This window comes from Terriglobia bacterium (genome assembly GCA_036496425.1).
GTDB lineage: Bacteria > Acidobacteriota > Terriglobia > 20CM-2-55-15 > 20CM-2-55-15 > 20CM-2-55-15.
This window is the reverse complement of the sequence record DASXLG010000330.1, coordinates 1-57671: the sequence shown is the minus strand read 5'-3', so window position 1 is coordinate 57671 and position 57671 is coordinate 1. Positions and strand designations below refer to the sequence as shown.

The following is a 57671-nucleotide window of genomic DNA, read 5'->3' as shown; positions in this document are numbered from 1 at the left end:
CTTCCGCTGAAGCCGAGCGCCAGAGCGGCCCTGGTTTTTGCGAATTACATCGTGCCTGGCGACAATCGCGCGAAGCTGGATCCCTATAAGAATGTCACGATCGATTTAGGCGAGCGGGCCTTCACCGCGAAGCAGGAGTAAGTCGAGATGGCCGGCGCGCATGAACTTCCCGAGGCGATCCAGTGGCATGAAGGAATGCTGCTGGCGCCGCAGCATTTCCAGCAACTGAGTCTGCGCCAGGAAGAGCTGCTGTCGTATCACCTGAGAATGGTGGCTCCGTTTCACTGGGGACTGACGCATCTCAGGCACGATACGGTCCTCCTTGTCAGCGGCACCTACCGCATCACGGAACTCGAAGGGATTATGCCGGATGGCCTGGTCGTTTCACGCGACAGCCAGGAATCGGACGCATTGGAACTCGATCTCACGCCAATGGCGGACGACATGAAGCAGCATCCGGTGACGCTCAATCTTGTTGTAGCTTCGCGGAAACTGGGCGAACCTCCCATCAAAGGCGATCTTCCCCGCTACGGCTCGATCGAAGGCATTCCCACCGTCGACGAGAATACCGGCGAAAGCGAACTGCGGATTCCGCGGCTGCGGCCGAAGCTGAGTATTGTTGCGGGAGACTCGATTCCGAAGAAGTATTCCGGATTTCCTGTGGCCCAGGTTTCGTTGAAGGACGAGACCTACACGCTGACGGACTTCATCACGCCCACGGTTCAGGTTCCGCTCCATTCTCCTCTGGGTGATATGTGTTCCTCTGTAGCGAGGCGTCTGCGGCAGAAGGCGGTCTTTCTCTCGGAGCAGACCCGCTCGCCGGCGCTCGCTACCGAAGGCGCTGCGTTCGTGGAAATGAAGGAGACCATCAAGTCGCTTGTCCTGGGCTTGCCTCATCTGGAGGCCGCGCTTTATACGGGAGCGGCGCATCCGTTGACGCTGTATCTGGCTTTATGCCTGGTGTCCGGAGAGCTTTCCTCGCTGGGTCCCGGCATGGTTCCGCCAATGCTTGCCCCGTACAATCACGACGATCTGCGGGCGACCTTCATCCAGATTCGCGACTTCCTGTTCAAGATGCTCGATTTCATTCACGAGGCATACAACGCGATCTCGTTCACGTACCAGAAGGGCCGCTGGAACCTGCCTCTGCTCGCCGTCTGGATGCGTGAGAAATTAACCATCGGCGTGCGCGCGAATGTCGGGCAGACGGAAGATTCGGTGGCCGAGTGGTTCGAGAAGAGCATCATCGGATCCCAGCCGCGCATCGAAGGAATGATGACGCGCCGCATTCTCGGACCGCAGCGCCAGCGCGTCGACAAGGATCAGGAACTCGGTCTGGTGGCGACGGCCGGAGTCGCGCTCTACTCGGTGAAGTTTGATCCGCTGTACATCGAGCTGGGCGAGCCGCTTCAAGTATTCAATCCTGAGGCTGGAGAGGCGAAGCGTCCCGCCGATATCATCCTGTACGTCAAACCATGAGCGCTGTCGAAGAGAGTACGTCTCTCCTTCTGCTCCAGTTCCGCGACTTCTACGGCGAGATGATCAAGCTCAAGCGGCTGATCAAGTCGGGTACGCCGCTCGATGCCGGCGGCGCGCCGGAGCAGACGCCGGGTGAGCGCGCGGCGATCGCGGTCGCGGATCGCGTGATCGCCGTCATGGAACAGGAGGCGCTGGTCGCCGGACGCCGTGGGGCCGATTACACCGGGATCTACACCCAGGCGCAATACGTGATGGCGGCGCTCGCCGACGAGATCCTCCTGCACCAGCTCGAATGGATCGGCAAGGAGGCCTGGAACACGCATCTGATCGAATACCGCCTGTTCCGCACCCGCGTGGCAGGCGAAGAATTCTTCAACCGGCTCGACCGTCTTCTGCAGACGCCCGATCCGATGTACAAGGACCTGGCGACGATCTATCTGCTTGCCATCATGCTCGGCTTCCGCGGCAAATATTGGGCGAACAACGACCGCGGCAGGATCGATTACTATCGCCGGCAATTATTCACCTTCATATTCCACGGCCAGCCCGAGCTTCATAAGGACACGAAAAAGCTGTTTCCGGAAGCGTATCTTCACACGGTCGAAGAAGGCGCCGGACGCAAGGTGCCGCAGGTGAAGCTCTGGTTCATTCTGCTGGCTGTGATGGTTGTCGTCTATTTCTTCATCTCGCGATCGATCTGGGTGAACTCGACAGCGGAACTGGACAGAATTACAACTCGCATCGAAGCGCTGTCGCGGTAGGCACATGGCGCAACTGACGAAATTTCTGCCGTACATCCTTGGCGCAGTCGGAGTCCTGATCGCGGCAATCGCCGCGAGTGTGATTCTGATCATCAGGAGTTCGCGCAAAGGCAGCGCGTCGCAGACGCTGAGCACCGCGCTGAAACAGCGCGGTGCGCTGGACAAGCAGTACGAGAAATACAGGGCAGGCGCTGAAGGCTCGGCCCGCAAGGCTGGCGCCGCGATCCACAGCGCCGAGCCCTCTGCCGGCGCGGCAGTTCCCCACAAGCCCGGCTTGTGGACCCGGATCAAGCATCGTTTCGGATTGCATTCCGGCGCTCTTCCGCATTCGTTCAAGGAAGCCATTAAACTGCTGAAGGACCGGATTCCGGGCCGCGATTTCCGCTATCGTGTGCCCTGGTTCGTGATGGCCGGCGAAGCGGGCTCGGGAAAGACGACATTGCTGGACCACGTCGGTTTGCCGCAGCCCTTTGGACGGGTCGGAGGCGATCCTTTCGAGCTTCGAAAGCCGGTGACCTGGTGGCTGTTCACCAACGGCGTCGTGCTCGACGTCGACGGCAGCATGGTTTCGTCGCATGACGGCCGCGCGTCCGATGATATCGGCTGGAGAACTTTTTTGTCGCTCCTCCGCCGGAATCGTCCGGAACGTCCGATCGACGGATTTATCGCCGCCATTCCGGTCGACGACCTGATCGGACCGAACAAGCTCAGCAACGAAGATCTCCGCCGCAAAGCGGATCTGATCTACGAAAAAATGTGGTCCGTCCAGAAGATGCTGGGCATGACCTTCCCGGTCTATGTGTTCATCACGAAGTGCGATCACATTTCGGGATTCCGCAGCTACGTCAGCGAGCTTCCGAAGAACCTCAGGGACGACATGTTCGGGTGGTCGAATCCGTACTCGGTGCACGCCGCGTACGTGCCGGACTGGGTGGATGAAGCCTTCAAGAATCTGAACAACACGATCTATAAAACTCAGATCGAAATTTTCGCGGAAAGCGACACGGTCGAGGATTCAGACGGCGTTTTTCTTTTCCCCGCTGAGTTCCAGACTCTGATCGAGCCGGTCCGCGGCTACCTGAATCATCTTTTCAAGGAGAGCGCGCACCACGAAAGCTTTCTGTTCCGCGGGCTATATTTCTGCGGTGACGCGCAGCTCGATGCTCCGGTGAATACCGCCCTGGGAGGCGAATACACGCCGTCGGCCGGAGCCGCCGCCGAACCTCAGCCGGTCTTCGTGAAGCATGTTTTCGAGAAAAAAATCTTTCCGGAACATCCGCTGGCGCACCCGGTCTTCCGGTCGGTTCTCGCCAGAAATCGCTGGGCGCTGGCCGGGCAGGTGGCGTGCATTCTGTTTCTGCTGTTCGGCAGTCTCGCGCTCTTCCTCTCGAAAAACCGGCTTCAACAGGAGACTGCGGCGTTCGAGCCTGTCATGGCGCAGGTTGAAAAGGATCTGACTCAGGTTCGCGATGTCGAAAAATCCAACAACGGCAAGCTGACGGCGGCGGAAATTCTGCAGCGGCTCGAAGGCGTCGATCCCACCAAGATTCTGATGGGAATGGAGGAGATCAATGCCGCGACGTTGCGAAGCTTCTGGCTGCCGGGTTCATGGTTCACCAGCCTGGATGAGCGCCTGGACCAGTCCATGAATCTGACGTTCAGTAAGATCGTTCTCGGATCCATTTACCTCAATCTGACCGAACATCTTCAGGAAGCCCAGGAAATGGCGCCTCCCGCTCCCCCCGCCGATACGGCCTATCACCCGGCCGGCGTGGCCTCGTTGCCTGAATTCCAGACCTTTCGCCGCTATGTCGATCGCGTCAAAGAGCTCGAACCGTACATTACGATGTACAACTTCGAAGCGATGCCGGAATCGGGCGATCTCCCAACGCTCGGCAAGCTGGTGAAATTCATTTACGGCACGGAACTTCCTCCTGCCTTCTACGAGAACGCCGATTTCTATCTGCGTGCGCTCAAGGCCAGCCAGCAGGACGTCATCAATGTCGACAAGGTAAAACAAGCGGTCGCCGACAAACAGCAGGTGCTGGGACAGAAGTTTTTCGATGCCGTCGCCGACCGCGAATTGCCGGTCATGCAGCTCGATGAGCTGCAGGCCGAACTCGATACGCTGGCGAAGGAGCCGACCACTGCCGACAGCGATCCGGCGCCCTATCGGGCCCTCATGGGCACCATCGATCAGTTGAATCAGACGTTCTCAAAGCCCGAACTGGCGTGGCTTGGAAAGCCGGGTTTCGCTCCTGGATCCGAGTATGCGGCGCTACTCGATGCCATCCAGATGTCGACCCTGTTCGGCCCCGCTGCGCGCATGAAGCTCGAGGACATGGCGGCCGAGAATGTGGATTCGATGCGCAGCACGCTCGAGAATTACCAGAGTTCGCTGACCGGCCCGATTCTCCAGACCGCCGACAACATGATGAAGCCGTCCGCCGCGCTGCTGGCGTTGCGCAAAGGACTGGAAGATTTCCTCAATCAGCGGTTCATGGCCCAGGCCAGCGGACGCAGGATCCGGACGGCGGCGCCGCAGGGATCGCGCTTCGCCTGGGATCTGCCCGGCTTGCAGCAGGCCCAGCAGCTCGTGGAACCTTACAATGCGTTCATCGCCGGCGGGCTGACGACCTTCAACCCGGAATTGCAGAACCGCCTGCGCGTGATGGCGTTGAATCGCCTGGAAGCCAACATGGTTTCGCTCATCTCGAACGCGCAGAAGGTCGAGCCTGCAGTCCCGGCGTCGAACAACCTCGAGCAGGACGTTCAGAATGAAACCAAGCAGCTCAAAGACACGGCGAAGCCGTTGACCGATCTGCTTGCGGCCTTCGATCGTCTTGGGATGAGCCGCGCCTACAACGACCTCGCAGAGGCGACGCTGGCCGGCGCGTTCCAGCACCTCCGCACGGTCGAGCAGCTCTTCGAGCAGAAAGCGCCTTATGTGTTCAATGAAGCCGGTCTGGCCCGCTGGGAAGGAGCGGAGCCGCTGGTCACGGTCGTGTTTGGCGTGAAAGACGACAAGGAACTGCCGCAGTATCTCGACGCCCAGCGCGAGAACCTGAAACGGCTCAAGGAAAACGCGGATCCCGCGCTCTCGATCATCACCAGCCAGCGCGCCGGAAGGCGCAGCGCGGCCGACGCGCAGCTTCTGGCCAAGTGGCAGAATATTGCGACGGAACTGGAGAAGTACGACAATAAGAATCCGGCGAACAACGTTACAGCGCTTGAAACGTTTGTAAGTACAGTCCTGCCGTCTCTCACCACGCAGAATTACAGCGACAAGATCTCGCCGCAGGACCTGGCGGCACAATCCACGGACTTCTTCCTGAACAAACGCAACGAACTGCGGCGGCTGGTGTATGAAAGGTTCGATTCGATCGCGACCGCCACGGTGGTTCAGCAGTTCCGCGAGCTTGAAAGCACGTTCAACCAGAAGCTGGCCGGAAAGTTCCCGTTCGTCCCGGGTCCCGGCCGCGGCGGCGAGGCCGATCCGCAATCGATCCGCGACTTCTTCAAGCTGTTCGATGCGTACAACAAGAACATCATCAAGTACCTCGAGCGGCCTCAGGGCCGGACCGGCTCCGGGCCGCGCGTTCTGCAATTTATCGATGATATGGTTTCCGTCCGCGCCCTCTTTGCTCCGTTTCTGGACGATGCCAAGGCGCTTGCGCCCGTGTTCGATTTCGAAGTGGAGTTCCGCGTGAACCGGCGCAGGGAGTCCGGCGGTAATCAGATCATCGAGTGGCAGCTCGAAGTCGGGGACCAGACGATCACCGCCCGCGATACCATGCGCCGCGGCCGCTGGGTGCTGGGCGACAAAACGCGTCTGGTGCTGCGCTGGGCCAAAGACGCGAACATCATTCCTGCTCCGGAAAACGCCGAAGGCGTTGTCTATGAGGACCGCAAAGTGACGTTCGAGGATACGACACGCTGGTCGATGCTGCGATTCTTCCGCACTCATGCCAGCGTGCCTGCCGACTTCGATCAGCTGATCGATCCGGCTCCGCAGACGTTGAAATTCATCGTCCCGACCATGATGACCGGTGACGATCCCATGATGACGAAAGTGTTTGTCCGCCTGACGCTCTTGACGGCGGACAAGAAAGAACCGATAACTCTACCGGCGTTTCCGGAACGGGCGCCGTCATTGGATCGATCCTGATGATTGAAGTACAAACATTAATCCAACCTGTTTCTTCGGACAGCCCGGCCGGCGAGTCGCTGCGCTATTCGCAGATCTACGACTCGATTAAAGGGGCGCGCCGCGAAGATGATGCCAATGCGCCTCAGGGGATCTGGCAAACGAAGTTGAAAAAGGCGGACTGGAAAGAAGTGAAGTCCATTTGCCTGGAGGCGCTCCAGAAGCGGTCCAAGGACCTGCAGATCGGCGCCTGGCTGCTGGAAGCCTGTATCCATCTGGATGGATTTGCCGGGGTCGCGGACGGGTTCCGCGTCCTGACTGCCCTTTCGGAGAATTTCTGGGACACGCTGTATCCGCCGCTCGATCCCGACGATCCGGAACTTCGTTATGCCCCGGTCTCCTGGATCGATGAGAAGCTCACTCTTAAATTGAAATTGATCGCAATCACCAGGACCGAAGACGAGCGCTCATACACCTGGGCGGATCGCGAACTCGGTATACATCAGGTAAAAGTTGCAGCACGTGACAAGACACCGGTCCGCAAAGGTCAGGATTCCGGGCGGTTGCTGCAAACCCAGTTCGACGCCAGCGTCAATCTGACGCCGAACGACTTCTATATCGATTTACGGGAGCAACTGACCAATGCGCTCGAGGAAGCGGAACGCTTCGAACGCGTATTGGTTCATTTCGATAAGAGGCAGGAAGGCGCCCTCCATCAGATGAAGGAGATGCTGCGCACGATCCTGCATTTTGTGAGTGAGTTGTTGGATGTTCGAGGAGTGGATGTGAAATTCGAACCCTTTGTCGAAAGAGAAGATGATTCGATCCGAGAGAAATCGGACCGGGACACAGCGAACGATCCGCGGGACTACGCGATCAGCGGCCCCATCCGCAGCCGCGCCCAGGCCTATCACATGCTGGCCGAAGCGGCGGAGTATCTCATGAGAACCGAACCGCACAGCCCGACGCCTTACCTGGTCAAACGCGCTGTCGCCTGGGGCAGCCTGTCGCTGGGGGAACTGCTCCAGCAGGTCTTGCGCAACCCCGGCGAATTGACGGAAGTTGCACGTCTGCTGGGCCTCGACGATTTCAATCCCAAGGGCAAAAAGACTGAAGAAGGGAAATGATCGGGAATAGCCACAAAAGAGACCACAAAAAGCACAGAACGTGAGGGGCTAATCCCCGGCTTTTGTTGTGGAAAGCAGTCTGGCATCTGAGATCCAGAAATATTGCAAATTTTGCATAAGGATGCTCCATGCCACAGCGTGCTTGGTTAACAGTTCTTGCAGGTTTACTCGGGATCGTGGTCATGGCAGTGACGACCTCCGCCCAGTCGGAAGACCGCGGTTTTACTGGAAGGTTATGGACAGGGCCGGCCGGCCGCTACGTCCTGCATGATAATGAACCGTTTGATACGACCTCCTTCGGGACGGTTGGACTCCACGTTCAGGGCTCGTCTCCAAGCGTGGGCGGTGATGCCGAATACCGGCTAAGCCATTGGTTTGGCATCGACGGGGCTCTTGCGTACACGCGAATGAATATTCAGTTCATCAGCTCCAGCGCGCCGAATACCGCTCTGTCTCAGAAGCTGAATGTCGTACCTCTTTTCGCTTCCCTGAACGTTCACTTTGTCCAGATGCGGAGGGCGGATGTCTGGGCGGGCCCGCAGATCGGGTATCTGATGTTCTCAAATACGTTATCGTATTCGGTGGACGGAAATACCTTTGCATATAAACCATCGAACACCTTCAGCATCGAAGGATTTGTCGTGGGGACCGACGTGTATCTGACACCGAAGTTTGCGGTGAACGCTGCGTTCCGCTGGCAGAACGGGGATGCCGACTCGAACGGCAATCTGACCATCGATCCGACGTTCGCGACCTTCGGTGTAACGAAGAAATTCTGAATCCGGGCCGCGGCGTTCATTTCGGGTTGCGACGCAGCCTGGGCGGAATGTAATGGAAGCGAATCAGGTATCCGTATCTCATTGACCAATAAAGCGAATGATTCATTTTGGCCGGACGGGATCGGCGGAGGGACCGGTAAAGCAGAGAAGAAAAAAGTCTCTGGCTTACCGTGCGAGGTAAGGCAGAGAAGAAAAAAGTCTCTGGCTTACCGCGGGAGGTAAAGCAGAGAAGAAAAAAGTCTCTGGCTTACCGTGGGAGGTAAGGCAGAAAAGAAAAAAGTCTCTGGCTTACCGCGGGAGGTAAGGCAGAGAAGAAAAAAGTCTCTGGCTTACTGCGGGCGGTAAGGCAGAAAAGAAAAAACTCTTTGGCTTACCGCGGGCGGTAAGGCAGAGAAGAAAAAACTCTCTGGCTTACCGTGGGCGGTAAGGCAGAAAAGAAAAAAGTCTCTGGCTTACTGCGGGAGGTAAGGCAGAAAAGAAAAAATGTAAACGCGTCACGATCTTCGCCCCCGACACTTGCGCGATAAATCTTCTCAATAATCTCGCACTGGACAGCCACCGCAGTGACGCCGCGATTCCTGGATAACACGCGGATGGCATAACGCAGATCCTGAACAACGGTGTCCAGCATGGCTGCCGGGATTACCTCAGTCTCACTCTGGCATAACCTGCTTAGGCGGACATAGCGGTGACGATAACCCGGTCTCCGGGAGCCAGGCCACGCCGCATTTCCGCGCGCTAAATCTTCCGCCCTGTTCCACCGGAACACCTCCTGGAAGAGTCGGGTCTCCCGGTTTGACAGAGATTGTCTCGAATTCAGGATGCGCCGCACCAGCTGAGACAGATTGAACTCGGATCTCAATTGGAGAGAAAACAGTCAGGACGAAAGCCAGTAAGAACGAAACTCGCGTATACGATTTAGAGGACATCGATTACAAGCTTTCGCGTCATGATTCGATTACCTCGGAAATGCTGCGGTTTTCGATCGAACGTAGAATAACTACCGGTATATCCCGATTGGTGACGTCCTGGTATCTCTGGTAACCCGGATACATCGTCGTCAGACGTGGCCAGAGGCGACGTTTCTCCTCCGCCGAGGCTTGCTCTGCCCTTACCCGCTGTCTAACGCCTTTGATCTGTGTCTCTGCCACCGGCTCGGCTTGAAGATTGAGCCACCAGGTGGGATGCTTCACCGCACCCCCATTGGACGCCACCAATACCACATTATCCCCATCGAGCAAATACAATAACGGGACGGTTCGTTGCTGACCGCTCCTTCGTCCTTTCGTGGTGAGCAGCAGCACAGGGCTGTTGGCGAGTCTTCCACCGATTACTCCATTGGAAGTTCGATAAACCAACGTGTGGATCGCGGTAACCGCATTCTGCAACGCTGCAGCAAGCCGCGACGGACGCCGGCCGGAACCCTGATCTTCTCCCGTTACAGCCATGATGCGACCTCCTTGAAAGCAAACATACAGCCTGATCGGCCTTAGGAATCAATTCAACCATTCGTCTACCCGGCCGAATGACCTTGTAAATATTTTTTGGGCACGCGTAAACTGTGGTGGTCATTACTCGAAATCGGGTGAGTAGATCATGCCGCGAACGGTCAGCGTCAGCGCACTCGTGTTTGCCGGAGCCACGGTCCTTCTCAGTCTTCATTTGACGGCTCACGCCGCCGGTCCATACAACGTCTCGACGATTGATGCGCCCAAGGGCAGCCTCACTGTCGCTTGTGGCGTCGACATCCATGGAGACGTGGTGGGTTATTTTCTCGACGGCGCCGGCACGCACGGCTTTGTCTTTAAGGATGGCGGCTTTTCGACCATCACCTTTCCGGGCGCTGCCTGGACTGCGGCTTACGGTGTGAATAACGCCGGGCAAATCGTCGGCGGCTACGGTTCTAATGAGTTCAATGGCCGCCATGGATTTCTGCGGAGCGGCGGCCGATTCTCGTCCATCGATTTTCCGGGGAGCAACGACACCGTGGCCCGCGGCATCAATAATCGAGGCCAGATCGTGGGCGATTATCAAGCTGCCGATGGCGCCAGGCATGGATTTCTCCTGAGCGGCGGAAGTTACCGGGCCGTCGAGCTTCCCGAACGCGGCGGCGCCGCCAATGGAATTAACGATGCGGGACAAATTGTAGGTGTTGCGGGATCCGGCCCGGCCGCGAAAGGATTTCTGATCAGCGCCGACTCGTATTCGGCGATTCAGTTTCCCAACACGAACTACACGGAAGCCTGGGGAGTGAATGATCTGGGCGACGTCGTAGGCCAGATCGACAGTCCCCAGGCGCCGTTTCGAGCCTTCTTCCGCAGCGGGAACGATTATGACCTCATTGATCTCCCCGGCCTTCCATCGTCGCTGGATGGACGCGGCATCAATGATCTCGGTCAGATCGTGGGTTCGTTCACGGGCAATGATGGAAAAACCCACGGCTATCTTGCCACTCCGGCGGCGCTGAGGGCGGGCCCGGCAGATCCGGCAGCGGTACCACAGCTTTCGGATACTCATGGCGTGCCGGGGCCGATCGGGCCACAAGGACTTCCGGGAGTGGAAGGTCCGCAAGGACCGGCGGGGCCTCCGGGCCCCCCAGGCGCTCCGGGATTTGCAGGACGCGCCGAGCTTGGAGCGGCGCAGACCGGAAGCTCGCTGAAGATTGTGCGCGACGCCATCTCGAAGGCCGCGGACGACCTTCTGAAAGCCGCGAATCAAAGCGACTACGTGCAAAAGGCGATAGCTTCGCTGGATATGGCTATCGATGATGTCACTGCCGCGATCGCCTACAGCGACAGTCATCCCAATGCGAACCAGCCGGCGGCGCCGGCCGCGCGACCCAACTTCACGGCGACGCCTCCCCCTGCGCCGCTGCGCAATTTCGAGTTGTATGCTTCACTCAACAGCCTGAGGTTCGCTTTTGACGCTCTGGCGAGAAGCCCGGGCGACGACTTTGGCGGCTATCGCGAAAAGGTCAATACGGACATCGCGAGCACTGCCGCAGTTCTGGTCGGCGGCATCAACGCCTACAACACGAAATACCAGAAAGCGGCCGTCAAGCCCTGAGTCCCCGGCCCAGGGCGGATTCAACTGAAGAGTCGTACCATTGCATCATTAGAAGTTGCTGCATTTCAAATTTAGAACTGCAGAAACTTCCAATGTTGCAATGGTGCAATGAGATCCTTTACCGCGGCAGGTGCATCGACATGACGGTGAGTGCGCCCTGGACTGCCGGAATCTGGTGCGGCACGCCTTCGGGAACCATGACCCAGTCGCCTTTGCTGATCGTTCTGGTAACTCCGCCTTCGATCGAGGTCCCGCTGAGATTGGTCGGATTCGTCCGCTTTTCCTCGACCAGCTTGCCTCCGGTCACCAGCGTTCCGGAACCTTCGATGACGTAGAACAATTCCGCTTCCTTTTCGTGGACAGAGGCGCCCTGGCCGGCAACGCGGTGTTCCATGTTGACGGAGTATGTTCCAAGCCGCAGCAGCCGCTGGCCGAGCGCGTTTCGATCAGCCGGCGACTTGGTGATCATCGCAGCCACTTCCGACGCGGTGATAATACTCGCGGCCTGGGGACCGGCCTGCTCCTGCGCCTGACCACGGGCGCCTTGCTGCGCCCAGACTGAAAACGTAAGCAATGCAACCAGAGTGATTCCCGAAATCATTCGAATGCGCATACGCGTCTCCTTTTAATTGGTTCCTGAGCCTTGGGTATCCTACTCCGTCGATCCAGATCGCGCCAAATTCCAAATTCAGATATCGAAACCCTCAGCCCCTTGCCTGGATCGGCGCAGAACGATTAGCATCGGGCGCATGCCGGAGCGTGAGAGCCTCGAAGAAGGCGCTGTGCTGTTGCGTGGATTTGTTTCCAGCGAGGTGTCCGGGTTGCTCGAAGCCGTGGGACAGGTCGCGGAACCGGCGCCATTCCGCCACCTGACGACTCCGGGGGGCTACACGATGTCTGTGGCGATGACGAACTGCGGCAGGGTCGGCTGGGTATCCGATCGGACCGGTTACAGTTACGACCGGTATGATCCGGAGTCCGGTCTTCCGTGGCCTGCCATGCCTGCCCTCTTCCTTGCGATCGCTGCGCGAGCTGCTGCCGAAGCCGGGTTTGCGGACTACGATCCCGATGCCTGTCTGATCAATCGATATACGGCCGGAGCCAAACTCAGCCTGCACCGGGATCGCGACGAAAATGACCGCTGGGCGCCGATCGTTTCCGTCTCGCTGGGTTTGCCGGCTGTCTTTCTGTGGGGCGGCAAACGCCGTTCCGATCCGGCGCGGCGCTTGCCGCTTGAAAACGGAGACACTGTGGTGTGGGGTGGTCCTGCGCGATTTGTTTATCACGGCGTCGCTCCGCTCAAGGACGGGAATCATCCGTTGACCGGCGGCACCCGCATCAACCTTACGTTCCGGAAGGTGTTTTAGCCCGCGACTACAGCGAATGCTCTGCGAAAAACTTCAGGGCCAGATCGATCGCGTCCGGTGAGGATTTCAGTGGTTGGCCGGGAAGGTGGTCGTCCAGTCCGCCCGAGATCTGGTGTCCCATGCCCTTCACAAGAATCAGCTCCACAGGGGCAGGTCCGGCGTGCAGCCGCATTTCCCATCCGTCGTGTTGCGTGATTTGAGGCACGAGGCGGGCGCCATCGAATCTCGACCATTCCGCGATGACGTTTGAAATCGCAACCTGAGGCACGCGGCCGAGGCTGTCGCTTCCCAGGCCGCCCTCCAGCGGATAAACGGTATCCGCCATTCCATGGATATGAAGAATCGGAACGGGGCGCGCCGGCCGCCGTGCGCCGGCGGCCCTGCCGCCGCTCATCGCAGCAATTGCCGCGATCCGGTCCGACAGCTCCGCAGCCAGCCGATATGTCATCTGTGCGCCGTTCGAGAATCCGGTCGCGTAAATCCTTGTGGAATCGACCGGATATATAGAGGAGATCCGGTCGATGAGTTCGACTGTGAATTGGACGTCATCGGCGTTCCTGCTGCTCGCCGCGTATTCCGCCCCTGAATTCCACACCTGCCGGTCGCCCACACCGGGAACAGGCGTTCCTTCCGGACAAACCACGATGAAGCCCGCCCGTTCGCCTTTGACAAAGAGTTGCGACTGTTCGATATAACCGCGAGCGTTGCCGGCGCCGCCATGATAGCCGACCACCAGCGGATACTCCTGCGAATGGTCGAAATTTGAAGGAACATGAAGCCAGGCCGTGCGGTTCTGGCCCCTGACGTCGACTGTGACTTTGGTATCCTGCTGGCGGGCGCCGGAGTACGGAGAGGTGGAGGCCAGCCAGATGGCGGAAACGATAATCGCGATGACGAAGCGATGCACGAGCCAAGGATAACCTGCCTGGCAGGAAATCAGGCCCGCGTCTTTCGGCCAGCTATCAAATCGGCTGTCACTGAAATCAGGCGGCCGGTCTGCCTGCTGTAGCAATACGCAAGCCTGAAATCAATTCCTGCGGGCCAATTGTGTCTAGGGAATAGTTCTTACCTTCATACAACCTCTTGTGGACACAACAGGTCCATCTCAAGAACTTTTCTCTTGTTTTTCCCAAGTCATCGCTGTAGCGTTGGGTCCAGAAAACAGGGAGAAGACCCGGTAAAGTCCGGAAATAACACCGGTACTTATGGAAGAGACAGGGCAGAAAATGGAAAGATCAAAGGAAGTGATGACGTTGCGTGAGGCATCCCAGTACCTCGGGATTTCGCCGGACACGCTCTACAAGTATCTGAGCGAAAAGAGCATTCCCGCTTTCAAGCTCGGCAACCGCTGGCGGTTCAAGAAGGATCTCCTGGACCGTTGGATGGAGAGAAAAATAGAGCGTACCGAGGTTGCCACCGATTCGAGGCCGCGGCGTCTGGTCAAGTCCACGGTGAAAGGTTAGGGCGAGGACATCGTATAAGGTATGGGTTTTTTAAGCAAAAATAAACCGCTTGTCGGACTGGACATCGGGTCGAGTGGCGTCAAGGCGGTCGAGTTGGTGAAGTCGAAAAAGGGATACCAGCTTACCGGTTTCGCCTACGAGCCGCTGGGTCCTGACGCCGTCGTGGACGGTGCGATCATGGATGCCCCGGCCGTCGCCGAAAGCATCAAAAAAACGTTTCTTTCCGGCAAGTTCAAGCTCAAGGGTGTCGCCACTGGCGTGTCGGGACACTCTGTTATCGTCAAGCGCGTGATTGTTCCTGCGGCCAATGCGGAAGAGGTTGAGGCATCCATCCAGCTCGATGCCGAGCAGTACATTCCGTTCGAAATCACCGAAGTGAATCTGGACTATCAGGTCGTGGGTGCCGGAACGACGACGTCGGAGGAGCCGGGAATGGAAGTGGTGCTGGTTGCGGCAAAGAAGGACAAGATCCAGAACCACACGAACGTTATCAGTCTCGCCGGCCGGAACCCTGAAATCGTCGATATCGATGCGTTTGCTTTGCAAAACGTATTTGAGGCGAACTATACGTCCGCGGACAATGCGACGGTGGCCCTGCTGAATATCGGCGCATCGCTGATGAATATCAACATTACGAAGGAAGGCATGCCGTTGTTCATCCGGGACGTCTCCGTCGGCGGCAATCAGTACACGGATATTCTTCAAAAGGAATTGCAGCTGAATTTTCAGGAGGCTGAAGATCTGAAACTTGGAAAAACCGGCGGTTCCGAACACGAGATGGTACAGCCGCTGTTGGAATCGATTACCGACATGCTGATCATGGAGGTTCAGAAGACTTTCGATTTCTTCCGCGAAACCTATCCGTCTGAGACCATCAGCCAGGTGCTGATCAGCGGTGGAACAGCCCATATGCTTGGGCTGGCGGAGCGAATCCAGGCCACATTCAGTTATCCGACCGAGGTGTTGAATCCGTTCAAATCCATCACGCTCGGACCGAAAGTAGATTCCGAAAAAGTAACATCCCTCGGACCGGCGCTTGCCGTGGCCGTTGGGTTGGCCTTAAGGGGGTTTGATTAAATGATTAAGGTCAATCTCGTCGGAGCGGGAAGAAAGAAGACGGCAAAAGCCGGATTCAAGATCGCGTTACCCGCGAGCTTCACGCCCGTTCTCCTGATCCTTATTGTCCTTGGAACGGCCGGCGGCGGCTTCTGGTGGTACACCGGTCTGACCTCCAAGTTGGCCGCTCTCGATATGAAGAAAATGCAGGCGGAAGCGCAGAAAGCAGCGCTGGATGCCGTGATCAAGGCGGATCAGGTTTACGAAGGCCGGAAGAAGACGCTGGAAAACCGGGTAAAAATCGTCGAGAACCTTCAGAAGAACCAGGTCAGTCCTGTGGTTGCGCTGGATCAGCTTGCCGAGGCGGTCGAGCGAACTCAATTTGTCTGGTTGTCCAGCCTCGATCAGAAGGAAGCGGTTCTGAATCTGAGCGGCACAGGCACGTCGCTGAACGCGATTGCCGACTTCTACTCGAACCTGAACGCCACCGGATATTTCAAGAACGTCGATCAGGGAGCGACATCCGTCGATTCCGCGGGAAACTGGACATTTACGATCCGCTGTGAATTTTCTCCGCCACGTCCTCCGGGAACACCGGCACAGCCGACGGCAGGGGGGAACTGATGGCACTCGAGTTGAAAAACCTGGCGAAGATGAAGTGGTACTACCAGGTGGTGATCGTCGCGGGAATCTGCGGTGCGCTGCTTGGCGGGGTCTGGTATCAGTTCCTCTCCCCGATTCAGGATGATATAGACCAGAGGACGAAGCAGGTCGCGGACCTGCAAGCGACCATTGCGAAAAGTGTCCAGCAGCAGAAGGAGCTTGCCAAGATCAAGAAGGATGCGATGGATCTGCAGGTCAAGCTGGACATGCTGAAAATGATCCTCCCCCTTGAAAAGGAAACCGATCAGATCTTCCGGTCGGTCCAGCAACTGGCGACCGGTTCGGGATTAACGGTAAGCCGGGTGGCGCCCAGGCCCACCATCGATCACGAGATCTATACGGAATATCCGATCGATCTCGAAGTCACGGGGACGTATCACAATGTCGGGCAGTTCCTGGATCGTATCCGGCAGCTGCCGCGGATCGTCAATATCAGCGGATTGAGGCTTCAGAGCAGGGCCTCCACGGGCGATGCAGCCTTTGTTTCGAGCGTCAGCGCCACATACACTGCGACGACTTTCGTTTATAAGGATGAACCGATCGCATCGGCAGCGCCCCCGCCCAAGGCGGTGAAATGACAAGCGGAGCGAATGCAAGCGCAATAACGCGCGGGATAGCCATCTTAACGTTCGTTTTCGGCCTGGCACTGAGTCCGGCGGTTTTCCCGCAGGCTCGCGGACAGAAACCGGAAACTGCGCCGCCGGAAGAGCAGGCGCCCGCGCTCGCCGTTCCAAAGGACTATCACTACAACGCGCGAGGGCGTCGAGATCCTTTCGTGAATCCGGTACCGAAGCCGGTTGCGAAGGTTGCACCACCGCCGCCTGCGGTTGCGGCGCGGCCGCCGGGGTTGAAGGGCGTGCTGGTCGCAGAAGCGGAAGTTATCGGGATTGTGGTTTCGCGCGAGCCGGCGATGAACGTCGTGACGATCCAGGCTCCAGGCGGCCGGCGATATTTTATTCGGGTTGGTGATGCTCTATACGACGCGGTCGTCAAGAACATCAAATCGGACAGTGTAACGTTTGCCGTAACAGCTCCGGGAGGCGACCAGAAAGCGTCCCGTGAGATCGTGCGCAAATTGCGGGGAGAGAACAAATGAGAGTTGATTCCCGGAAGCTCCTTTCGATCGGGGTGCTGTTAGTGGTCTGCACCCTTGCGGTTAATGGAGCGACCTCGAAGGACGCCGGTATCGTGAAGGATGTCTCCTTCAGCAACAACGGAGACTCTCTCGAGGCCAGGATCATCGCCAGCGACGATTCGAAATTCACTTATTTTGAATTGAACAATCCGCACCGCCTGGTGATCGATTTTCACGGAATCCAGAATACCATCAGCTTCAAGGAAAAGCAGATCGATGCGGCTGGTGTCGAGCGTGTTCGCACGTCGTTCTTCAGCGACAGGAGACGCAAGGCAACCCGGATCGTGTTTGACTTGAAGAAGGATGCTCCGTATCGCGTGATCGAGGATGGCGGCGGCATTACCCGCGTCGTCTTCGGCGCCACGGCCCGCGCTCCGCAGAACCAGACCGCGGGCCCCGCCGCGCCGGCAGCTCCGGCCGCCCCGGCACTGACGCCGGCGGTGCTGACCATGCTTGCCGAACCGGTTACGCCGTTCATCCCGTCGCGGGTTCCGGCCGCGCCGCTGGAATCTGCGCTGTTGAATCCCGAACCGCTTCCAATACCGCAGGCAGCCCTTGCGGGAGCGCTGCCTGCACCGGCTAAGCCCGCAGTTTCAGCCGCGCCATTGGTTGCCGCAGCGGATCCGCCACAGCAGCAGACTCAGGTCACCGTCGCACCGGCAACTCCGCCGGTGGTTCAGACAACGCCGACTGCGGTGCCGCAATATACCGGAGAGATTGCGACGTTCGAGCTCGACAACTATCCGATAAGAGATTTCTTCAGGCTGATCTCGGAACTCAGCGGTCTCAATGTGATCCTGGATCCGAATGTCAGCGGAACGATAACGATGACCTTGAAGGAAGTTCCGTGGGATCAGGCGCTGGACGTGGTCCTGAAGAACAACAACCTCGGCGGGCAGCTTCAAGGCAATGTTTTGCGTATTGCCACGAATGCAACCCTGCAGGCGGAGCAGGGGGCACAAAAGGCTCTTCGCGATGCCCAGGAAGCGGCCGCTCCACTCGAGACCCGGACCTTTGTGCTCAATTACACCAAGGCCCTGGAAGTCGCGACCACGCTCAAGCCGATGACCACGACGCGCGGCTCCATTCTGGTGGACCCCAGACGGAATGCTCTGATCGTCCGGGATGTTCCTTCACAGTTCGCGACCCTCGATTCCATGATCAAGTTTACCGATATGCCGCAGCAACAGGTGGACATCGAAGCGCGCCTGCTGTCGGCCAATAAGTCCTTTTCGAAGGACGTCGGAAGCCAGCTCGGGTTGTTGCTCGGCGCCACTGGCGGCAACGTGCTGACCGGTCTGACCGGCCAGCCCAGCCCCGTCGCCCGTGCCGGAACGACGCTGCCGACCGGCGGCTCGAACCTTCCCCTGGTTTCGAATTTTCCTGCAGCCGCGACCTCGGGCCTGACTTTCCTCCTGAAGCCCGGCGGGGACATTCTGCTGGATGAAATCATCGGCGCGGCGGAAGCGCATGGCACCGCGAAATTGATTTCACGGCCGCATGTGACGACGCAAAATAACCAGGCTGCGACGATTCAACAGGGTACGCAGATTCCGGTGCAGACAAACGTCAACAATACGATTACAACGCAGTTCATAACGTTTGCTTTGCAGCTTACTGTCACGCCCCAGATCAGTGCCGCCGGCACAATTCTGCTCCAGGTGAATATCAGCAACAGCCAGCCGGATTTTGCCAGCGCCGTCGGTGGTATTCCGACCGTTGCCACGCAATCCGCTACCACGATGATGCTGGTTCCTGATGGCGCCACGGCGGTGATTGGCGGAATTCTCGTTGATAACGACACGCTGAATGTGAACCAGGTTCCGGGCCTCGGCAGCCTGCCTCTGATCGGCAGCCTGTTCAAAGAAACCCAGACCATCAAGAGCACGAACGAACTGCTGTTTTTCATCACACCCCGGATCAAGCCGATCGATACGATCAGCGTGCTTGCGCCGGCCGATGCGAATCCTGCCGAACAGCCACAACAGCGCTGACGGCACGGGCGGTGCAAAATTTGATTCAAACGAAGTTTCCCGAAGTTGCGGCGACACTTCGTAAGAGCGTCACGGACATCCAGGCGGTGATCCTGGTGGGGCCTCAAGGCGTGATTGATCACGTCCTGGATGACAAGTCGCTGAATCTGGAGACTATCGCCGGGGAATACTCCACCCTTCTGCATATTGCCCGCAGCGCTTCGGAAGATTCCGGCTCCGGCAATCTGGTCGAAAACATCGTCGTATCCGAAAAGTCCGTTATGATCGCCCGGACGGTCTCTCCCGGGCACTACCTGATCCTGCTGGCCCGCGCACAGGACCAGATCGGCCGCGCCCGTTACGAGCTGAAGCAGGCCGCCTGGGAAATTCAAAGGTGATTCTGATCTGCTATACTGCTCGTTTGCCCTTATGAATCTGAAGGAACTGAAAGAAATCATCGATATCGTCACATCCAAGGAAACGATCGACGAACTGGAAATCGAGAAATCGGGCGTGCGGCTGCGGATTAAACGGGTTTCCAACCATGCCGCCCCGGTTTCGGCGGCCATGCCGCTGATTGCATCGGCTGCGGCTATCCCGGTGGCGGGTCAGCCGGCGACTCCGCAACTTCCGCCGGTCCAGGAAAAGGAAGAGGATCTCTACTACCAGAAATCTCCGATCGTGGGAACCTTTTACCAGGCCGCAGGGCCGAGTTCGGAACCGTTCGTCACCGTTGGAGCTTCTGTTGAGAAGGGAGCCGTCCTCTGCATTATCGAGGCCATGAAGCTCATGAATGAGATCGAAGCCGACGTGGCAGGCGAAGTTGTGAGCGTGCTCGTGGACAACGGCCAGCCGGTGGAATACGGAGAAAAGCTCTTCGCCATCCGGCAGCGGTAGGTTGGGCGTGGGTTATTAGATATGTTTAGAAAGATACTCATCGCCAATCGCGGCGAAATCGCCCTGAGAATTATCCTGTGCTGCAAGGAACTCGGCATCAAAACCGTCGCCGTGTATTCTGAAGCCGACCGGCACGCGCTCCACGTCCGTTTTGCCGACGAAGCCCTTTGCATCGGCCCCCCCAGGAGTATCGACAGCTACCTGAACATTCCCAGCGTCATCAGTGCGGCCGAGTTGTTGAATGCGGATGCGATTCATCCCGGGTACGGGTTTCTGTCGGAAAGCGCCTATTTTGCGGAGGTCTGTGAAGCGAGCCGCATCAAGTTCATCGGCCCGTCGTCCGAAGCGATTCGTCTGATGGGCGACAAGGCTCGCGCGCGAAGCGAAATGAACCGCTTAGGGCTTCCCGTTCTGCCGGGCAGTTCCGACGCGGTGCACACCGACAAAGAAGCCATATCGACTGCTGAAGCCATCGGCTATCCGGTGATCATCAAAGCCGTCGCCGGTGGCGGCGGCCGCGGAATGCGCGTCGTGCAGAATCGCACCGAATTGCTGACGGCCTTGAGGACTGCCCAGGCCGAGGCCGCAAACGCTTTCGGGGTGCCTCACTGCTACCTCGAAAAATTTATCGAGCACGCCCGGCACGTTGAATTTCAGGTCATGGCCGACGAGTATGGCAATGCCATCCACCTCGGTGAGCGCGAATGTTCGATCCAGCGCCGGCATCAGAAACTGATCGAGGAGTCTCCGTCGGTAATCATGACGCCGGAGTTGCGGGAACAGGTTGGAAAGCGCGTCGTGGAGGCGATCCAGCAAGCCGGTTATTCGAATGTCGGAACGCTCGAGTTCCTCGTGGACGAGCGCAAAAATTTCTATTTCATGGAAATGAATACGCGCGTCCAGGTGGAACATCCCGTGACCGAGCTGGTAACAGGCATCGATATTGTCCGTGACCAGATCCTGATTGCGTCAGGAGACCGGTTGCCGCATCGGCAATGCGACATTCAATTTCGCGGCCATGCCATCGAATGCCGTATCAACGCCGAAGACCCTGTTACCCACAAACCCTCGCCCGGCAAAATTACCACCTGGCACGCACCGGGCGGACCCGGTGTGCGGATTGACACCGCGGCTTATGCCGAATATGTCATCCCGCCTTATTACGATTCGCTCATCGCTAAACTGATCGTGCACGGCTCCACGCGAGATGAAGCGATCCGCCGCATGGACCGGGCTCTTGATATGTTTGTCCTGGAGGGCGTGAAATCCACGATTCCGCTGCATCGCCGCATACTCCGCACCAACGAATTCCGCAGCGGCAACATCTACACCAAGCTTCTGGAAGATCTGCAGGAGGAACGCCGGGCTCGTGCTGTCGAAATAGCATGACGCCCCTGCCGCGGCTGTACGCAATCGCGGATTCATCATTCGGGGATTGCGTGCGGATCGCTGAAGCTCTCTTCACCGGTGGTGCGCGGCTGGTCCAGATCCGGAATAAAAAAGCGGGCGCAAGAGAGTTGCTCGATCAGGTTGAGCAAATCGTTGCGCTGGCTCCCCCGGATGCGGCCGTCATTGTTAACGATAGAGTCGATGTGGCCCTGCTATCCGGTGCCGCCGGTGTGCACCTCGGCCAGTCCGATCTGCCGCCGGCTGCAGCGCGCCGGATTCTCGGTCCGGACAGGATCATCGGCATTTCCACGCACAATCTAGAACAGGCAATCGATGCGGATGGCTTGCCGGTGGATTACATCGCCGCCGGGCCGCTGTTTGCAACTTCGACTAAGGAGAATCCGGACCCGGTATTGGGAGTGGAAGCGCTCGCTCAAATATGCGGCGCCATACGCAAGCCGGTCGTCGCCGTGGGCGGAATCACACTGGCTCGTGTGCCCGAGGTTGTTGGCGCCGGCGCGCACTCGGTGGCTATTATCAAGGATCTGTTGGGGCATGGGGAAATCAGTTCGCGCGTTCGAGACGGCCTTCGTTGTTTGACCTGATGCGATGCCGCGTTACAATCACAAGTCCTCGTGAGCGACCCCCTGCCGCGCCTTCGGGGCGGCAGGGGGTCGCTCGCACACCATGCTGGAAGTAGAAGGGGAATACGCGAATTGCTGAATTTCAAAGGCATCATTCCGCCGATGGTGACGCCGTTCGACGAGAAGGGCGCCGTGCGCTACGACGCATTCGAGCGGAACATCGATAAATACATCGAAGCGGGCATCGAGGGGTATCTTGTACTGGGGTCGAATGGTGAGTCGGTTTATCTTGAGCACGCCGAGAAACTCCGGCTGATTGAAGCGGCACGAAAACGCGTGCCTTCGTCAATGACCTTGCTGGCAGGTACCGGAGTCGAATCCACGCAAGCCACGATCGCGCTGACGAAAGAGGCTGCGGACCGCGGCGTGGACGCGGTGCTGATAAAAAACCCGTTCTATTTCAAGCCGCAGATGACTTCCGATGTGTACTTCGCGCATTACACGGCCGTCGCCGATGCGTCGCCTGTTCCGGTCATTATTTACAACGTGCCGGTTTTTACGGGCATTCCGCTTCAGTCCAGGCTGGTTATCGAACTCTCAAAGCACCCCAACATTCGTGGTGTGAAAGACAGTTCCGGCGATGTGAAATTGATTTCGGAGATTGTCTGGAACACCGATGCCTCAAAGCTGCCCGTTATCGCCGGCGCAGCTCCCACGCTCTTTCCGGCGATGGCTGCGGGCGCGCGTGGAGGCATCATTGCTCTGGCCTGTGCAGCGCCGAAACCCTCCCTCGCGCTCTATCGCGCTTTTGCCGCCGGCGATTACGCGAAGGCCGGGAACATTCAGCGCATCATTGCGCCGTCCGCGGTTGCGGTTACCGGGACCAATGGAATAGCGGGTCTCAAAGCCGCAATGGAGCTTCAAGGCCTCGAGGGTGGCATGCCTCGCCGCCCGCTGCTTCCGCTCAAGCCTGAACCGCGTGAGGAACTCGCGCAGATCCTGCGGCGCATGAACAGCGAAATCACCGAAATCTCATGACACGTATTCCGTTTGGGAGTCTGCCGCAAATGTCGGCGCTCTTCCTTGACTATGTCGGCGATCCGGCGCGGCTGCGGAAATTCTATCCACGCTCATATTCGATCGAATCGATTGCGGCGTTTGCGCGTGAACGCAAGCCGCTCGAACGCGGCCATCGTGACCGCTTATGCGCAGGTCTTGGCGGCGACAAGCGCTCGATCGAGAAACTTGCAGCCGGCGCCGCCGCCGTCATCACCGGACAGCAGGCGGCGCTGTTTGCCGGGCCGAACTACACCATCCTCAAAGCGGTCACCGCCATCAAACTCGCGAAAGCGCTCGATGCCGCAGGAGTGCCGGCGGTTCCTGTGTTCTGGATAGCGTCGGAGGATCACGACTTTCAGGAAATCGAGTCGGCATACGTCCTCGATCGTGATTCCGGTCTGACCCATCTTCGCGTCGATCTCTCGAATACGGAATCCTCGCCGGTAGGCTGGCTCAAGCTGGGCGGCGACGTCTCCGGCGCGATCTCGACATGCCTCTCGAGCCTGCCGGAGTCCGAGTTCCAGCCGCAGCTTCGAGAGCTGCTGGAGTGTTCCTACCGTCCCGGTGTTTCCCCGGTCGATGCATTTTCCGCGATGCTCGAGAAACTTTTCGAAGGCTCCGGTCTGATCCTCGCGAATCCGTTGAATCCTGAGCTGCGGCTGCTGGCGCAGCCGACGCTCGTCGATGCTGTTCGAGACCATTCCAGACTCCTGGCGGCAGTTCAGGCCCGCGGCCGCGAATTGTCTGAAGCCGGGTACCACGAGCAGGTGAAGGTTGATAAAAACTTTACCGGGCTGTTTGCCTACCGCGGGAAGTCGCGGCAGGCGCTCCGGCCCGAGGAACTCAGCCAGGAGCTTCAACTGAGTGCCAATGTTCTGGTTCGTCCTGTGATGCAGGATTCGATGTTTCCGACGGCTGCCTATGTCGGAGGCCCGGCGGAGGTCGCGTACTTCGCTCAAGCGGCCGCCGTCTACGATGCGCTTGGACGCCAGGTTCCACCGGTCTATCCGCGGATCAGTGCCACTGTACTGGAAAGCCGCGTTTCCCGCACGCTGGCGAAGTACGGCATCGACTTCCTGGAGGTCTTTCGAGGCCGTGACTTTCTGCGCCGGAAAGCAGTAGCGAGCGTCCACGGAGTGGAAGTATTCGATAGGGTCCGTGAGAAGATCGAGGCCGAATTAGAGACGCTCGGTCCCACTTTGACCGCGGTAGATTCAACCCTCGCAGGGGCGCTGGATACCTCCAGGCAGAAAATCCGGCACCAGGTCGAGGCGCTGCGAACGAAGTTTGTAAACGCCGAAGCGCGCCGGAACGACACACTGGAGAGGCATCTGGAGGCTATCGGGAACTCGATTTTTCCGGATAAGAAGTTTCAGGAAAGAGTCCTTAATGTCACATCGTTCCTGGTACGTTACGGGTTCGGTTTTACGCGCCGGCTCGAGGAGGCACTCAACCTGGACTCGAGAGAACATCAGGTCATCGAAATATGAAGATCGGGATCACCTGCTATCCGACGTATGGTGGTAGCGGCGTCGTAGCTGCGGAATTGGGCAAGGAACTGGCATCGCGCGGCCACGACGTGCACTTCATCAGCTACGCGCTTCCAATTCGCCTGACGATGACGGACCGCATTTATTTTCATGAAGTGGAAGTCCTGTCATATCCCCTTTTCGAATATCCCCCATACGACCTGGTTCTTGCGACCAAGATGGCAGAGGTGATGACCCGCTTTGACCTCGACGTTCTCCATGTTCACTATGCCATCCCACATTCGATCAGTGCCTATCTTGCAAAGAAGATGTTGACCGACCGCGTGGTGCCGTTCGTCACAACATTGCACGGTACGGACATTACACTGGTGGGCAATGACCGCTCGTATCTGCCGATCACCCGGTTCGGAATCGAACAGAGCGACGCGGTCACGGCGGTCTCCGAGTACCTGCGCCAGCGCACGATCCAGGAGTTCCAGATCGAACGGCCGGTCGAGGTGGTGCCTAACTTCGTCGATTGCGATATCTATGGCCGCGCGGCTGATCGAAGTCTCCGGAAACGGTTCGCTTCCGACGACCAGGGGATTCTCATCCATATCTCGAATTTCCGTCCGGTCAAACGCGTCGAAGACGTCATCGGCATTTTCGCGCGCGTCCGGCGCCGGATAAATGCGCGTCTTCTGATGGTAGGAGATGGACCCGACCGTCCCAAGGCCGAATGGCTCGCGCATACACACGGGATTCAGGACGACGTCAAATTCGTCGGCAAGCAGAACAGCATGAGCGAATTGCTCGCAATTTCGGATGTGCTGCTGCTTCCGAGCGAGCTGGAATCGTTCGGTCTCGTCGCCCTGGAGGCGATGGCCTGCGAAGTTCCCGTGGTCGCCACAAACGTCGGCGGCATTCCCGAAGTGGTGCGCGACGGTATCGACGGGTACCTGTATGAGGTGGGAGATATTGATTCCATGGCAGATGGTTGCCTTTCCATCCTCAAAAACCCTGAGCTCCGCCGTGCGCTTGGCCAGGCTGCGAGGGACCATGCAGCCCAGGAGTTTTGTGCAAGCAAGATTGTTCTAAAGTATGAGGACCTTTACCGCCGGACCATCGAGGAAGCCCATTCCCACCGCTAAAGCCATCGATTTGTGCTGCCGATAACGTCATAGAAGAACGGTGATTCCACCAAATGGAGGGAAGACCCGTCAAAGACAGAGGACAGAGGTTTTCCGATTGGTAGAAGACTTGCAAGATTCAACTGTGGAAACCTGATCAAGGGCTGTCCTGACAATGCTGGGAAAAGGCCGGCACGAGGTATAAAGCGATGGTCAAACCGTTCGTTTCAGAAGAGGTACTCCTCGATCCAGAAATGCGCAGCTCCGAAGTGCTCGACTTCGAGCGGCGGCTTCTTGGGAAGATCGTCGGGCAGGATCGCGCGGTGCGCCGAATCGTGAACATGTACCAGATTTACATGGCCGGCATGAATATGCCCGGCCGTCCGATCGGCAATCTGTTGTTCCTGGGCCCCACCGGCTCTGGAAAAACCAGAGTTGTCGAAGCCTCTGCGGACATCCTTTTCGGTAGTCCCCGGGCTTTCATCAAAATCGATTGCGCAGAATTCCAGCACAGCCACGAGATCGCCAAGCTGATCGGATCTCCTCCGGGCTATCTCGGACACCGCGAAACTCCGCCGTTGCTGACCCAGGAAGCGATCGACCAGTATCAGAACGATCGCGCCCGTTTCAGCTTTCTGTTATTCGACGAAATCGAAAAGGCCAACGATGCCTTGTGGCAGCTGCTGCTGGGGATCCTTGACAAGGCCACGCTCACGCTCGGCGACAATCGGAAGGTGGATCTCTCTCGCTGCGTGATCTTTATGACGTCGAACCTCGGCGCAGTGGAAATGAGCGAAATGCTGAGCGGCGGAATCGGCTTCACTTCCGGCGTCCGTCAAGACGAAGCCAACCTGGCCGAAATCGACCGAAAGATGTATCACACCGCGCTGGACTCTGCGAAACGCAAGTTCTCGCCGGAATTCATGAACCGAATCGACAAGGTCGTCGTTTTCCGGACGCTGAACCAGCAGCATTTGAAGCAGATCCTGGACATCGAGTTGAATGATGTCCAGAACAGAATCATGGCGTCGCAATCGGACAAGCAATTCATTTTCAGATGCACGCTTGAAGCGAAAGAATTCCTGCTCCGCGAAGGCACCGATCTGAAGTACGGTGCCCGCCATTTGAAGCGCGCGATTGAGCGCCATCTTGTCTATCCGATTTCGAATCTCATTGCGACGGGACAAATCGGTATGGGGGACGTGATCAAAATCGATCTCGGCTCGGCCGGAGACAAGCTTGTCTTCTCGAAAGAACGCGGTCTGTCCAGCTTTACCGTGTCGGATTCCGCCAACGTGGCGGAATTTCCGATGCGGCGGGTATCGGGAGCCGGCGCAAGACTGCAGCTGGTCGAACCGGAAGTTGCAAGCTGTGAAGCTCTGAAGCGCTAAAATGAATGTTTGATCTCAAAAGATGATTCCTTCGACGCGCTGAAACCCTCATCCGCGGTTGATCTGACCGCGGTCATCCTTGGCCATGGGGCGGGGCAGGGAATGCACTCCCCCTTCATGACCTGGTTTCACACGGAACTCGCCCGCCGTGGTTTCCTCTCCGTCCGCTTCGACTTCGATTACATGGCGGCGAAAAGGCGGTTTCCGGACCCGCAGCCGAAACTCCAGGCACGCTATCGTGCCGTCATCGAACGGGTCATCACCGATTACAAACCCGGACGCATTGTCATTGGCGGGAAATCGATGGGAGGCCGGGTAGCCTCGTATATCGCGGGTGACACGCCCGGCGTTGAGGGACTTATATTCCTCGGTTATCCGCTTCATCCGCCCGGCAAGACAGATCAGCTCCGTGATGAACACCTTTATGCGTTGAAGATTCCGATGCTCTTTATCAGCGGCACAAAGGATATTTTTGCCGAACGAAACCTGCTCGAGAAGGTAGTGGGCAGGATCGGCGCCCATGCAACTTTGGTTTGGGTCGAAGGCGGAGATCATTCGCTCAAGCGGAGCCGGAAGGACACGGAATCGCCGGAGACCGCAGCCCAGACGATCGACGACTGGATGCGAGCCCGTTAATCCTCAACGTTGAATCCGCGCCAACTGCACATCGTAAAAGATCTGTTTCTCGCCCCATTTAAACATGACGACGTAACGATCGAGTGTGCTGATGCCGCGGTCGTTTGCTGCTACCTCATGGATGACGCCCTCCGCGCCCACGAACAGCGTTTGCACTTCCGGCAGAATCTTGACCTGGTCTCCGATATTGAACTTGGTCACTCCCAGTAAAACGTCAAAAGCCTGAACTCGGATTTACGGAAACGTAATTATTTGCCCGTTGAATCCTAATGGGCGCAGCCTTCCACTCCTATGCGGCTTGCAGCAGGTCGTGAACAGCACGCAGCAGTTGTTCCGCCGTGTATGGTTTTGGAAGGGTGGCGCGCCAATGGGAGGTTTGCTGTTGGGAGGCACGGACAGCCGCCGTCAGCCCGCTCGCGGAAAGGATGCGGACGTTCGGGTTGATCCGCTCGAGCGAGCGAATCATAGCTGCGCCGTTCATCACGGGCATATCCATATCGGAGATAACCAGCCGGATTTCGCCGGCATGCTTCGCATACTCCGCAACGCCATCCGCACCGTCCTGTGCCACAAGCACCCGGTAACCGTGTGCTTCGAGCGTCAGTTTGGCGATGTCCCGGACGGCGGCTTCGTCGTCCACTATCAGAACCGTCTCGCCATTACCGGCCGGCATCGTTTGTCGAGCGGGCTTGTTTATTTGCCCGGCCGGGCTCTTCGGCGCCGGAAAGTAAACCTTGAACGAGGTGCCTCGCCCGACTTCGCTATAGAGGGTGAGGAAGCCTCCATGATTTTTCACAATTGCCGCCACAGTCGACAGTCCCAGACCGCTGCCTTTCCCAACTTCTTTCGTGGTGAAGAACGGCTGGAAAACGCGTTCCTTTATTTCCGGCGGGATGCCGTGCCCTGAATCCTGGACCTCGATCACGACGAAGGCGCCTGCCGAGGCTTGAGGATTCATGGCAACATACGTTTCGTCGAGCGTTACATTGCGCGCGCTGATGGACAAGCTGCCGCCGTCCGTCATCGCATCCCGGGCGTTCACAATCAGGTTCATCAACACCTGGTGCAGCTGCGTCACATCTGCGGAGACCATCCACAGATCGGTTGGAAAATCGGAGGAGACTGTTATCGATTTCGGCATCGTTTGCAGAACGACTTTTTCGACGTCCTGCAACAGATGCTTGGTCTGAACCGGCATCCGTTCTCCCTGCACGCCGCGCGCAAAGGTGAGAACCTGCCGGACGAGATCGGCGCCGCGCTGCGCGCACTGGTCCAGAGTGTCCAGCGTTCGCAGCATCGTCCCGTCCGTCGTTCTAAGCCGGAATAGCTCCAGCGACATGACGATCGGAGACAGCACATTGTTGAGATCGTGCGCGATGCCGCTTGCCAGTGTTCCGAGACTCTCCAGCCGTTGCGTCCGAAGAAACTGCTGCTCGAGAGCTTTGTGTTCCGTGATGTCCGTCGCCACTGTTAGAAAACCATCGATCTCACCGTGGGTGTCGCGAGTGGGGGCCGCAGACACCAGAAGGTCGGTTGGCGTTCCGTCTCTTTTATGCCGGCGCAACTCAAAATTGATGAACGTTTCGCCATGCAGTGCCCGCTGGTTGAACTGGTTGGATTGTTCGCGGGTTTCTTCGGTGACAAACGGCACTTTGCGCCCGATTACCTCCTCTTCGCTCCATCCGAAAATTCTGGTTGCAGCTGCGTTCCAGACTTTGACGTTACGCGATGAATCGACAGCAATGATGGCGTGCGGAGAGGCCTCGAGTATGGAAGTCAATGTCTGGTACGCCTGTCGAAGCGCTTCTTCGGTTTGCATTCTCGCTGCCACTTCGGTGCGAAGAGCTTCGTTCGCGCGCTGCCACTGTTCCGTTCGAACCCGGACTCGCTGCTCCAGGGTGGCGTTGAGTTCGTGCAGTTCGTTTTGCAGTTTTCTTACCGGTGTGATGTCCCTGGCAATGCCATAGATTTCCCGGCGTGACAGATCCGAGGTGCAGTTCCATCGCAGCCACTTGTACGACCCGTCTTTGCACTCATACCGATTAAGGATCGTCACGCTCGCCGTTTCGCGCGCCAGGCGCGATACAGCTTCGACTGTTTGGGCTCGATCATCCGGATGAACACGATCAAGACAAGGTAAAGAGCTCAGCTCTTCAGCGCTGTACCCGAGGCCGTACTCCCAAGCCGGGTTGAAACTGATAAAGCGTCCTTCAAAGTCCAGAATGCATAGAAGGTCCGGTGAGAGCGAAAAAAATCTGTCCAGTTCCTGAATGTGTTTCATGCGGTGCTCTTCCATGACGAGAAACTCCCGGTTGCCGGGAACGCCAGTAAGTCGTCAAACGCTTAACGTATTGTGACGATACATAAGTGACATTCCGGCCACCAGGAAATACATCGGCGTGAATAATATTTGGCGTCGTCAGGCGACACCGGACTGTCCTCCCGGTTCACTCAACCGCCGCGCTATCGGCGCCAGGCGTGCCGCGATAAGGAACTGGCAATTCAAGCGCGCTATTTCAAGCAGCTCGAGAACGGCTCTCTGAAGCGCCCTCTCATATAAGGGGTTTGGTGATTCGATATATTCGCGGATTGCAATCACACAGGCGGCAACACGCGGATTCTGATCGGGCGGCATAGCGTCCACAGCAAGCTCGACGGTGCGGTCCAGGATCTCAACGGAAAACAGATCCATAGTTGGTTACCTTTCTATCCCGTTTCCAGACGACGAAAAGCACCGATTCTGCCAAACGCCTTACGTGTGTAAGCCGCAATGAATTCAGCATATTTCCCAAACCCTCCGCGGACCAGTCCATCAACATCATGGAATCTGTCTACGGTTTGGCGAGGAGGAGCTGTCTATAGGGTGAATACCTCAGGTGCCCTTTTCCCTGCAGGTCCGGCCCGAATCGGATATAATCACTCCACTTGAATCCCACTTTCCTTCTGATTTGAAGACCGCTCGCGCCTGGCCGGTTCCGGTGGTCAGCAATAAGAAGCAGCAATAGGTGAATTTGTGTATGTTTTTGCGTAAATGCCTCGCCCTTCCGGCCCTGTTCATCCTTTTGACCGGAGCGCTCTTTGCCCAGTCCGACGGCATCCACCGGATAGCCATCGTACCGCTGACACTCGACCAGGGTTTTCCGTTGAAAGTCGTCATCACCGAAAGAGTCCAGTCGAAGCTCGGCGAGCCTGTACATGGGAAGATTGCCGATCCTGTTTATGCATTCGATCGCGAAGTGATTCCCGCCGGGACAGAGATTCTCGGAAAGGTGACGGGACTGCGGCCGGCAGGCAAAATGAAGCGGATGTCTTCGATGCTTGGAGGCGACTTCACGCCTCTGCACGACCCGGAAATCAGGTTTGATACCCTGGTATTCGCGGATGGAAAAACGCTTCCGATCGATACCAGCGTCGTCTCGCGCGGCAATCTCCTCGTTCGATTCAAGAACGGCCAGGCGCGCACCTATACCACCGGCACGCGGCAGCCCGTCAAGGAATTGCTCCATACCATGCTGTGGGGGCTTTCGCCCTATCACCCGCAGTTCGTGGCAACCGGTACGACGTATAAGGCTTCTTTGAAGCAGCCGCTCGACTTCGGCAGCGTCGTGGTCACAACGAGAACGTTGAATGGAATTGGTTCAGAGCCTGCGGCCGGCAGCATGATATATGCGCGACTGACAACCGCTCTCGATTCAAAGACAGCCAGGGCGGGGACGCCCGTGCAGGCTTATCTGTCTTACCCCATGTATTCCCCTGAACATCGCCTGATCTTTCCGGCGGGCAGCAGGCTCGAAGGCGAAGTGGTCAGCGCGCACCGGGCGGGTTTTCTCGCCCATGGCGGTGAACTGGCGTTGACGTTCACAAAGATTGAACCGCCATTGAACATCATGTCGTCGGCATCGCAGACCAGAGACATTCAAGGAAGATTGGTTGGCGTGGAGCCGCCGGTGGATCTGAACCAACTGCGGATCAATGACGAGGGGCAGGCGCAAGTCGCCAGAACGAAGGAACGATTCCTCGCGCCCGCATTTGCACTTGCCGGGGCAGCGCCCATGTTAGGCAGCACGCCGTCCAGTTTCGCTCCCGCGCTGGCGGAAGCGTACGGTTCGGGTTTTTTCAGCCGCGCTTTGGGCGGAGGCAGTTTGTTCGGACTTCCGGGCGGCATTGCGGGTTTGATGGTGCCCCCTGTCGGTCTCGGGCTCGGGGCCTACAGCGTAGGATATGCCCTCTATTTCAATATTCTCGGCCACGGCAAAAATATTACGCTTCCCGCCGATACCTCGATAGAACTGCGTCTGGACAGGCTGGGTTCTGCTTCAGAGTGAAGTGCGGTTGAGGGCCGGCGGCGATTCAGGCGAACGCCGGTCGTTTTAACTGGGGCAGCAGCTCTGGAAATGAGAAACCGGCTTGGCGCGCTTCAGCCGAAAATTGTTCGACGAAGTCCCGGCAGTCGCGGCAACATCCGGCGTGCTCTGTCTGATCTGCATCCAGCGGCAGTCCTTGCTTGATTGCGGCCCAGAGCAAGTCGGCGGAGAAATGGCAATTGGGCTCAGCTTCGCCTTCGCCGGCGGTCTTCCCCCGATTTAATAACAGATAGTATTCTCTGCTCAGTCGCATACAGCCTTGTCCTCAATGGCTCTCCGGCGCCGGATAGAGTTCATAGCAGCTGCATTTCCATTAAAGCAACCGCTGTAATCTGCCGATACAGCGATCGCCGGACAACCCGGCAGGTTTCGAAACGTTACAGAACAGGTAATCTGTTACTCATAAACCTCGATCAGCCGGTCTGTCGGAGCCTCAGTCACCGGCAACCGCCGCTCCGGCATGGCGGGGCGGCGTTGTGAGCGGTAAGCGGAAACGGAACGTCGCGCCTTGATTGGCGCCGGGACTGTGCGCCTTTATGCTTCCCCGGTGAAGTTCAACGATTTCGCGCACTATGGATAGCCCCAGGCCGAGGCCGGCACTGCCGGACGACCTCTTTTCCTGGCGGAAGCGTTCGAATGCAAAGGGCAGGAAGCTGGACTGTATACCTCTGCCGGTATCCGTGATGATGCATTCGACGCTGTCGGCACGGCTGCGGATTTTCAGAGTGATGACTCCGCCCTCGGGTGTGAACTTGATGGCGTTGTTCAGGAGATTGATCAGAACCTGCCGGATGCGCCGGGAATCCGCCAGGAACGCCGGAATCCCCTCGGCGATGTCCGTGGTGACTCGCAGTTGTTTGTTTTGCGCAGCCTGTTCTGTGGCGCCGAGTGCTTCCCGCGCCACCTCCTGTATTCTCATCTCGGCCATCTCCAGACGGAGCTTCCCGCTGGATATCCGTGCGGTGTCAAAGAGATCGTCAATCAGGTAATTCAGCGCCCGAACATTGCGAATGATCGCTTCGATTGCGACGCTCTGCTTTTCGGACGACAATGCGCCGCTGCTCAGTGCGACCGCCCAGTTCAATATAGGAGTCATCGGGTTCCGCAGTTCGTGTGAGATTACGGTCAGGAGATCCGCCTGCCGCTCAGTGATTCGTTCCGCAGTGGCCCGGGCTGCTATGGCCTCATCGAATGCGGCTGCCCTCAAAATGGAAGCTCCTGCAATGTTTGCAAATCGAGACATTCGCTCCTTGGCATCGGTTGGCCGCTGGCGCCCAGGGTCCAGAAAGACGACCAGAACGCCGCCGGTGTGTTCCGAGGCATTCTTGATCGGAAGAAATCCGATGCCTGTGCGCCTTCCAGACCGGAAAAAGGGAATTCCCGTGCGCGAGACCTGAGCGATCAAACCCTGACTGGCGCGTTCGGCCGGATTGTCTGAGATAGTGCCCGATCGCCATTGAAAGATGATCCGGAGCCGGCCATCCCTTTCTGCGCAGAACATTCCAGCACGGCTTCCGAAGGTACGGCTGCAGTATTTCCTCACAATTTGAGCGACGGACTTGAGCGTCTGGGCATGGCTTAGCTCGATTGCAAGTTGCGCCTCGATGACATCCCGGTTCTTTCGCATGATCTCCATAATTACCTCAATGTATACGCGTCAAAGCGGGTGGCCGCCACATGCCGCCCAGGACTTCAGTTTTCGGCCAATACAATTGAAGAACCAATTCGAACGTTTCTCGCGGGGCTGGAAGCCAGTTGCAATCTTTCATCGTGCCGGGCCAGTTATGCTGGATGTAGATCGAGATCGAGTTGTCCGGATTCAATCGGAGCCTGTCGCGATCGCCAAGGACATGACGATGAATGGAATTGGCGGACAGCAGGTGTTTCGAATCGTAGAGCGTCACGGACCAGAACCCGTTTACCGGCGGCAGGTGTTCCTGATCAAACTGGATGACATATTCGTTCGTTCCCCGCAGCATCTCACCGGCGCGGTCTTTTGCCGCATGAAACGCAGTGACCTCTTCCGCCAGCGAATAAGAGAACCCGCTCATTGCGGCTGCAGCGCGGCTCAGATAATTCCGGTCGGACCGGCGCGGGTGTATCCGCATGGACCAGTTGTTTACATGCAAAGCCGGAGATTCGGCTGCGCGGGCGATCGTCAATCTGGCGCCTGTTGTTGCGGATTGCATCGCCTGCGCAGTGAGGGCGGGCAACCGCTCGAAAGCAAAGTCATCGGATGGAAAGAACCCGATTTGCGCAAAGCGCCGCAGAACCAGAGCATCGGACACGGGCGGAGGAATTTTCCGCATCAATCTCGATAGCCGGGTATAGAAGCCGGGAGCACTCAACTTTCCGACGTAATCCAGCGCTGTAGCCCCTTTGTCGATGTCTGGAGGGAAAGGGCTGGTATGGGGTGGCTCGGATTTGCCCCAGCCAGACAAGGGCGTCAGTGCGAATTGATCCTGAACATGATGGGCGAGTTGAAGATCCTCAGCCCCAGTCATTTGAACCCGGCCGTTGATCCAAACAATATTCGATGAAGTGACCAGTGAACTTACGCCGTCCGGCAGCCTGCCTTTCCAGCGTGGACCGACCAGTGCGGCGCGCAGGCCGCCCATGCCGCCGGTTCGCGTACTGATGGCCTCGAAAATGTCGCCCCATGCGCTGAAAATAGACAACAAGTAGTAGCGATCAGTCGCTGGAATGCTGACAATGACCGGTTCCCTGGAGACGTCAACCCACGCCGTCGAACTGAGGCTGTCCGCATGCGGCCGCAAAGGTCTCTTCAGGTGAAGGTGCGGCAGGAATCTGGAATGCCAAAAGTGATTGATCGGGGCGCCTTCGGCTGTCGGAAACGGAAACGCTGTATGCATCCGGCGCATGGTATCCAACAGGAGTGCCGGATAGCCGTATACATATACCTCTTCCGCCAACCCCTGAATGTCTTCTTCGTTCCAGCGCCGTTTCTCCGAACGGTTTCTCATAACTGCCACTGTAAAGGAACCGAAAGTAACGGCAATATCCGAACAACTGCGCGAGCCGGTCGGTAAATTTTCGGGACCTCCCTCGGAGAGATCACATGGCGGCTGACAGAGCGATGTGATCAATATGGGATGATGAGCACACGACGAGTCTTGCTTGCGGATGATCATGCACTTTTTGCGGAGGCTCTGGCAAAGCTCCTGAGCCGGAATTACGAAGTGGTCGGCGTGGCAGCCAGCGGGCGGGCGCTATTGGAATCTTTCAGGGTGTGTTTGCCGGATGTCGTTGTGACCGACATCACCATGCCCCTTCTAAGCGGATTGGATTGTGCGCGAAGGCTCAGACGTGATCCGCACAAAGCCAAAATTGTGTTCCTGACTATGCATGTGGACCCCGACCTTGCGCGGGAGTGTTTCAAGTGCGGAGGTTCCGCGTTCGTTGTCAAAGAATGCGCCTTCGAAGAACTGGTCGTGGCAATCGAAGCCGCCATGGAAAACCGGCGCTATTTGTCGCGCGGTTTGAGTGCGGAATTTCATGAAAATGTAGCAAACGCTGCAAAGATGGATTCGGATTATGGCCTGCTCACGTCCAGGCAGGAGGAGATACTCCAGCTCTTTGCGGAAGGCAAGACGGCCAAAGAAATTGCATCGCTCATGAATCTGTCTACGCGAACCATCGAGTGGTACAAGTACAACATGATGCGCCTCCTGCGTATTAAAAACAGCGCGGAGTTGTTGCGGAAGGCGGTGCGTTTGAAATTGGTTGTGTAGAGGCCTGTGGCTTTTGGCGGTAAGTGTACTTATCTCCGTGCCGTGCATTAGTGGTTTTTGGCCGGCTGCGCAAAGACGGCGCGCCGGATGCTGGACAATCGGGATGATCGATTCAATTGGCTGCGGTGCTCGCGTAAAAAAGAATTGTCCATGTAGGACTTCTACGTATTTGTTGTCGTGAACATTTTCACTTATACTAGCCGCCCTACAACGAATTTGCTTTGTGCCGAGACGGAAGGACTTAGTCTCAGGTTACGAATCCATGATGTCCTTGGTTGTTGCCTAAGCTGAGAGGATAGAGAGGAGAAATGTAATCATGACACTGTCGGTCCTTCCCTCATCGAACGTTGCGGCTCTACCCGTTTACACTTCTGGAACTGAGGATCGAATTGCATTGATCGACGCCGAAGGAATGATTGTCGGGGTCAATGATCAATGGCTCAGCCTGGCTGAGCAGCACGGCGCTGTACCCGGCACCGGTCCAGGTACGAACTACCTGGACGTATGCCTCCGAGCGGGATCGTCGTGCGCTGACGCGCGGGACGCATTAAGCGGTATACGCGCGGTTATAAAAGGGGAGTTGCGGTCTTTCACGATGGAATACGTGGGCGGCATGTTTCCCCGGCATCGCCGGTTCCGAATGAGCGTCACGCCCATTCATTTCAACGACGCGCGCTTTGTTATTGCTCACAGAGAAGTGACCGCCCAACCGGATCCGAGGACGCTGAAGCAGTTGCGCGGATTCGCCAGACAGTTGATGAACGCTCAGGAGGAAGAGCGGGAAAGAATAGCGCGCGAGATCCATGACAATCTTGGTAACCGGATTGCCTTGCTTTCTTTTTCCGTCCAGCGGATCGCGAGATCACAATCGAAGCTGTCCGTTCCTGACAACGACGAGCTGAACGATGTCATCGACAATATCACCGATCTTTCGAAGTCGCTCCGCGATATTTCACACGCGTTGCACCCTCCCCTTTTGAAGCATGCCGGACTCTGCCCGGCTTTGAAGGCGCTGTGTCAGGAATATCAGAAAACGCTTGGCGTGCGGCTGACAGCGACGATTGCAGAGTGGCCGAATCTTCCGGCTGACATTGCCACATGTCTCTTTCGTGTTGCACAGGAATGCCTGCACAACATCGCAAAACATGCCGGCGCCACGCGAGTTCGAGTTCTCCTCGAGCGGAGAGGCAAAGAGATCCGCCTCACAGTCTCGGATAAGGGGCGTGGGTTCCGGATCACGGAGAACGTAACGAACGAAGGGCTTGGCCTGCTGAGTATTAAGGAAAGAGTTCTTTGCCTGAAAGGTCGATTGAAAATACAGAGTGTGCCGGGGGAAGGCACCACTGTTTCTGTCGCGCTGCCAATCCCAGAAAAAAGATTGTCAAATTAAAGTCTCGCTGCGTTTCGGATCGCGCCTGAATGCCATCTGCTGAGAGTGGTTGTCTCTGTATTGCCGGTCGAGCTGGAAGATACAAGATAGAGGGCACAAAATGAACAGGCCACGCATCATCCTGGCCGACGACCATACCATCCTCACTGACGCGCTGGTCGATATTCTTAAAGATCATTTCGACATTGCCGGGGTTGCGCGTAACGGGCGGGAGCTGATTACCAAAGTACAGCAGTTACGCCCCGATGTCATTGTTGCCGACATCACGATGCCCGAATTGAACGGCATTGATGCGGCGCGCACGCTTCACAAAGAGGCCTCCACCTCGAAGCTCATCTTTCTTACCATGCATGCAGATCTTCCCCTGGTGGAAGAAGCATTCCGGGCCGGTGCGTTAGGTTATGTCCTGAAGATTTGTCCGGCAGAAGAATTGATCAGAGCGATTCAGTCTGTTTCCCGGGGAGCCCGATACATTACGCCGCTCCTGGCGGGAGACCTGATCTCGACTTTAGTTACGATGAGCCCGCTGCCGGCCACCCGGGAAACGACGCTGACCTCCCGACAGCGTGAAGTCCTGCAATTGCTCGCAGAAGGCAAGACGATGAAAGAAGTAGCGGTTCAGCTGGGAATCTCAACTCGTACCTCAGAGTCCCATAAATATGAAATTATGAGGTTGCTCGGCATCCAAACCACTGCCGAACTGATCCGCTATGCCGTTCGCATCAAACTTGTGTAGAGGTCAGAGTATTTTTGCAGCCGAATATAAGAGTTTTTCCTGATCGACGTGGTGCTCATCTAAGGTGCACCATCGAGCGCCATGGAAAGGACGATGGACGTAGCATTAATTCTCTGGAATGCCGATGTGATCGAATGGGTTTCGCTGGTCCTGCAGCAGGAACGTCTGACGTGCTGCGGCATCGAACCATCCGGCGGAGAGCCGCACCTGGAGCAGTGGATCGCCTCCCGCAATCCTCGCCTTGTGATGCTCGACCTGGCTCCGCCTTATGAGGAATCAACCAAAGTGTTCCGGCGTCTGCTCGGTAGCTCTCCTGACCGGTTATTTGTCCTTACTTGCGCCGATCCGTCCCTTGCCATAAAGGCGGGCCCCTGGGTGTGCGAGTACCTCACGCTCCAGAAGCCCTATGACCCGGAAACGATCCGGCTGACTTTGGCATCGATGCTCTCCCATTTGCAACTCAAGTGTGATTAGCCAACCCTAACGCATCGACGCCGCGCGCACAGTGCCGGTATCTGCAAGAGACACCGGCTCCATGAGTTTGATATTCAAAGGCGTCTCATGGTCGAGGATGAGCTTCGGCCCCCGCCCAGGAATTCGCAACAACTGATATGCAGTTGTCGCCGGAAACAGGAGCGCAATGACGTCCCGGCGAGTATGCCCGCCGCCGAAGACAACTTCGTTCTCAACCTTGCGGTTGGAGACGTCAATGATCTTCGCATCAATTGGATATTCACAGAGGTCGGCGGTCAGGATTGAATTGAGCGTGATTTTTAAACGCGCTTTTCCGTGAAAGTGGCCTGCCTCTCTGGATTCAACAATGGTTCCGGTTACCTTGGAACCCCGCGCCAACAACGGCGGCCGATTGGGGAAAAAGCGAAGGTCCGAGTTGACCGTGAAGAGCGTCGGCCCGGAAGAACTGCCGGCAATCAGTTTTTCGTCAGGAAACATTCGGATGACGACCCCGGCCGGGATGTAAGCCGGGCACTCTGTTGCCGTGGCGCGCGCAAAGCCTGTCGACGAAGCCAGACAAACCAATAATCCGGTCCAGACCGCGTGGCATTTCATGTTTAGCTCCTTATGTTGATCACAAGCGCGACTGCAAAGCATCGTGAGGGGGCTAAGCATTCAGAGGTCCTGGCCGCAGGCGCTCGTCGCAGTGGCCGCTGAGAGCCGCGTTCGCGGGCTTTTCCCGGTTCACCATTGTTTCGTAACGGATCTTGATAGGTTTTCGGCCGGGATTATTCCAATGTTGGTCCTTCCACACATGGAGCAGATCTACCACGCGTGACGGACCGTTGTTGCCACAATCCAGGCTGCATGTGGGACAAAAGCACTAGACACCATTGAGACAGGCATCTGCTCCGCGGGAGGCCGATGGCTCTCCGGTCAGCAAATCTACGAATGAAGAGTCCAGGAGGTGCGTGGCGGTTTCCTGAAAATATACTGGTGATCGCTAACTCAGCATGTCCGGCCGATGTATTGCAAACGTTCTCCGCATGCGAATCCGGATGTCAAACGGGATCTTTGTGATTTCTCTGGCGGTCATTGCTGCTCTGGCGCCGGCTTTCCGGTCACAGGAAGCCCGGACCGAAGAGAGTGAATTCAATGACGCGCACTTTCATCTCACGAACTATATCCAGGAAGGCACGCCGATTCGTGACTTCCTCAAGATCATGGGAAATACCACGGGCCGCTCGGTTCTATTCGGCATACCACTTCAACAGCAGTGGTCCTATCGAATCAGCGCGGAGAATGCGCCCACTTATTACCTTGATACGGATGCACCTCTCTACTACTACTCCTTCACTGACGCGGCCATCGCGATGGCGTATTTGTCTCTCTCGCCGGAGGAGCGGGCGCGGTTCGATCCACTGATTACCGGATTCAATCCAACGGATATGTATGCCGCAGATCACGTCCGCAGAGTCCTGCGGACGTTTCCCGGTGTCTTCTGCGGTATCGGCGAGTTCTCGATCCACAAGGAGTTCGTTTCAAGCAAAGTGGCCGGTGATGTTGCCAGCCTGTTTGATCCGGCGCTCGATCGGCTGTTGGCTTTTGCCGAGGAGGCCGGACTCGTGGTCATCATTCATAACGACATCGATAGACCGTTTGCGGACCCTGAAAAACAACCCGCCTATCTGGAGCCAATGAAGGATTTGCTCCGCCGGCATCCCGGAACCACGATCATCTGGGCACATACAGGTATGGGGCGCGTCATACGTCCCATCAAGGGACACGCTCAAATGCTGGAAGACATCATCAATGATCCCGGCATGCGGCACGTGATGTTCGATATCTCGTGGGACGAAGTTGCGAAATACTTCGTCGCTTCCCCCGCATCATTAAAGGTCAGTTCCGATCTTATCAACCGTTATCCCGGCCGTTTTCTATTCGGCACAGATTCCGTCGCTCCGAAGGACCAGGCGGAATACCTCAAGACCTATCGTCTTTACGATCCCCTCTGGTCCCTTTTAACCAAAGAGGCAAGCCTGAAGGTTCGCAAGGACAACTACACGCGAGTCTTTAATGCCGCCGCCACGAGAGTGCGCGCGTGGGAGGCAAGCCAGACACAAGGATCGCCGGTTTCGGCCATTCGATAAGGAGGAGTATGCGACTTAAATCCGTTTTGTGCCTGGTATACGCCGTGTGTTTCCTGTTGGTCTCCCTGACCGCTCTCGCACAAACGCCCCCCCCTGCGCAGGCTCCGCCGCCGCGGTTGGATATCTATGGATTCGTGATGACCGATCTCGGTTTTGATTTCAAGAACAATGATCCCGACTGGTTTGACGTGCTCCGCCCCGCCAAGCTGCCCGCATTTCGGAATGAGTTCGGGAGGAACAACAAAACCTATGCCGGCGTCCGGCAGACTCGTTTTGGGGTCAAAGGAACAGAGTCCACCCCGGTAGGCGAACTGAAGACCCAGTTCGATTTCGATTTCTTCGGCGTCGGTTCGGATGCCGGCCAGACGACCATCCGTCCACGCCACTTCTATGGAGAAATCGGCGCGTTTGGCGCGGGCCAGGTGGAGAGCCCATTCATGGACATCGATGTTTTCCCGAACATCCTCGACTACTGGGGACCGAACGGCATGGTGTTTTTCCGGAATGTCCAAGTGCGATGGATGCCCATCCGTGGCGACACCCGTCTGACCATAGCGCTGGAAAGGCCGGGGTCCACTCAGGATCCAGGAATTCTGGCCAACCGCATCGAAATTCAGAACGTTCTGGCTCGATATCCGTATCCGGATCTTTCAGGGGAATTTCGTTATGGAGGGAAAAGAGGCTATATCAAGGCGTCAGGAATTGTCCGGGAGATCAAGCTGGACGACCTGCTCACGAATGACGTGTTCAATCTCGATGACAGCGTCCAGGGGTGGGGAGTCGAGCTCAGCTCGAATGTGAAATTCGCCAAAGACGTGCTGCGTCTTCAATACGTCTACGGCGACGGCATCGAAAACTACATGAATGACGCTCCCGTTGACGTCGCCGCAAGACCCAATCCCGGCGACCCCATCCGGCCCATCAGGGCCCGGGCTCTTCCAATGCAGAGCCTTGTTGCCTTCGTGGATCACAACTGGACAAACAAGTGGTCGACGTCAGCGGGTTACTCGCAACTCGTGGTGAGCAACACATCCCTTCAAGTACCGAGTGAATTCCATCGCGGCCAATATGCCGTAGCGAACCTGCTGTATTCGCCCGCAGAACACATTATGTACGGCGGAGAAGCGCAATGGGCGCGCCGGACGAACTTTGGCGACGGGTTTCATTCGAATGACTATCGAATTCAGTTTGCTTTCAAATACAGCTGGGCCGTACAAATCGGAGGAGTGAAATGAGAAAGAGGTGGTTTCTCTGCGCTTTTGTGACTGTTTTCGTATCGGCGCTGCTTCTGGCTTCGACGTTACCTGCTACCGAGATTCAATCCGCGGTTGATGGCGCTTACGCAAAGTACAAGGGGCTGCAAGAAGGCAAGAACGCGGACTATATTCCGGCCCTTGCCAAAGTGGATCCCGATCTCTTCGGCATAGTCGTTATGTCCGTTGACGGAAAGGTATATACGGCCGGTGACATCAAATCCGAAGTTTCCATTCAGTCGATCTCGAAAGTGTTCACGCTTGCCAACGTGATCCAGGAGCAGGGGCCGGCTGCCGTCGAGGACAATGTCGGCGTTGATTCCACTGGTCAGGTGTTCAACTCGATAACTGCGATCGAAGAACATAAGGGCAAGGAAATGAATCCGTTCGTCAATCCAGGCGCGATAGCGACAACGAGCATGGTTACAGGGGCCGGTGCGGACGAGATCTGGATGAAGATCATGAGGACCTACAGCGACTTCGCCGGCCGTCCTTTGATGGTCAATGAGGAAGTGTACAAGTCCGAATCGGACACCAATCAACGCAATCAGGCAATTGCGGCCTTGATGTTTGCTTACGGGCGTATCAAGGATAATCCGCAACAGGCGACTGATCTTTACACACGCCAATGCTCCGTCAACGTCAATGCGAAGGATCTGGCGGAGATGGCTGCCACGCTCGCCAACGCCGGCAGAAACCCTGTCACAAGCAAGCAGGTTCTTGATCCGGAATACGTTCCGGAAGTACTGGCTGTGATGGCAACCGCCGGTTTGTATGACGATTCAGGGAAATGGCTCTATATGACGGGACTACCGGCTAAAAGTGGGGTCGGAGGCGGAATCATTGCGGTTTCGCCCGGAAAGTTCGGCATCGCCGTAATCTCCCCGCCATTGGATGCGGCTGGTAATAGTGTCCGCGCTCAAAAGGCGATTGCGGATATCTCCAACGCCCTTCACGGAAATCCCTACGCGCCGGAGATGGCAGCGCCAAAGACAAATTGAAGCGCAAGACGCGAACCGGCAGGACGGATATCTACATCTATGGCCATCCTTCTATTGGTCATTGGCGGATTGGTCGGCGCAGTGTTGCTCACGATCGATTGCGGTTACCGCATGGGTATCCGTCTGCGCTCCCGGAATCCGCAGAGATTTCAAAGCCTCCATCCGACGATCGACGCCTCCATTTTCGGACTGATGGGACTCCTTATCGCTTTCACTTTTTCAGGGGCCGCAACGCGTTTTGATTTTCGGCGGAGTCTTGTCGTGCAGGAGGCCAATGCGATCGGGACAGCGTATCTTCGTCTCGACCTGCTGCCGCCGGAAAAGCAGCCGGAACTTCGCGAAGGTTTTCGCAACTACGTTCGTTCCCGTCTGTCTGTAAATGCAGCAATTCCGGATGTGAAAGCGGTGCAGGCCGCGCTCGATCGGTCGACAGCGCTGCAGGAAAGCATATGGAAAAAGACCGTGGAAGCCGTTGAAGGCGCCAGTCCGGCGGATAAATCACTGGTGTTGGCGAATCTGAATGAGGTGATCGATATCACGACCACCAGCACCGCAGCGCTCATGACCCACCCGCCACTGGCAGTGTTCGTGATGCTTGGGCTTACCGTCCTGGTGGCCTCAATGATAGCGGGATACGAAATGTCCCTTTCTGCATCGCGAAACTGGGTGTCCACCATCAGCTTCGCGATTGTGTTAGCGAGCGCCCTGTACATGATTTGCGACTACGAGTATCCGCGGGTTGGACTTGTCCGGGTGGATCCGATGGACCGGGTGCTCATGGATACCTTGAACCAGATGAAATGAGCGGCACAGGAGCGAGTCACCGTGGTTTATAAACGAGTTCACTGGATAGGAGTTTCGCTTGTCGGCCTGTTCCTGACGCCTGTGGCCGCTCTCATCGCTCAGCCAAAAACCGTGACGTGTTCCTCGAAAGAGGGTGAGCGGCAGAGTTGTCCGGCCGACACATCTGCAGGTGTCGCGCTTCAACGCTCCGGGGGGCCGGGCGAATGCCTTTTAGGAAAGACGTGGGGTTACGACGGCCAGAGTGTCTGGGTATCCGACGGTTGCTCCGGCGAGTTCGTGCTGGGTCAGGCAGTTCCCGCACCCGCACCTGCAACTGCAAGCGCCCCACAGCCGAACGGCGACGAGCGGATCGAGACCTGGGGCTCCATTGAGCCGGGAAAAGGGTTTGTTGTCGGAAGAACGGCAATCGGAGAGCTGAGCATCAGTGCGTACGCTCTCACACGGTACCTTAATCAATTGCCTGCTCATCAGACATTCATAGACCACCTCGGCGTGGCACACAACATCGATACCAGAGACGACATCTACTCCCACCGCATCATGTTGTTCTTTAAAGGATGGATCGGCCGTCCCAAGTTGATCTACACCATCATCCTGTGGACGGTGAATACTACCGATCAAAGAGCGATCTTTGCCGTGACCGGATACCAGTTCTCGAAAAAGTTCAGCCTTTATGGCGGTCTCAATGGGCTGCCTGGCACTCGTTCGCTTGTAGGTTCACACCCTTACTGGCTGGCTCATGATCGCGTGATGGCTGATGAGTTCTTCCGGCCTTTTTTCACCAATGGCATCTGGGCCAGCGGCGAACCTGTTTCCGGGCTCTGGTATATCGGTATGATCGGAGACAATCTGAGCGCCCTCGGCATTACCGCCAACCAGTTGACTCGTGCTTTTGCCGCCGGTGGCTCTGTATGGTGGATGCCTACAACAAAGGAGTTCGGCCCGCAAGGCGCGTACGGAGATTGGGAAAACCATGATCGCCTGGCTACACGTTTCGGCGTTTCCGCCATGCGAAGCCGTGAGAATCGGTTCTCTGACCAGGTTTCGGGCGACCCCGACAATACGACCATCCGGCTGGCGGACAGCTTGAACGCGTTCGACACCGGATCCCTGGCCCCAGGCGTCACGCTTCAGGAGGTCGGCTATAAGCTCCTATCGCTTGATGCCGGAATGAAGTATCACGGTATGTTTCTTCAGACCGAGGTTTACAACCGCTGGCTCGATCACTTTAACGCGGACGGATCTGTGCCTGTTTCATCGATCCACGACAAAGGGTTCTATATCCAGGCCGCGTTCTATCCGGTGACCAAAAAGCTTGAACTCTACGGTGCGACTTCTCAAATCTACGGCGACAAGTCTGCCGGTTTTCGCAACAGTAATGAATACCTTGCCGGGATGAATGTCTATCTTGCCCATTCCCGGAATTATCGGATTAACGCCCAGGTCATAGAAGTGAATCGGTCTCCCGTCAGCAGCACGTTCGGCTACTACGTCGGAGGAGAGCGGGGGCCGATCCTGTCCACGGCACTGTCGATTTTCTTCTAAAAGGGGTTCAGCTTCGCGCCCGATACGTTTTCGAGAAATTGGTTCGCGTGTTCGTCACGGTGAAAGAGCCGTCCTGTCGTGCCGACACTTTGATCCAATACGCTTTGCCATTATGCGCCGGGGCTGGAGGTTGAACTGTTCTGGCCGCTGGAGGTGGCATCGGATCAACCGGTACGGTGGGCTGAGGCCTGTCCGCCAGGTCTGCGATGAATATTCCCGGGACGGTGTATTCCTGGCCGCTGAGTTGTGAAAAGTGAAGCTGCCACAGATTCTCGAGTCCAGGAGCGGAATAGATCACCTTCATGACCTCAGGTTCGCCGCCTTTACGAATACCGTTATTCATGATTGCTACTCTCGATTCGATTGCATCGACCAGAACCTTCGTATTCGAGTTCGGCTGGCCATGGTGAGAAACAATGAATAAGTCCACTGTGCCAAGGCGATTTTCCGGGCACATGAGCTGGAACTCTTTGTCTGCGGACAGATCGCCCAGATGGATTGCCCGAAACCGTCCGAACCGGACATGGATTCCAATCGATTGTGAGTTCTCAGACGTATCCGCTACCGGCTGTGAATAGTCTGTGCAATATGTATTGGGTCCACCACCTGCAGGCAGTGGCGCACGGATCGTTTTACCTGCCGACGTGACAACAACAACGTCGAGGTCTGTGATTGCTATCGTGTCACCAGGCTTGACGATGGTTCGTTTGGCTTTGCCGTAGAGGGCAGGATAAATGTTTTTTAGAAATGCATCCGCTTTTGTATTGCGCTGAATGCTGGGCCCGTGGTCGATGAATTCGCGAATCGGAACCTGGCGGGCCAGTTCGGCCATACCGCCGAAGTGATCCAGGTGCCAATGTGTAGTAATAAGGTGGTCGATTTGTTTCACGCCGGCATCGTTCATGGCTTCGATGATGCGCCCCGCATCGCGGGCTGCCGCGTTGAGGTGTCCTGTGTCGAGAAGCAGCGATTCTCCGGAAGGGGTGATGATAAGCGTCGCATTTCCCCCTTCCACATCGACGACATAAAACTGCAGCGATCCCTTCCCGCCAGACAACGATGCGGCAAGCAATGAGAGTGATGTCAATACTGCAATAAGGACGCGCACTTGAGCGGTCACTTCCTGTTGCCAAGATGAGAGAAGTAGCGCAGGGCCCTGCGCGTTTTCGTTTCCTGAATGCCGGTGAGGTTTATGCCATGGTGCAACAAGAATGCCCGCAGTTCGGCGAGTACTTGAAACGCCTTATTTGGCGCACACTTTGTTGATAGTTCAAGAACCCGTGATGCGTCCGGGTAGAACCACACCTCGGCAGTCATGAGCCTTTTGAAGGTTGGAGGTCTGAATTTCAGTTTCGCGACGTTGATCGGTCCCATTGGAATCAATGAATCAAGCACAAGACGTTTTGGCGCGTGTGTCTTATAAAGCTCCCGTTGCTCCCGCGAAAACAGAGTTTTAAGGGGCCGTTTTGACAGAAGTACCTGCTTCACATCGGAGTTGTCCGTCTTTCCCTTCAAAGAACCGGAGCAGACGATGGTACCGGGCATCGCATCAACCTCCATCTTGAAAGCAGCGGAATGGCGGAGAGAATCGGGCAGGTCAACGGACCGTACGTTCCGCAGTTTGACAACACTGTCTCCCCCCTTACGCATACGTCGCGCACGCATCACCAAACCTGTACGGTTCAGCCTCAGGTCCCGGGTATCGAAAAAAATGACCTGGCAAAGCTCCGCGTCCAGGACGTCGAGGTTCAGTGCTGCAATTGAGGAGTGGTAGTCGCCGTCCGGCACTGTGAGCTTGAGCTCGACGCTGTCCGCATCTTTGAGGAGGTTTAGCGCTTCCGTAATGCGGCCGTCAGTCGTTTGTGTCACGGGTTTCATGCCTGAACAAACAGCATGCAATTGTCCCTATTCGTTCATCAGGACATATCCGGTATTTATCGGTGTCCATATCAGGAATCTTTCAGCCGGCCTTAAGGGCCGTGGCCCGCCTAACGCGTGATGCGCTCTGAATTGCTCTTACGGGAGATGGAAGTACATGCAATCGCAATTGAGCACGGTAACGGTTTTATTCGCCCTGTTCATCAGCACGGCAGTGTTCATCCTGCTCGCGTTTGAAGCTGGGCTCCGATTGGGCAGATGGAGGAGCCGGCAACCGGATCCGGAACCGCAGCTGTCCGCTCGCATGATCATCGGGAGTGTTCTCGGCTTGCTTGCATTTGTTCTCGGGTTCACGTTCAGTGTGGCTTCTTCTCACTTTGATGCCCGCAACGACGCTCTGGATGATGAGGCTATCGCCATTGCGACGGCCTACCATCGTGCCGAACTGCTTCAGGAACCCGAGCGCACCAGCATTCGCGCCTTGCTTCGGCGCTATATCGACTTGCGCCTGGACGGCCATCAATCGGCCGATATCGAGGAGATGATCCGGCAAGTCCGAATGTTGCAGGACCAGATGTGGTCGGAGGCGATCGCAGCCCAGAAGAAGAGTAGCGGTCAGCCCCCGCCGGCGATTGTATTTCAGGCTATCAACGAAGTAATCGATGTGAATGCGGAACGAGTCCTTAGAAACATGCAGGCCCGGATTCCTGCCGGAGTGTGGGTCGTTCTTTACGGAATCGCAGCTATCGCTGTCGTGGCGGCAGGTTATCACTCCGGCTTGACCGGCGCCCGCCGGAGATCGTTTGCCTCCATTGCGTATGCATTGGCTTTTGCCGGCGTCATTGTCATGATTGCGGACGCGGATATCCCCCGATTCGGACGACTACAGGAAAACAGACAAGCTTTGACGGACCTGCAGACGCGGCTTGGAAACTCCCAACCTTAAATCGTTTGATGAACTGCCCCTGGAATTCAAACCACTATTTCAATAGGAGGGTATAAACCTCGGACAGGAGTTGTCTCAAGGAGATGACACTGGTTAACAGCGGAAGTGCGGGGAGAACATAGGCGACGGCAAATATCCCGATGGTTGTGCGGTTCGGCAACCATGTCCGCGTCTGCGCGATGCCCGCATAGCTGTTCCTCATGTCGGCGAGTGACTGGATATCCGGGCTTCCCAGAAGGGTTCGATGCAAAGAATCCGGATGCGATATCCACTTCTCCTGGAACGCTCGAACATATCTACCGGCCAACGGTCCGTACATTGCCCAGTGTTCCAGCTTGGACCGGACGAGTATCGGCGTGAAAACCACCAGCGGGCCGAGAATGATCCCCAGGCAAATAGGGAACAAGGATGCCAGTTCCAGTTCATAAGAGCGCAGGGAAGCGCCGTTGAATACGAGCTGCTCGCCGATCGAAGCACACAGGATGGAAGAGATCGCGAAAACCAGCACGGAAAACCGGCGCATTCCGACGTGGACGAAATTCAGCCCCCCGACTTGATCGGGATGTAATGCGACCACGCTCAGTTCAAGTCTCGAGATCCGGAAAAGGAGGTACGCCCATATCCCGAGCCTCCAGACCCAGACAAACCACGCGAACAGGAACAACGGCATGCTCACCCACAGGAACCACCAGCCCGCAGCTGTTTGCGGGACAAGTGCGCCGTGACCAGGGTGATTCCAGGAAGAAATGCCTTCGGAAGTGTGTCTATATAACCCCAGTGACGTGTAGAGATAGACGAGCACAAGAATTACCCATTCGCTGATTATTGAACCGGCGAGAGTGCGAGCCCGTGAGATTGCGCTTTCGAAGCAGACGAAGTCCTTGCGCGAAACGATACCGGATTTCAGAAAACTGTTCAGGACACTTCTAAGGCGAGGATTGATGTACTCCCCCATGGCAATCGCGCATGGCAAAGCTACCAGGAATCTCGCATACTGAACCAGATCGGCAAGAAACGGGATCTGGACCTTCCCGCCAAGGGCCATTCCCTCATGTGCAGTGAACAGCAGGAGCGGTACCCAGGCAATGAGCACGGCCAGCATGATCTGGCCGGTCAGGTTCTGAGGAATCCACCGTAATAGTCCGAGCCTTCGCAACTGCCGGATCAGCGCACTGCCGCCGGCGAGTGAGAATTCGACGTTCTGCAAGAACCCTAGCGGACGCCTTTCTTGCACGTTCTCCCTGCGAGCAGGCAGATGCCCAAAGCATCACCCGGGTTGTAGCCAGAGCTTTTTAAGAGAACGCCCGTAAAACACGGCATCGCTTTCCGGAGTTTTTCGCACGTCAGAAGACGGTCGCGAGAAGTACCGCATTCACCATGTCCGTATGCGTGCCGCACAATCCTAGTAGTTTTGCCATTAACTGAGCCCTCCTACCCTGGATATCCTGAACTCAGGGACAGCCAAAGTCAGGAGGCTTGAAATGAAACCCAATATATTGTGGCCAGGAGGTATCTGCCGACTGGCCCGGCCATTTATAGGTTTTGCTACTGTGGTGCTGCTTGTATCAGGCAATGCGCCTCTGTCGGCGGCCCAGGCTCAGCAACAAGCTGCAGATGAAACCGCAAAAATTCCCGCCGATCAACTGGATGCTCTCGTGGCGCCGATTGCGCTTTATCCCGATCAGCTGCTTAGCCAGACGCTGGTAGCATCGACTTATCCATTGGAACTTATTCAGCTGGGACAGTGGCTTGGGAAAAACAAAGGACTCACCGGCAAGCCGTTAGTCGATGCCGTATCCAAACAGCCCTGGGATCCAAGCGTGCAGGCGATGGCCCCGCTTCCCGATCTGGTGAAGCGGCTGGCCGATAACATCCAATGGACCACCGATCTCGGCAATGCCTTTCTTGCACAGGAGAGCGATGTGATGGACGCGGTGCAGCGAATGCGTGCCAAGGCGCAGAGCAGTGGCGCGCTCACCTCAAGCACGGAACAGAAGGTGGAAACTCAGCAAGCCGGCGGCAAGAGCGTGATTGTTGTGGAGCAGTCGCAGCCGGATGTTGTGTATGTACCCGATTACAATCCTGTCGCGATCTGGGGGACGCCCGCTTATCCATACCCGTCGCTTTATTATCCGGCATACACGCCGGGCGTCGTCGCAGCGGGTGCGATTTCCTTTGGAGTCGGCGTCGCGATGGGGGCCGCGTGGGGAGGCGGATGGGGTTGGAATGCAGGTTGGGGAAACGGTGATATCGATGTGAACCGCAACAACACTTTCAACCGGAACACCAACATCAGCGGCAACCGGGGGGCCCGCAGCAATGTCTGGCAGCACAACCCGCAGCATCGCGGCGGTGCGCCCTATGGGAACCGGGCTACTGCGAACCGGTTTGGCTCGAACGCCCGTGGCGATTCTCTGGCTAGCCGTCAAAAAGGCGCGCAGCAGCAGCTTGCCAGGCAGAAAGGCAATCTCGGAAGCGTGCGCAGCGGCGCTGCTCCGGGCAATCGTCCGGGTGGCGGCAATTTCGGAGGAGCGGGAGGTGGCGCCGGTCTTGCCAATCGCGGCGGCTCCAGTGGCGGCAATCGCATCGGTAACCGCAGCGTCGGCAGCGGTTCCTCCAGAGGCGATCGCGGAGGGTTTGGCGGCGGGGGCGGTTTCAACAGTGGTGCTGCCCGTGCAAACCGCAGCCGTGGTGCTTCCAGCTTTGGCGGCCGAAGTGGCGGTGGCGGTGGTGGTGGCGGCCGCGCCCGTGGCGGCGGAAGGAGGTAATGATGAATTCCATAAAAGTTATGAAATCATTGTGCGCAATCACTTTTGTGCTTTCCTGTGTCGTGTTGCTGGGAATTTGCCTGCAGATTACGGCTGCGCCCGTCAATGCTCCTCGAACGTTTCCTACACCTCAAGCCGCAGCGGATGCGCTCATCAGCGCGGCGGATAACTTTGACGTGCCGGCGCTGGAACAGATCTTTGGCCCCGATGGTGAGGCCATCATCCATTCCGGCGAACCTGCGCACGACAGGGAAATCGCCAAACAGTTTGCAGACAAAGCTCACGAAAAGATGGATGTTTCCGTCGATCCGAAGACGAAGCGCCGGGCATTCATTTCCGTCGGAGATGATGAGTGGCCGTTCCCGGTACCGATCGTAAAAGCGGCCAGCGGCTGGTCGTTTGATTCGAAAGCGGGGTTGAATGAAATCCTCCTCCGGCGAGTCGGCCGGGATGAACTGGACGCCATTCAGATCTGTCATGGATTTGTCGAGGCCCAGGATGATTATGCAACCTCGAAGCATGGCGGATCGCACGTCAATCAATATGCCCAAAGGATCATCAGCACCCCTGGCACGCACGATGGTCTGGCATGGCAAAAACCGGACGGAACATGGGACGGCCCGGTTGGTGAAAAGATAGCGCTCGCCATTGAGCGGGGGTACACGTCCGGCGGAACCGAGCCGTACCACGGTTACTACTTCAAAGTGTTGAAAGGCCAGGGCCCGGATGCGCCGCTCGGACAAATGGACTATGTCGTGAATGGCGCGATGATCGGTGGTTTTGCGTTGATTGCCTTTCCCTCACAGTACAAAGTCACCGGAGTCATGACCTTTATCGTAAGCAACGATGGCGTGGTCTATCAAAAGGATCTCGGTCCGAATACTCCCGAAATCGCGGGCAGGATTGATAGGTTCAATCCTGATAAGACCTGGAGTCCGGTTGCGGAGTAAATGACCGCACGCGTCTGTGGCGGCTCCGGCCGACGGTTCGCCGACTTCCTGTTGTTCGGCGTGACGTCGGCGGAGCTGGCCATTCTGTGTGCTTATACACCAGACTTCACGATCACAGATTGGATCTATCTTTTGCAGCACCTGTGGGTTCTGGCAATCGCTCTGATGCGGCGACCAGCCAGGGCGATGGATGTTTCACCGGGAGCCTGCGCATCGGTTCTTATGGCATATGCATATCCTTATGCTCAGATCATCTGGCTTGACCGGGCGCCGGGCCTTGCTTTGTGGCCGGCGGCGGGTGTCATCGTCGTAACTGTGGCCGCAGTTTTGAGTCTGGCGAGCCTTTTCAGTCTGGGGAGGTTATTCGGAGTACGGCCTGCCTTGCGGGGCGTGGCTTCGAGCGGCCCGTACCGCATCATTCGTCATCCCATGTATTTTTCTTATATCACTGCCGACATCGGATACAACCTGCAGGAATGGAATCTGGGAACCGTTCTGTTGACCACCTGCGGGTGGTTATCTCTCCTTTACCGTATCCACGCCGAAGAACGTGTTCTCGCGCAGGATGCAAGATGGACGAGCTACACCGCCGCGGTACGTTACCGTCTCGTTCCCGGCATCTGGTAGACCGTGAGGATGTATGTTCGCGCCACCGGTTGTCCCCGCAAATGTACCTATGGAGTCCGCAATTATTACCTGCCGCCGTTGCTCGATGTCTTGAGCTTGAGATGGAGGACAGCCGATTGCATTCACACATTGCAGAACCGTAGATGGGAGAGGTGTAGATGGCGAAGCGGCGGGCCGCCGAGCGTGACGGATTCATTCTCATGTTGTGCCGGCAGCTGCCGGGTGCAATGTGGACTACCGATCGCGATCTACGCCTGACGTATGTGACGGGCCGGCTCACAAACAACATGGAGCCACGCGCACGGGTGGGCATGTTGATTTCGGATGTCGTAGGTACGGAAGATCCCGCCAATAGAGTGCTCGCATATCACCGAGCCGCGATGGCCGGAAAACCTCAATCGTTTCACTACAAGTTGCGTGATCGATGGTACGAAGTATTTGTCGAACAGTTGAAGGATGAAAATGAATCGGTAGCCGGCTGCATCGCCGCTGCTTTTGACGTGACGGAACAGCGTGCGACTCAAGATCGCCTGGCTCGAAGCGAAGCGCTGCTTGCTCAGGCGCAGCGCATGGCGCACATCGGCAGCTTCGAGTGGGATATGGCGTCCAATGCTGTGACCTGGTCCGACGAGCTTCACCGCATCTATGGCGTGCCGCCCGGCCAATTCGCCGGAACCTACGAAGCATTCCTCGAGCGCGTTCATCCGGACGATCTCGAACATACGAAAGGCGTCATTTTCGACGCTTTGAGGAACGGGACGCCATTTGTCTATGAGCATCGCATCGTCCGTGGAGACGGCAGCACGCGCGTCCTTCAAACACGAGGTGACATCGTCAGGGACAAGGACGGCCGTGCTGTCCGCATGGCCGGCTGCTGCCTGGACATCACGGAACTCAAAGACGCGATGGCGAACCTGCAACGGGTGCGCTCGCTGCTCGAAGCGACGATTGAAGCCACGGCGGACGGTCTTCTCGTCGTCAACGACAAGAGCCTCATCAGCGTGTTTAACCAGAGATTCCTTTCACTGTGGCGCATACCGCAAGATCTGGCCCGGGAGCACGATGACGAAAAGCTTCTGAACTATGTCTGCGACCAGCTCGAGAATCCGGACCAGTTCATGCGCAGCACCCGCGAGCTTTATCTCCATCCGGAACAGGAGAGCTTCGATGTCCAGCACTTCAAAGACGGCCGGGTGTTCGAACGTTACTCCAGGCCGCAGCGAATCGGTGAGCAAATCGCGGGGAGGGTATGGAGCTTCCGTGATGTTACTGAACGCGAAACACTCCTCCGCCGGGCTTTGTTTCTGGCGGATGCCACACGGCTGTTGAGTTCTCTCGATGTTGAACCCGCGCTGGACAGCGTCGCCCACCTCTCCGTTCCTTTTCTGGGTGACGGCTGCGCCATCGACCTTATCGGAGATGGACAACCGAGACGCCTTCTTTTCGTGTCCCGGGAGGGTTCCGATCTGTGCAGTCCTGAATTTCAAACCACCGTACTGGCGGGGCACCCCGCCATCTATTCCGCCGGCGCCCGTCCGTGCATGGCTGTGCCACTGGTGGTCAAAGAAGCTGTTGCGGGCGCTATGACTTTTATCGGGCCCGCCCTGACCAGTTACCGGCAAGCCGACCTGGAATTCGCGGAGACGGTAGCGCACAGGGCCGCTCTTTCAGTCGAGAACGCGATGCTTTACGGCAAGGCTCGGGAAGCACTCAAGGCGAGAGATGAATTCCTGACGATCGCAGCACACGAAATCCGTGGGCCGATCACATCGATCCATATCGCTGTGCAGGCACTCCTTGCCGGTAAATCGCAGGCCTCGGAGACATCAAAACTGCTCGCAATCATTGAACGCGAAGACCGCCGCCTCGGACGTTTCGTCAACGAACTTCTGGATCTCGGAAAAATCCAGACCGGGCCAATCCGTTTCAACCTTCAAGAAGTGGATCTCGGTGATGTTGTGCGGGAGGCTGCAAGCAACCTTTCCGCCGAGCTCGCCCGCAGCCATTCTGCGCTCTCGATCGTTGTGGAAGGCCGCCTGGTGGGACAGTGGGACAGAGAAGGCCTGGCAGAGGTGGCAGCCAATCTTCTGTCAAACGCCATCAAATTCGGCGAAGGGAAACCGATCGCTATAACCGTGCGTGAACAGCAGGGCCGGTCCGTTCTTCGGGTTCAGGACCATGGTATTGGCATTCAGCCGGAAATGCTGAGCCGTTTGTTCAAGCCATTTGAGCGGGGTGTGTCGACTCGCAACTACGGCGGTCTCGGACTGGGGCTGTTCATTTCACGCACGATTGTCGAGGGCCTCGGCGGAACCCTTAAGGTGGAGAGCAGGCCGAAGGAAGGCACGACGTTCAGTGTCGAATTGCCGAATACAAGGACACTATGAAAACGAATAATGGGACAGTCATGATTGTCGAAGACGATTCCGACATTCGCGAACTCATGAAAATGATCATTGAAAGCGAGGGCTATCATGTCGAGGTCGCGGCTGATGGCCTCGATGCTCTTCGCCAGCTTCGGGAAGGTACACAGCCCGGGTTGATTCTGGTGGACATGATGATGCCCAGGATGGACGGGGAACAGTTTCTCAAAGAAATACGGGCAAACCACTTCGAAAGCACTCCTGTGATCATCATTTCCGGTCACGCCGGAGCCCAGCAGAAAGCCGGCGAACTGCATGCCGCCTCTTGCCTCATGAAGCCCATCGAATGCAAGGAACTGCTCAAAGCCATAAGAAACTTCGTCTCGCCTTTGGCGAAATCATGAAGGTTATGAATAAAAGAGTGGAAGAGGGCCGTTGCCAGCGGCACTCTTCCGGAAATGAAGGAGGGAAGTGAACTAACGTGCGAATCCAGGATAGTGTTTGAACATCTTTTCTATTTGTTTGTCATTCTCCCTGGTTTGTTTTGCCGGCTTCGAAGCGACTTCGTCGACTCCAACGCCCTGCCAGATCAGCTTGTGGGTTTCGCTATCGAACAACTCCACAGACAGCGTTCCAACATCATAGGTTCTCATTTCTGTCGTCGACCACCCGGCTCCTCCCCAATCCCATCCCCAGCCGGAATCGGTGTAGTAGGTTTCCCAGGTATGTCTCTCCTCAGTTGCAAGGTTTGCCCCAACCCCCAGGTCGGCGCCTTCGTCGACCTGCCGCATTCCCCTGGCTGTCAGCTCGTCATTGACAGAACCCATGATCCGATCTTTCATCAGCGGATTCGGCGGCTGAGGTTCCCTGATCCACATGAATGTCTTGTACTTTGAAAAATCGACCGAATGATCGTAGTCGGATGTTACCTTGTCCGCCCGAGCTGCCACTGCCAGGAAGAGTGCGAACCCCAATATGATCCAAATCCGATGTACTTGCATTTGTGTTTTTCCGATCTGAACTACCAGATCTCCTGGTGAGGCGGGCCTGGTTGCAGGCCGGCCTCACGGTGCTCTATCCGAGGATCACGGTCAGCTGCGGAAGCGCCGTGCCACGTATCCCGAGATCGAGGACGCCAAGCCGACCAGTCCGAGCAACTCGAGCCCGCTGGCGGTCCTGGGCAATTCTGTAGGCTTGGTTTCCTGGGACATCGGCTGGCTTGCCTTCGGCTCAGGTGCGGGTACCGGTGCAGGCACCGGTGCCGCTTCAGGAGTACTCGGTGTCTCGCTGTTTATGCTGGGTTGAGGTGTTGCCGGAGCCGGCATCGACGGCGCCATCGGTGCAGGTTCGGGCTGCGGCTTCGATCTCATAATGGATTCATTGTCGTCGGCTTTAGGTGTGATTGCCGCGGCTTGTTCGTTGGATCCCTGCAGCGATTCCAGCTTGGCGTTCGCTTCCGCCGATTCTCCTTTCTCCTTCTCTAACTTGGCGTTCGCCGCCTCTACTTTGTGATTTCCCTTCGCATAGGCTTTATCTATCTTGTGCTGAGCTTTCATGGCAGCCTGCTGCTGCTTTTTGCAGGCCATGGCCGCTTCATGCCCCTCGTGATCGGCCTCTTTCTGGGCTTTTTTCACATCTTTCGGATCCACCGGGCAGCAGCTCTCTGCCTGAGGCGCCGTGGGTTTCTCCCGCAGCGTCTCAGGACAGCTCTGAGCCTGCAGCCTGGGAGAGCCGGCGCCGGCCAGCGTAAGGAACACCGCGACGGCCAGCACTTGCCTGATGGTAAGTCTGGATGAAACGTGCATACTTCCTCCTAAAATCGTCTTATTTGAGTTCATATTGTGTGAGACGGCGGCTGCCACAAAAGGAACGGCGGTTCCTCTCGATCGGCGGGCACTTCCAGAATTGTTCGATCCGGCGGGCCGTAGTTTTACTGAAAATCAGTTTGGAACGGAGCGCTGCCGCCGGTTGACAGCTCCGGGCAGAAGCCGGAAATTTCATCCAACTGTTCGGGTCGATATTGTGGCAACATGCATGCTTCGTCTGCTTTAGCCTTCGGAGAGGTAACAATTCATGGATCGGTTTTCACTTGAGATCCTGGAACGCACGGTTCAACTGGCGATCGAGGCGATGCCGCCGGATGAAAATCCGCGCCTTGTCGAATGTGTGGTGACTATTCTGGACTACATCAAGTCACCTGAAGCGGCGGACGAGCGGACGCTTTTGCCGGCGCTGACGGAACTGCTGGAACTCGCCCGCGCCAATCACCAGTTTCTCATCGCAGCCCGCCTCGCCCCGATTGTCCGCCAGCTCTGCGAGCGCGGCCGCAACTCAGACGTGGCCTGAACGGCCATCAGCCCGGGCTAGGCCGCGCCGGTCTCGCGATTCAGGAGATGTTGTCCAAACCAGCGCCGTGCGAGGCCAGCTACTTCTTCCAGCGCGCCGGGTTCCTGAAAGAGATGAGTTGCGCCCGGAATAATCTTCAGTTTATGCAGCGCTCGAAGTTCGATAGCGGCGCGCCGGTTCAGCTCGATGACGGCATCGTCGAGCTCTCCGACAATGAGTAAGGTTGGAGCGCGCACGGCGGAGAGCGATGATCCGGCCAGATCCGGCCGTCCGCCGCGTGAAACAATCGCTTCGATGAGTTTGGGCCGCTCGGCGGCCGCAACCAAGGCGGCAGCGGCTCCGGTGCTCGCTCCGAAATAGCCGATGTGTTGAGTTTCCTCAGCCAGATGCATGCGGAGCCAGTCCGTGGCCGCCACCAGGCGGCCGGACAGCAAGCCGATGTTGAACCTCAATTGTGCGCTGCGTTGATCGCGGGATTCTTCGCTGCCGGTGAGCAAATCCAGAAGGAGCGTAGAAAATCCGCCGCGGTTCAAAGCCTGCGCGACATATTTGTTTCGTGGACTGTGACGGCTGCTCCCGCTTCCATGCGCAAAGAGGACAAGAGATCGGCTGTCCAGGCAGAGATTCAAATCGCCATTGATGGACCCGCCGCCTGCTGGAATCGAGACCGTGCGAAATTCGACCTGCGATCTCATTGTTTGTACCAGATTAGCTCGTTTCCGCAGGCACGGCTCACGAGAATTTCTCCAGGCGTTGGATCTCCGTTATTTGTGC

55 protein-coding genes (1 of these 55 running past the window's edge) are annotated in these 57671 nt (G+C 57.0%); 40 read left to right on the top strand and 15 right to left on the bottom strand.

Annotated elements, in window-relative coordinates:
* The 6 genes from VGK48_24090 to VGK48_24065 form a co-directional block, all read left to right on the top strand.
* Positions 1-141: the 3' portion of a hypothetical protein gene (locus VGK48_24090; protein HEY2384267.1), read on the top strand. It extends 333 nt beyond the left edge of the window; 141 of the gene's 474 nt are visible here — the last part of the coding sequence; its start codon lies beyond the left edge, outside the window; its stop codon occupies positions 139-141.
* A gap of 6 nt (positions 142-147) precedes the next feature.
* Entirely contained in the window at positions 148-1479 is a 1332-nt protein-coding gene (gene tssK / locus VGK48_24085) for a type VI secretion system baseplate subunit TssK (GenBank protein HEY2384266.1), read from the top strand.
* Positions 1476-2240: a DotU family type IV/VI secretion system protein gene (locus VGK48_24080; GenBank protein ID HEY2384265.1), complete on the top strand. Its 765-nt coding sequence runs from the start codon at positions 1476-1478 to the stop codon at positions 2238-2240. The genes tssK and VGK48_24080 overlap by 4 nt, the downstream gene beginning before the upstream one ends.
* Before the next feature lie 4 nt (positions 2241-2244).
* Positions 2245-6408 (top strand): type VI secretion system protein, encoded by a 4164-nt coding sequence (locus VGK48_24075; protein HEY2384264.1) that lies wholly within the window; start codon positions 2245-2247, stop codon positions 6406-6408.
* Complete coding sequence (gene tssA / locus VGK48_24070) at positions 6408-7514, top strand: type VI secretion system protein TssA (protein ID HEY2384263.1); 1107 nt, start codon at positions 6408-6410, stop codon at positions 7512-7514. Before VGK48_24075 ends, tssA begins: the two co-directional genes overlap by 1 nt.
* Positions 7515-7642: 128 nt before the next feature.
* Positions 7643-8293 carry an outer membrane beta-barrel protein gene (locus VGK48_24065; protein HEY2384262.1) on the top strand — a complete coding sequence of 217 codons (651 nt, stop codon included), beginning with the start codon at positions 7643-7645 and terminating at the stop codon, positions 8291-8293.
* Between the two features lie 947 nt (positions 8294-9240).
* Here the strand turns inward: VGK48_24065 and VGK48_24060 are convergent.
* The gene (locus VGK48_24060) at positions 9241-9741 is read right to left on the bottom strand and encodes a nitroreductase family deazaflavin-dependent oxidoreductase (protein HEY2384261.1); all 501 of its coding nucleotides are present in this window, start codon (positions 9739-9741) and stop codon (positions 9241-9243) included.
* A gap of 148 nt (positions 9742-9889) precedes the next feature.
* Between VGK48_24060 and VGK48_24055 the strand changes: the two genes are divergently transcribed.
* Positions 9890-11359, top strand: a complete 1470-nt coding sequence (locus VGK48_24055; protein ID HEY2384260.1) for a hypothetical protein — start codon at positions 9890-9892, stop codon at positions 11357-11359.
* A gap of 118 nt (positions 11360-11477) precedes the next feature.
* Here the strand turns inward: VGK48_24055 and VGK48_24050 are convergent, their stop codons facing one another.
* Positions 11478-11972 carry a cupin domain-containing protein gene (locus VGK48_24050; GenBank protein ID HEY2384259.1) on the bottom strand — a complete coding sequence of 165 codons (495 nt, stop codon included), beginning with the start codon at positions 11970-11972 and terminating at the stop codon, positions 11478-11480.
* A 136-nt stretch (positions 11973-12108) separates the two neighbouring features.
* Between VGK48_24050 and alkB the strand changes: the two genes are divergently transcribed.
* On the top strand, positions 12109-12726 hold the full coding sequence (gene alkB, locus VGK48_24045; protein ID HEY2384258.1) for a DNA oxidative demethylase AlkB: 618 nt from the start codon (positions 12109-12111) through the stop codon (positions 12724-12726).
* A gap of 7 nt (positions 12727-12733) precedes the next feature.
* Here alkB and VGK48_24040 read toward each other — a convergent pair whose 3' ends face one another.
* A complete protein-coding gene (locus tag VGK48_24040) occupies positions 12734-13633 on the bottom strand; it encodes a PHB depolymerase family esterase (GenBank protein ID HEY2384257.1) in 900 nt (299 codons plus the stop codon).
* Positions 13634-13952: 319 nt separating this feature from the next.
* Between VGK48_24040 and VGK48_24035 the strand changes: the two genes are divergently transcribed.
* The 15 genes from VGK48_24035 (at position 13953) to VGK48_23965 (ending at position 27571) form a co-directional block, all read left to right on the top strand.
* Complete coding sequence (locus VGK48_24035; GenBank protein HEY2384256.1) at positions 13953-14189, top strand: helix-turn-helix domain-containing protein; 237 nt, start codon at positions 13953-13955, stop codon at positions 14187-14189.
* Positions 14190-14210: 21 nt separating this feature from the next.
* Complete coding sequence (gene pilM / locus VGK48_24030; GenBank protein HEY2384255.1) at positions 14211-15266, top strand: type IV pilus assembly protein PilM; 1056 nt, start codon at positions 14211-14213, stop codon at positions 15264-15266.
* Positions 15267-15869 carry a PilN domain-containing protein gene (locus VGK48_24025; protein HEY2384254.1) on the top strand — a complete coding sequence of 201 codons (603 nt, stop codon included), beginning with the start codon at positions 15267-15269 and terminating at the stop codon, positions 15867-15869. It abuts the gene before it with no gap.
* Positions 15869-16486, top strand: a complete 618-nt coding sequence (gene pilO / locus VGK48_24020) for a type 4a pilus biogenesis protein PilO (protein HEY2384253.1) — start codon at positions 15869-15871, stop codon at positions 16484-16486. Before VGK48_24025 ends, pilO begins: the two co-directional genes overlap by 1 nt.
* Positions 16483-17004 carry a hypothetical protein gene (locus VGK48_24015; protein HEY2384252.1) on the top strand — a complete coding sequence of 174 codons (522 nt, stop codon included), beginning with the start codon at positions 16483-16485 and terminating at the stop codon, positions 17002-17004. Before pilO ends, VGK48_24015 begins: the two co-directional genes overlap by 4 nt.
* Positions 17001-19037 carry a type IV pilus secretin PilQ gene (pilQ, locus tag VGK48_24010; GenBank protein ID HEY2384251.1) on the top strand — a complete coding sequence of 679 codons (2037 nt, stop codon included), beginning with the start codon at positions 17001-17003 and terminating at the stop codon, positions 19035-19037. Before VGK48_24015 ends, pilQ begins: the two co-directional genes overlap by 4 nt.
* Before the next feature lie 20 nt (positions 19038-19057).
* Positions 19058-19414, top strand: a complete 357-nt coding sequence (locus VGK48_24005) for a hypothetical protein (protein HEY2384250.1) — start codon at positions 19058-19060, stop codon at positions 19412-19414.
* A 31-nt stretch (positions 19415-19445) separates the two neighbouring features.
* Entirely contained in the window at positions 19446-19913 is a 468-nt protein-coding gene (gene accB, locus VGK48_24000) for an acetyl-CoA carboxylase biotin carboxyl carrier protein (GenBank protein ID HEY2384249.1), read from the top strand.
* Between the two features lie 21 nt (positions 19914-19934).
* A complete protein-coding gene (gene accC / locus VGK48_23995; GenBank protein HEY2384248.1) occupies positions 19935-21302 on the top strand; it encodes an acetyl-CoA carboxylase biotin carboxylase subunit in 1368 nt (455 codons plus the stop codon).
* Positions 21299-21907 (top strand): thiamine phosphate synthase, encoded by a 609-nt coding sequence (gene thiE / locus VGK48_23990; GenBank protein ID HEY2384247.1) that lies wholly within the window; start codon positions 21299-21301, stop codon positions 21905-21907. Before accC ends, thiE begins: the two co-directional genes overlap by 4 nt.
* Positions 21908-22018: 111 nt before the next feature.
* On the top strand, positions 22019-22924 hold the full coding sequence (locus VGK48_23985; GenBank protein ID HEY2384246.1) for a dihydrodipicolinate synthase family protein: 906 nt from the start codon (positions 22019-22021) through the stop codon (positions 22922-22924).
* Positions 22921-24435 (top strand): bacillithiol biosynthesis cysteine-adding enzyme BshC, encoded by a 1515-nt coding sequence (bshC, locus tag VGK48_23980; GenBank protein ID HEY2384245.1) that lies wholly within the window; start codon positions 22921-22923, stop codon positions 24433-24435. Before VGK48_23985 ends, bshC begins: the two co-directional genes overlap by 4 nt.
* Entirely contained in the window at positions 24432-25565 is a 1134-nt protein-coding gene (gene bshA, locus VGK48_23975; protein ID HEY2384244.1) for an N-acetyl-alpha-D-glucosaminyl L-malate synthase BshA, read from the top strand. Before bshC ends, bshA begins: the two co-directional genes overlap by 4 nt.
* Positions 25566-25753: 188 nt before the next feature.
* Complete coding sequence (locus VGK48_23970; protein HEY2384243.1) at positions 25754-26935, top strand: AAA family ATPase; 1182 nt, start codon at positions 25754-25756, stop codon at positions 26933-26935.
* Positions 26936-26944: 9 nt separating this feature from the next.
* A complete protein-coding gene (locus VGK48_23965; protein HEY2384242.1) occupies positions 26945-27571 on the top strand; it encodes an alpha/beta family hydrolase in 627 nt (208 codons plus the stop codon).
* Positions 27572-27574: 3 nt separating this feature from the next.
* Here the strand turns inward: VGK48_23965 and VGK48_23960 are convergent, their stop codons facing one another.
* From VGK48_23960 to VGK48_23950, 3 genes are all read right to left on the bottom strand, one after another.
* Positions 27575-27772 carry a hypothetical protein gene (locus tag VGK48_23960; protein HEY2384241.1) on the bottom strand — a complete coding sequence of 66 codons (198 nt, stop codon included), beginning with the start codon at positions 27770-27772 and terminating at the stop codon, positions 27575-27577.
* A gap of 88 nt (positions 27773-27860) precedes the next feature.
* Positions 27861-29852, bottom strand: coding sequence for a PAS domain S-box protein (locus VGK48_23955; GenBank protein ID HEY2384240.1), 1992 nt, complete (start codon positions 29850-29852; stop codon positions 27861-27863).
* A 138-nt stretch (positions 29853-29990) separates the two neighbouring features.
* Positions 29991-30263, bottom strand: coding sequence for a hypothetical protein (locus VGK48_23950; GenBank protein ID HEY2384239.1), 273 nt, complete (start codon positions 30261-30263; stop codon positions 29991-29993).
* A gap of 325 nt (positions 30264-30588) precedes the next feature.
* Here VGK48_23950 and VGK48_23945 point away from each other — a divergent pair, with 325 nt between their 5' ends.
* Complete coding sequence (locus VGK48_23945) at positions 30589-31896, top strand: hypothetical protein (protein ID HEY2384238.1); 1308 nt, start codon at positions 30589-30591, stop codon at positions 31894-31896.
* Positions 31897-32368: 472 nt separating this feature from the next.
* Here VGK48_23945 and VGK48_23940 read toward each other — a convergent pair whose 3' ends face one another.
* Both VGK48_23940 and VGK48_23935 read right to left on the bottom strand, forming a co-directional pair.
* Positions 32369-33571 (bottom strand): HAMP domain-containing sensor histidine kinase, encoded by a 1203-nt coding sequence (locus tag VGK48_23940; protein HEY2384237.1) that lies wholly within the window; start codon positions 33569-33571, stop codon positions 32369-32371.
* A gap of 7 nt (positions 33572-33578) precedes the next feature.
* The gene (locus tag VGK48_23935; GenBank protein HEY2384236.1) at positions 33579-34919 is read right to left on the bottom strand and encodes a DUF1254 domain-containing protein; all 1341 of its coding nucleotides are present in this window, start codon (positions 34917-34919) and stop codon (positions 33579-33581) included.
* Between the two features lie 132 nt (positions 34920-35051).
* Between VGK48_23935 and VGK48_23930 the strand changes: the two genes are divergently transcribed.
* From VGK48_23930 to VGK48_23915, 4 genes are all read left to right on the top strand, one after another.
* Positions 35052-35687 (top strand): response regulator transcription factor, encoded by a 636-nt coding sequence (locus tag VGK48_23930; protein HEY2384235.1) that lies wholly within the window; start codon positions 35052-35054, stop codon positions 35685-35687.
* Between the two features lie 316 nt (positions 35688-36003).
* On the top strand, positions 36004-37077 hold the full coding sequence (locus tag VGK48_23925; GenBank protein ID HEY2384234.1) for a sensor histidine kinase: 1074 nt from the start codon (positions 36004-36006) through the stop codon (positions 37075-37077).
* Between the two features lie 100 nt (positions 37078-37177).
* Positions 37178-37813, top strand: a complete 636-nt coding sequence (locus VGK48_23920; GenBank protein HEY2384233.1) for a response regulator transcription factor — start codon at positions 37178-37180, stop codon at positions 37811-37813.
* A 93-nt stretch (positions 37814-37906) separates the two neighbouring features.
* Positions 37907-38287: a hypothetical protein gene (locus tag VGK48_23915; GenBank protein ID HEY2384232.1), complete on the top strand. Its 381-nt coding sequence runs from the start codon at positions 37907-37909 to the stop codon at positions 38285-38287.
* A 6-nt stretch (positions 38288-38293) separates the two neighbouring features.
* Here VGK48_23915 and VGK48_23910 read toward each other — a convergent pair whose 3' ends face one another.
* Positions 38294-38881: a hypothetical protein gene (locus VGK48_23910; protein HEY2384231.1), complete on the bottom strand. Its 588-nt coding sequence runs from the start codon at positions 38879-38881 to the stop codon at positions 38294-38296.
* Between the two features lie 443 nt (positions 38882-39324).
* Between VGK48_23910 and VGK48_23905 the strand changes: the two genes are divergently transcribed.
* Genes VGK48_23905 through VGK48_23885 form a run of 5 tightly spaced genes read left to right on the top strand, consistent with a single transcriptional unit; the run spans position 39325 to position 45019 of the window.
* Positions 39325-40416 (top strand): amidohydrolase family protein, encoded by a 1092-nt coding sequence (locus tag VGK48_23905; protein HEY2384230.1) that lies wholly within the window; start codon positions 39325-39327, stop codon positions 40414-40416.
* Between the two features lie 8 nt (positions 40417-40424).
* On the top strand, positions 40425-41651 hold the full coding sequence (locus VGK48_23900; GenBank protein HEY2384229.1) for a DcaP family trimeric outer membrane transporter: 1227 nt from the start codon (positions 40425-40427) through the stop codon (positions 41649-41651).
* Positions 41648-42670 carry a glutaminase A gene (gene glsA, locus VGK48_23895; GenBank protein HEY2384228.1) on the top strand — a complete coding sequence of 341 codons (1023 nt, stop codon included), beginning with the start codon at positions 41648-41650 and terminating at the stop codon, positions 42668-42670. The genes VGK48_23900 and glsA overlap by 4 nt, the downstream gene beginning before the upstream one ends.
* Before the next feature lie 39 nt (positions 42671-42709).
* Positions 42710-43474: a DUF4239 domain-containing protein gene (locus tag VGK48_23890; protein ID HEY2384227.1), complete on the top strand. Its 765-nt coding sequence runs from the start codon at positions 42710-42712 to the stop codon at positions 43472-43474.
* 21 nt (positions 43475-43495) lie between these two features.
* Positions 43496-45019 carry a DUF3011 domain-containing protein gene (locus tag VGK48_23885; GenBank protein ID HEY2384226.1) on the top strand — a complete coding sequence of 508 codons (1524 nt, stop codon included), beginning with the start codon at positions 43496-43498 and terminating at the stop codon, positions 45017-45019.
* A gap of 7 nt (positions 45020-45026) precedes the next feature.
* Here the strand turns inward: VGK48_23885 and VGK48_23880 are convergent, their stop codons facing one another.
* Positions 45027-46127 (bottom strand): MBL fold metallo-hydrolase, encoded by a 1101-nt coding sequence (locus VGK48_23880; GenBank protein ID HEY2384225.1) that lies wholly within the window; start codon positions 46125-46127, stop codon positions 45027-45029.
* 8 nt (positions 46128-46135) lie between these two features.
* Positions 46136-46897 carry an adenylate cyclase gene (locus VGK48_23875; GenBank protein ID HEY2384224.1) on the bottom strand — a complete coding sequence of 254 codons (762 nt, stop codon included), beginning with the start codon at positions 46895-46897 and terminating at the stop codon, positions 46136-46138.
* A gap of 157 nt (positions 46898-47054) precedes the next feature.
* On the opposite strand from VGK48_23875, the gene VGK48_23870 reads away from it, so the two are divergent.
* On the top strand, positions 47055-47843 hold the full coding sequence (locus VGK48_23870) for a hypothetical protein (GenBank protein HEY2384223.1): 789 nt from the start codon (positions 47055-47057) through the stop codon (positions 47841-47843).
* Between the two features lie 34 nt (positions 47844-47877).
* On the opposite strand, the gene VGK48_23865 is transcribed toward VGK48_23870, so the two are convergent.
* Complete coding sequence (locus VGK48_23865; protein ID HEY2384222.1) at positions 47878-49050, bottom strand: hypothetical protein; 1173 nt, start codon at positions 49048-49050, stop codon at positions 47878-47880.
* A gap of 274 nt (positions 49051-49324) precedes the next feature.
* Here VGK48_23865 and VGK48_23860 point away from each other — a divergent pair, with 274 nt between their 5' ends.
* The 5 genes from VGK48_23860 (at position 49325) to VGK48_23840 (ending at position 54955) form a co-directional block, all read left to right on the top strand.
* On the top strand, positions 49325-50611 hold the full coding sequence (locus VGK48_23860) for a DUF3300 domain-containing protein (GenBank protein ID HEY2384221.1): 1287 nt from the start codon (positions 49325-49327) through the stop codon (positions 50609-50611).
* Positions 50612-50613: 2 nt separating this feature from the next.
* On the top strand, positions 50614-51561 hold the full coding sequence (locus VGK48_23855; GenBank protein ID HEY2384220.1) for a DUF2950 domain-containing protein: 948 nt from the start codon (positions 50614-50616) through the stop codon (positions 51559-51561).
* On the top strand, positions 51562-52188 hold the full coding sequence (locus tag VGK48_23850) for an isoprenylcysteine carboxylmethyltransferase family protein (GenBank protein HEY2384219.1): 627 nt from the start codon (positions 51562-51564) through the stop codon (positions 52186-52188).
* 158 nt (positions 52189-52346) lie between these two features.
* Positions 52347-54575 carry an ATP-binding protein gene (locus tag VGK48_23845; protein HEY2384218.1) on the top strand — a complete coding sequence of 743 codons (2229 nt, stop codon included), beginning with the start codon at positions 52347-52349 and terminating at the stop codon, positions 54573-54575.
* On the top strand, positions 54572-54955 hold the full coding sequence (locus VGK48_23840) for a response regulator (protein HEY2384217.1): 384 nt from the start codon (positions 54572-54574) through the stop codon (positions 54953-54955). The genes VGK48_23845 and VGK48_23840 overlap by 4 nt, the downstream gene beginning before the upstream one ends.
* A 72-nt stretch (positions 54956-55027) precedes the next feature.
* Here the strand turns inward: VGK48_23840 and VGK48_23835 are convergent, their stop codons facing one another.
* A complete protein-coding gene (locus tag VGK48_23835) occupies positions 55028-55552 on the bottom strand; it encodes a DUF4136 domain-containing protein (GenBank protein ID HEY2384216.1) in 525 nt (174 codons plus the stop codon).
* A 90-nt stretch (positions 55553-55642) separates the two neighbouring features.
* Positions 55643-56356, bottom strand: a complete 714-nt coding sequence (locus VGK48_23830; protein HEY2384215.1) for a hypothetical protein — start codon at positions 56354-56356, stop codon at positions 55643-55645.
* 268 nt (positions 56357-56624) lie between these two features.
* Here VGK48_23830 and VGK48_23825 point away from each other — a divergent pair, with 268 nt between their 5' ends.
* The gene (locus tag VGK48_23825) at positions 56625-56897 is read left to right on the top strand and encodes a hypothetical protein (GenBank protein HEY2384214.1); all 273 of its coding nucleotides are present in this window, start codon (positions 56625-56627) and stop codon (positions 56895-56897) included.
* Between the two features lie 17 nt (positions 56898-56914).
* On the opposite strand, the gene VGK48_23820 is transcribed toward VGK48_23825, so the two are convergent.
* On the bottom strand, positions 56915-57592 hold the full coding sequence (locus VGK48_23820; GenBank protein HEY2384213.1) for a dienelactone hydrolase family protein: 678 nt from the start codon (positions 57590-57592) through the stop codon (positions 56915-56917).
* Between the last annotated feature and the right edge of the window lie 79 nt (positions 57593-57671).

What these genes read in the sequence shown, in the direction of transcription:
- tssK (HEY2384266.1), top strand. Translation starts at nt 148, where the DNA reads ATGGCCGGCGCGCATGAACTTCCCGAGGCGATCCAGTGGCATGAAGGA.
- VGK48_24080 (HEY2384265.1), top strand. Translation starts at nt 1,476, where the DNA reads ATGAGCGCTGTCGAAGAGAGTACGTCTCTCCTTCTGCTCCAGTTCCGC.
- VGK48_24075 (HEY2384264.1), top strand. Translation starts at nt 2,245, where the DNA reads ATGGCGCAACTGACGAAATTTCTGCCGTACATCCTTGGCGCAGTCGGA.
- tssA (HEY2384263.1), top strand. Translation starts at nt 6,408, where the DNA reads ATGATTGAAGTACAAACATTAATCCAACCTGTTTCTTCGGACAGCCCG.
- VGK48_24065 (HEY2384262.1), top strand. Translation starts at nt 7,643, where the DNA reads ATGCCACAGCGTGCTTGGTTAACAGTTCTTGCAGGTTTACTCGGGATC.
- VGK48_24060 (HEY2384261.1), bottom strand. Translation starts at nt 9,741, where the DNA reads ATGGCTGTAACGGGAGAAGATCAGGGTTCCGGCCGGCGTCCGTCGCGG.
- VGK48_24055 (HEY2384260.1), top strand. Translation starts at nt 9,890, where the DNA reads ATGCCGCGAACGGTCAGCGTCAGCGCACTCGTGTTTGCCGGAGCCACG.
- VGK48_24050 (HEY2384259.1), bottom strand. Translation starts at nt 11,972, where the DNA reads ATGCGCATTCGAATGATTTCGGGAATCACTCTGGTTGCATTGCTTACG.
- alkB (HEY2384258.1), top strand. Translation starts at nt 12,109, where the DNA reads ATGCCGGAGCGTGAGAGCCTCGAAGAAGGCGCTGTGCTGTTGCGTGGA.
- VGK48_24035 (HEY2384256.1), top strand. Translation starts at nt 13,953, where the DNA reads ATGGAAAGATCAAAGGAAGTGATGACGTTGCGTGAGGCATCCCAGTAC.
- pilM (HEY2384255.1), top strand. Translation starts at nt 14,211, where the DNA reads ATGGGTTTTTTAAGCAAAAATAAACCGCTTGTCGGACTGGACATCGGG.
- VGK48_24025 (HEY2384254.1), top strand. Translation starts at nt 15,267, where the DNA reads ATGATTAAGGTCAATCTCGTCGGAGCGGGAAGAAAGAAGACGGCAAAA.
- pilO (HEY2384253.1), top strand. Translation starts at nt 15,869, where the DNA reads ATGGCACTCGAGTTGAAAAACCTGGCGAAGATGAAGTGGTACTACCAG.
- VGK48_24015 (HEY2384252.1), top strand. Translation starts at nt 16,483, where the DNA reads ATGACAAGCGGAGCGAATGCAAGCGCAATAACGCGCGGGATAGCCATC.
- pilQ (HEY2384251.1), top strand. Translation starts at nt 17,001, where the DNA reads ATGAGAGTTGATTCCCGGAAGCTCCTTTCGATCGGGGTGCTGTTAGTG.
- accB (HEY2384249.1), top strand. Translation starts at nt 19,446, where the DNA reads ATGAATCTGAAGGAACTGAAAGAAATCATCGATATCGTCACATCCAAG.
- accC (HEY2384248.1), top strand. Translation starts at nt 19,935, where the DNA reads ATGTTTAGAAAGATACTCATCGCCAATCGCGGCGAAATCGCCCTGAGA.
- thiE (HEY2384247.1), top strand. Translation starts at nt 21,299, where the DNA reads ATGACGCCCCTGCCGCGGCTGTACGCAATCGCGGATTCATCATTCGGG.
- bshC (HEY2384245.1), top strand. Translation starts at nt 22,921, where the DNA reads ATGACACGTATTCCGTTTGGGAGTCTGCCGCAAATGTCGGCGCTCTTC.
- bshA (HEY2384244.1), top strand. Translation starts at nt 24,432, where the DNA reads ATGAAGATCGGGATCACCTGCTATCCGACGTATGGTGGTAGCGGCGTC.
- VGK48_23970 (HEY2384243.1), top strand. Translation starts at nt 25,754, where the DNA reads ATGGTCAAACCGTTCGTTTCAGAAGAGGTACTCCTCGATCCAGAAATG.
- VGK48_23955 (HEY2384240.1), bottom strand. Translation starts at nt 29,852, where the DNA reads ATGAAACACATTCAGGAACTGGACAGATTTTTTTCGCTCTCACCGGAC.
- VGK48_23950 (HEY2384239.1), bottom strand. Translation starts at nt 30,263, where the DNA reads ATGGATCTGTTTTCCGTTGAGATCCTGGACCGCACCGTCGAGCTTGCT.
- VGK48_23945 (HEY2384238.1), top strand. Translation starts at nt 30,589, where the DNA reads ATGTTTTTGCGTAAATGCCTCGCCCTTCCGGCCCTGTTCATCCTTTTG.
- VGK48_23940 (HEY2384237.1), bottom strand. Translation starts at nt 33,571, where the DNA reads ATGGAGATCATGCGAAAGAACCGGGATGTCATCGAGGCGCAACTTGCA.
- VGK48_23935 (HEY2384236.1), bottom strand. Translation starts at nt 34,919, where the DNA reads ATGAGAAACCGTTCGGAGAAACGGCGCTGGAACGAAGAAGACATTCAG.
- VGK48_23930 (HEY2384235.1), top strand. Translation starts at nt 35,052, where the DNA reads ATGAGCACACGACGAGTCTTGCTTGCGGATGATCATGCACTTTTTGCG.
- VGK48_23925 (HEY2384234.1), top strand. Translation starts at nt 36,004, where the DNA reads ATGACACTGTCGGTCCTTCCCTCATCGAACGTTGCGGCTCTACCCGTT.
- VGK48_23920 (HEY2384233.1), top strand. Translation starts at nt 37,178, where the DNA reads ATGAACAGGCCACGCATCATCCTGGCCGACGACCATACCATCCTCACT.
- VGK48_23915 (HEY2384232.1), top strand. Translation starts at nt 37,907, where the DNA reads ATGGACGTAGCATTAATTCTCTGGAATGCCGATGTGATCGAATGGGTT.
- VGK48_23910 (HEY2384231.1), bottom strand. Translation starts at nt 38,881, where the DNA reads ATGAAATGCCACGCGGTCTGGACCGGATTATTGGTTTGTCTGGCTTCG.
- VGK48_23905 (HEY2384230.1), top strand. Translation starts at nt 39,325, where the DNA reads ATGTCAAACGGGATCTTTGTGATTTCTCTGGCGGTCATTGCTGCTCTG.
- VGK48_23900 (HEY2384229.1), top strand. Translation starts at nt 40,425, where the DNA reads ATGCGACTTAAATCCGTTTTGTGCCTGGTATACGCCGTGTGTTTCCTG.
- glsA (HEY2384228.1), top strand. Translation starts at nt 41,648, where the DNA reads ATGAGAAAGAGGTGGTTTCTCTGCGCTTTTGTGACTGTTTTCGTATCG.
- VGK48_23890 (HEY2384227.1), top strand. Translation starts at nt 42,710, where the DNA reads ATGGCCATCCTTCTATTGGTCATTGGCGGATTGGTCGGCGCAGTGTTG.
- VGK48_23875 (HEY2384224.1), bottom strand. Translation starts at nt 46,897, where the DNA reads ATGAAACCCGTGACACAAACGACTGACGGCCGCATTACGGAAGCGCTA.
- VGK48_23870 (HEY2384223.1), top strand. Translation starts at nt 47,055, where the DNA reads ATGCAATCGCAATTGAGCACGGTAACGGTTTTATTCGCCCTGTTCATC.
- VGK48_23860 (HEY2384221.1), top strand. Translation starts at nt 49,325, where the DNA reads ATGAAACCCAATATATTGTGGCCAGGAGGTATCTGCCGACTGGCCCGG.
- VGK48_23855 (HEY2384220.1), top strand. Translation starts at nt 50,614, where the DNA reads ATGAATTCCATAAAAGTTATGAAATCATTGTGCGCAATCACTTTTGTG.
- VGK48_23850 (HEY2384219.1), top strand. Translation starts at nt 51,562, where the DNA reads ATGACCGCACGCGTCTGTGGCGGCTCCGGCCGACGGTTCGCCGACTTC.
- VGK48_23845 (HEY2384218.1), top strand. Translation starts at nt 52,347, where the DNA reads ATGGCGAAGCGGCGGGCCGCCGAGCGTGACGGATTCATTCTCATGTTG.
- VGK48_23840 (HEY2384217.1), top strand. Translation starts at nt 54,572, where the DNA reads ATGAAAACGAATAATGGGACAGTCATGATTGTCGAAGACGATTCCGAC.
- VGK48_23835 (HEY2384216.1), bottom strand. Translation starts at nt 55,552, where the DNA reads ATGCAAGTACATCGGATTTGGATCATATTGGGGTTCGCACTCTTCCTG.
- VGK48_23830 (HEY2384215.1), bottom strand. Translation starts at nt 56,356, where the DNA reads ATGCACGTTTCATCCAGACTTACCATCAGGCAAGTGCTGGCCGTCGCG.
- VGK48_23825 (HEY2384214.1), top strand. Translation starts at nt 56,625, where the DNA reads ATGGATCGGTTTTCACTTGAGATCCTGGAACGCACGGTTCAACTGGCG.
- VGK48_23820 (HEY2384213.1), bottom strand. Translation starts at nt 57,592, where the DNA reads ATGAGATCGCAGGTCGAATTTCGCACGGTCTCGATTCCAGCAGGCGGC.